Consider the following 55704-nt stretch of genomic DNA (forward strand, 5'->3'; position numbering starts at 1 on the left):
TGAGTAAGACCCCTTAGAGATGATGAGGTTGATAGGTCTGGTGTGGAAGCGTGGTGACACGTGGAGCTGACAGATACTAATCGGTCGAGGGCTTATCCTTATTAACAAAAGCGGTATGAACCGTTTAAATCCGACAAGCGTTGGAGATCCTGACGAGAACACGTTTTTGGTGTTCGTAGGAGGGATTGAAACGATCTCGAGGATATGGTTCATGGAGCTGGACGTTAGCATCAGTGAAAGTTTGGATGAAAAGTTATCTAGTTTTGAGGGAATATACCTCAAAATAAGGTTTGTCAGCGACAAGATATTCAAGGAAGCAAACGACGACTCTCCGGAGTGTACCTAAACGTACATGAGGAAGAGGAGGAGTGCGCTGACGAAGAAGATCGCCGTTGATCACAAACCGTATAGTCTGGTGGCGATAGCGAAGAGGTCACACCCGTTCCCATACCGAACACGGAAGTTAAGCTCTTCAGCGCCGATGGTAGTTGGGGGCTTCCCCCTGTAAGAGTAGGACGTTGCCAGGCATGAACGAAGCACTGTTGGAAAGATTCCAGCAGTGCTTTTTTGTATGTTTTTTTATGAAAATGACGTGATAGGCAAGTAAACCTTGTCGAACCGCAAGTAACGGGTGTGAAATCGCAAGTAAACTCTGTCGAACCGCAAGTAAACGAGCCAAAGCCGCAAGTAAACCCTCCAATTCCGCAAGTAACGCTCCCGGACAACAAAGCAGAACCTTCAAAACCGTATCCATTAGCCACAAAAAGATGATTTTCAAAGAGAAAGCGAAAAAATAAAGCCTATACAAACTAATTACTTGTTCTATTTTTCATAAAACCATCGAGGGATCAACCAAATAAGGTGGTTTGCATATCGCCGCCTGGGTCGTGCTCGGAGCAAGGGATATTCGGTGGTTAGCAATAGCGAAGAGGTCACATCCGTTCCCCTACCGAACACGGAAGTTAAGCCCTTCAGTGCTGATGGGAGTTGGGGGCTTTCCCCTGTATAATTAGGACGTTGCCGGGCATGAACGAAGCACTGTTGGATTGATTTCAGCAGTGCTTTTTTGTATGTTCTTTTTTATGACAATGATGGGTTTGGCATGTAAAGGCTGAAAAGTCGCACGTAAAAGGGCCAAAGCCGCATGAAAACCGTACAAACCCGCAAGTAACAATCATTTAGCCAACGGAATCCAATCATTCAGTCAGAAGCCACTACTTTTACCATCTTGTTCTTCGAGCATAGAACATTTATTTCACTGAATCGGACGGGAAGGCTTTAATTTTCCAAGACAGACACGAACAAATTCTGTTTCACATACATTGAACTAGAGCCTAAACAGAAACGAAGATTAATAAGGTACGAGAGTATAGAGCGGAGGAACTCTGGAAAGAATGAAGTAATGGAGGTGGATGGAAATGAAATCATCATTGAAACCAACAGGGGAAATGTGTTTAATATGCGAGGAGCATAAGCAGACCGGTATTCATATTTTACATCAATACATTTGTATGGACTGCGAGAAAAAAATAGTTTCTGCTGAAACCAATGACGAGTATTACAAACACTATTTAAATCAATTAAGAAAACTAAAATTAGTTAATTCTTCTGTATAAAACAGGCCAACATGGCCTGTTTTTCTCTTTGGAGCGAAAAGCAGAGAGGTTTGAGGTATGCTAAAATAGAAGGATAAACGTAACTTCATGCAAGAAAAAAGGATTGCACATGATAAATGAACAAAGAACCCCCTTATATGATGCCCTCATACGGCATAGCCATAAAACAAAATGGTCCTTTCATGTTCCGGGTCATAAAAATGGAGCCATCGGTATTGGCGGCAATCAAAACAAAGCCTTTGCCTCAGTTCTTCCTATAGATGTGACAGAGCTGACTGGACTGGATGATCTGCATGAACCATCTGAAGCCATTCAGGAGGCGCAAGCGTTGACGGCTTCCTTGTATGGCGTTAATTCCAGTTATTTTTTAGTGGGAGGAAGTACAGCGGGAAACCTGGTCATGCTTTTGTCCGCTTTTCAAGAGAATGATGTAGTGTTCGTTCAGCGCAATTGCCATAAGTCTGTCTTAAACGGGCTTGAGCTGGCAGGGCTGCGGCCGGTGTTTCTCTCACCGGGCATCGATCCAGTTGGCCAGTTTGCCACTGGTCTTACTCTTGAAGTGGTAAAAGAAGGTGTAAGGAAGTTTCCGGCAGCCAAAGGGATTATGCTGACTAACCCCAACTATTATGGAATGTCGGTGGATCTTAAGGAAATAATTCCTTATTTGCACGAGAACGGACTGGTTGTACTGGTGGATGAGGCCCATGGAGCCCACTTTGGACGGGATGGGCAGTTTCCCGAAAGTGCTCTTGAAGCTGGAGCTGACATGGTTGTTCATTCTGCTCATAAAACACTGCCTGCTATGACCATGGGTGCGTACTTGCATTTCAACAGTTTTCGTATTGATGAAAAGAGGGTAAAACATTATTTACAAGCCCTTCAATCCAGTTCGCCATCTTATCCCATCATGGCCTCGCTGGATTTAGCCAGAGCCTATTTAGCCAGCCTGACTCGAAGGGATTTTAATGAAATAAAAAAAGATGGTGATCATTTCCGGAAAGCTCTGAACCGTATTCCTCAACTAAATGTGCTGCCGGCTTCTGCCGGCTGTCTGATGGACCCTCTAAAAGTTACCGTACAGAGCACGACGGGTCTTACCGGATATGAGCTGCAGGAGAAGTTAGAGGAGAAGGGGATTTTTACGGAACTCGCAGATCCCATGAATGTCCTGTTTGTTCTGCCCCTTGGAAGGATACCGAATCTCAGCGCATTGATTGAAACCATTCAAGGTGCCCTGTCAGACGGGATGTTTCACAAGGAACATTCTCGCATCCCTTTACAGAGGGAAGAGACAGGCATCAGCGCCCTTGCAGTAAGCTATAAAGAGATGCTTAAGATGGAGAGTGCAGAGATATGGATATCCCACTCTTCCGGGCACATAGCTGCCCAGTCTGTTATTCCATATCCGCCTGGCATTCCTTTGATTGCCAAGGGAGAACGAATTACTGATGAACTGGTGAAAAACTATCAATATCTATTAGAGCATGGCGCCCGTTTTCAGGGCGGCCAAGGCAAAAAAATAAACGTATATGCTGAACAGAAGGAAGAATAGACGTGAACGGATTATTTATTACGATAGAGGGCCCGGATGGCTCAGGAAAATCAACACAGATTAAAAAACTGGCTGATTATTTAGAAGAAAGCCGTATTCCATATCTTTTAACCCGTGAACCGGGAGGAACAGCGGTCAGCGACCGGATCCGCTCTTTGATTTTAGATCCGGCTCACCCAGAAATGGCGGATGAGACGGAAGTGCTGCTGTATGCTGCTTCACGTGCGCAGCATGTGAAAGAAAAAATTGTTCCGGCGTTGCAAGAGGGCAAACTGGTACTGTGTGACCGCTTTGTCGATGCGTCCATTGCTTATCAAGCCTATGGACTCGGTATTCCTGTAGTGGATGTCACGGCGATCAATCGCTTTGCAACAGGTGGATTAAGCCCGGACCGAAGCTACCTCATCGATATTTCTCCTGAAGCAGGGAGGGAACGGATGGTCAGCCGATATACTGAAGAAGGACTTGACCGTATAGAGCAGAAACAGCTGGAGTACCATGAGAGAGTAAGATCAGGATTTAGGGAAATTTATTCAGAAAACAAGGAACGTTTTCTTCTTGTGGATGGAAACCAGACTATAGACCAGGTTTTTGATGTCATCAAAAAGGATATTAAACTTCTTCTAACGAACCGATATAACTAATAAATTACAGGAGGGAAAAAGTATGAAAATGATCATTGCAGTGGTTCAGGATAAGGATAGCAGCCGTTTGGCGGATGCGCTTGTTAAACATGAGTTCCGTGCGACCAAGCTGGCGACGACCGGAGGCTTCCTTAAAGCAGGGAATACGACGTTCATGATTGGTGTGGAAGATCAGCAAGTGGATCGTGTAATGGACATCATCAAAGAGAACTGCAAGAGCCGCAATCAGCTGGTTGCCCCTGTATCGCCGATGGGCGGTAATGCTGATGCATACGTTCCCTATCCTGTTGAAGTAGAAGTTGGAGGAGCCACTGTATTTGTTCTTCCTGTGGAAAGCTTTCAGCAGTTTTAAAATGACGGAGGAATCAAAATGAAAATTGGCCAAGATCCCCGCCCTTTAATCGATACGAAACAAAAAGAAGGAAAGCTCAGCGGAAAAAGCGGACATGCTTTTGGAGAAGCTGTTACGAGCCATCAGGAAAAGCTGCAGTCCGATCAGCTCGGCACTCTTTTTAAGGACGTAGAGAAGCAGGGGCAGCGGCTTGCTCAGTATCAGACCATGAGAGATTTTAATCAGTATAAACAGCTTGTGCAGCGTTTTGTAAAAGAAGCTGTTGATTTTGGCATGAATCTGAAACAGAGCCGCGGCTGGAACAGCCAGGGAAGGCAGCAGACCACGAGACTTGTCCAAGAAGTAGATACGAAGCTTCTGGAAATGACAGATTTGATGTTAAAAAAGGAAGAAAAATCAATCGGCCTGCTCGATAAGATCGGTGAAGTCAAAGGTCTTTTGATTAATCTGTATACGTAGGTGGAAAAAATGAGCTGGGAACAATTAAGTGAACGGCAGCCAAGAGTTGTAAAAATGTTAACGAATAGTGTTAAGAAGGATCGTCTCGCTCATGCTTATGTGTTTGAGGGGGGTCATGGAACAGGAAAAATGGATATGGCCCTGCAGATCGCAAAAACATTTTTGTGCAGGGAAACAACAAGTGTTGAACCATGCGGAGTATGTAAGGATTGTAAGAGGATCGACTCAGGAAACCATCCGGACGTTCATATCGTCCAGCCTGAAGGGCAATCCATTAAAATTGATCAAATCCGCGGTCTGCAAAAGGAATTTGCTTATCATGGAATGGAATCAGATAAAAAAGTATACATTGTTGAACATGCCGATCGTATGACGGTACAGGCCGCAAACAGCCTGCTTAAATTTTTGGAAGAACCGACGTCATCCACGATCGCCTTTTTATTGACAGAACAGGTGCATCGTCTGCTGGAGACCATTCTTTCCAGATCTCAGGTTGTTTCCTTTTCTCCTCTTCCGCCAGAACAGCTTATGAAATCTTTGCAGGAAGAGGATATCTCTTTGCCTATGGCTGCTATGGCAGCTGCATTAACGAGTGATAAGTCAGAAGCACTCGAAATTTGTAGGCAAGAGTGGTTTGCACAAGCACGAGACAAAGTGATACAATTAACAGAAGAGTTGAGAACTCGTCCCAGCCAGGTATTTGTTTCATTACAGGATAACTGGTTGTCGTTTTTTAAGGAAAAAGATCAACTCGACAATGCATTAAGCCTTTTACTGATCTGGTACAAAGATCTTTTATTTATACAGCTTTCAGAGCCGGAGCACCTGGTATTTGTCGATCAGCGGCAAGCGTTAGAGCAGCAAGCTCTACATACCTCACAGAAAAGAATCAGTGAGAAAATGCTGGCTATCTTAACAGCCAAGCAACGTCTAGGTGCAAACGTAAACCCCCAGCTCCTGATGGAGCAGCTGGTGTTACGATTACGGGAGGGATAAAAGCCTGTGTATGAAGTAGTCGGAGTCCGTTTTAAAAAAGCGGGAAAAATATACTATTTCGATCCTGGCGACCTTGATATCATAAAGGATACATTCGTAATTGTTGAAACAGCGCGCGGAATTGAGTACGGAAAAGTCGTCATAGACAAGAAGCAAGTTGGGGAGAATGATGTTGTACTTCCTTTAAAAAAGGTAGTAAGAAGCGCAAACGAGAAAGATACACTTGCGGTAGATGAAAACAAAAAAGCTGCCCAAAATGCTTTTGAACTGTGTACGGAAAAGATAACCGAGCATAAGCTTGACATGAAATTGGTAGATGTCGAATATACCTTTGACCGAAATAAAGTCATTTTTTATTTCACTGCAGATGGACGCATCGATTTTAGGGAACTGGTTAAAGATCTCGCTTCCATTTTTCGAACGCGGATCGAGCTTCGGCAAATCGGAGTCCGTGATGAAGCAAAAATGCTTGGAGGCATCGGCCCATGCGGAAGAATGCTGTGCTGTTCCACTTTTCTTGGTGACTTTGAACCCGTATCAATTAAAATGGCCAAAGACCAGAATCTATCGCTTAACCCCGCAAAGATTTCTGGATTATGCGGCCGTTTAATGTGCTGTTTAAAATACGAAAACGATTATTATGAAGAAGTCAAAAGAGAGCTTCCAGATGTGGGTGAACATATCGCCACTCCAGATGGAAGAGGTCGCGTTGTTGGATTGAATATGCTCGAGAAACTTGTACAGGTCGAACTGCCGGAACTTGAAAAAGTAACGGAATATACAATTGAAGAGCTCATGAAAGAAAAGGAATTATTTACGCAAGCTACAGAATAACGAGGTGGAAAGCACGTGGAGAAAGATCAGATTTTTTCCCGGGTGACCCATATGGAGCAGCAATTGGCAGCTTTAACGGAACAAATTGGAGACTTAAAAGCAGACCTTGTCGCCTTATTGGAACAGAATCACAACCTGCAAATGGAAAATTACAATTTGCGAAGTGCTCTGAAGCCACAGGAAAAAAAAGGATCCAACTCCTCTGTTAAAAAGCGGCCATTGCCACAAGAATCGGCAGATATCGGGGAAGGCTATGACAACCTGGCCAGGCTGTATCAAGAAGGATTTCATATTTGCAATCTTCATTATGGAAGTGTGCGAACAGAGGGCGACTGCCTGTTCTGTCTATCATTTCTTAATAAAAAATAAAGAGTCTTTCCAAAGGGGAAGACTCTTTTCTATGTTTAAAGAAAAACTCTGTTCGTCAATGTTGTTGATTTTGGGCAGGGTGTGATTAACCGCCTTCTGAAAAGCTAAAGGGTATAAGCAAGCTTTTTCCCCATCTGCTTTTCTGGCGCTTCATTTGTTTCACAAATCAGCCGGCTCTTATCATCGTCAGCGATCACCCCTTATTATTAGAGAAAAGGACTTGAGGGCCTCTTTTAACATCAGTATGCGATGCCCAATATGATAGGAAATCAACAATATGCTTTAACAAAGCCAAAGAAAAAAGTGAAGCAGAAAGAGTGATGTAATGGAAAACCTGTTAAAAGGAGACGAACGGTTAGACTATCTAGTTGATGAATCTTTGAAAATCATACAGAGCCCATCCGTCTTTTCTTTTTCTCTGGATGCCGTACTGCTGAGCAGGTTTGCCTACGTACCCATTCAAAAGGGAAACATTATCGATCTTTGCACAGGAAACGGAGCCGTCGCCTTGTTATTGACACAGCGTTCGAAGGCTGCCATCACAGGAGTAGAGATTCAGGAACGGCTGAGTGATATGGCCGGCCGTAGCGTGGAAGTTAATGGGATGCAGGATCAGGTTTCAATACTGACAGACAACATCATCAATCTTCCTGGAAAGCTTGGTACAGGAAAGTTTGATACGGTCGTGTGCAATCCGCCGTATTTTTCCTCGGTAAATGAAAAAGATTATAATGAGAATCCTCATTTGGCGGTAGCCAGGCACGAGATTCATTGTACACTTGAAGATGTGATCTCAGTGAGCAGCAAGCTGGTAAAGCAGGGAGGTAAAGCTGCGTTCGTCCACCGTCCTCAGCGGCTGATGGATATTTTGAGCCTGATGAGAAAATATAGGCTTGAGCCCAAAAGGCTGCAGTTTGTTTATCCAAAGCATGGCGGTGAGGCGAACATGCTTCTTGTCGAGGGAATGAAGGACGGCAAGCCTGATCTTCATATTCTCCCCCCGCTGACCGTGTATGGAAAAGACGGGCAATATACGGAAGAATTGAAGAAGGTCTTCTATGGAAAATAAATTTTATGTTTATATTCTGAAGTGCAGTGATGATACCCTCTATACCGGCTATACCAATAACCTGGAAAAGCGGGTACTGGCTCATGAATCAGGAAAGGGAGCAAAGTACACAAGAGGGAGAGCTCCGCTGCAGCTTGTTTTCTCCGCTGATTTTCCAACTAAAGAAGATGCGATGAAAGCAGAATACCGAATAAAAAGAATGACGAAGAAAGAGAAGGAACACTTGATCAAGGAAGGAGGCGCTGTATACCATGTGGCAGCAGAACAGCTATCAGAGCGGTCATGAAACAGGTTTACTCTATTTAGTTCCTACGCCGATTGGAAATCTGGAGGACATGACTTTTCGTGCGATACGGATTTTAAAGGAAGCTGATTACATAGGAGCGGAAGATACGAGGCAGACGAAAAAGCTCTGCAATTACTTTGAGATCCAGACCCCTCTTTTCAGCTACCATGAACATAATAAAGAAGTGAGCGGCATGAAGCTAATCGACCTGCTGAAAGAAGGAAAAACAGTGGCACTTGTATCAGATGCAGGAACACCGGCCATTTCCGATCCGGGTTATGAACTTGTTGTGAGCGCACTGGAGGAAAAGATCCCTGTTGTTCCTCTCCCCGGGGCGAATGCGGCATTATCTTCATTAATTGCTTCAGGACTTAATACGAAGGATTTTTACTTTTACGGATTTTTGCCACGGGGCAAGAAAGAAAAGAAAGAACAGCTTGAGCGGCTCAAGTCCTTTCCATTTACGATGATCTTTTATGAGTCTCCCCATCGGCTGAAAGAAACCTTATCCATTATGCATGACATTTTGGGTGAGCGGAGTGTTTCAATGGCGAGAGAATTGACAAAGAAATATGAGGAGTTCATCAGAGGCCCATTAAGCACGGTGGTGGATTGGACTAAGGAAACAGAGATCAGAGGCGAGTTTTGCCTGGTGGTGGAAGGCTCGTCAGATGCACCTGAAGAAAAGGCAGAATCTCAGTGGTGGGATCCTCTGACGCTTGTTGAACACGTCCAGCATTACATCGATAAAGAACAGCTAAAAAGTAAAGAAGCGGTAAAAAAAGCAGCGGCAGACCGAAATCTGCCAAAGCGAGAAGTATACCAAGCCTATCACGTTGAAAATGAAAGCTAAACACATAAAAAAGAGCCTCCTGTCATCAGGAGGCTCTTTCAATCCTTATTTTGTTGCTTGAAGTTGTTTTTGAAGTTCATTCATGATTTCTTGTGCGCCTTCTGGGCTAAGAATGATTTTGCCGCCAGCAAGTGAGTAGTTGTCATCAGAAACTTCCCCGGTTACTGCACAAGTCATATTGGGCTTGTATTTTTTAAGGATGATGCGGTCATCATCAACGTAGATTTCAAGTGCGTCTTTTTCAGCAATTCCGAGTGTGCGTCGTAATTCGATTGGAATTACCACACGTCCTAGTTCATCAACTTTACGAACAATACCTGTAGATTTCATTTTAGTAATCTCCTCCCGAATAGTAGATATTTAAATCCTAATATTAATTATATATATAATCGTCAGAATTCGACAAAATCTTACGGATTCATCATAACAATATTTCCAGATGAGGTCAACTATTTTGCAAACAAAAATTTCTCTATCTATTTACCCGTTTTTCTATAAGTTCAATCATACCAGATTATCTTTACAAACAGGTAAAAATAGGTTTAGAAAATTATTCTTGTTTTTCAAAAAAATTACTGGGAATTATTCTTGATAAATTCGTCATTATTCGACAAAACTGACTTTTAAAAAATACTCCCTTAGCCTATTCTTCACCGTACATCCTGTTTACCTTGACATGACTTTACGGGATTAGGTATATTTTGAGTGAAGAAAAGAGCATAATGAAAGTATTTACATAAGTGATTTCGCACTTGTTTTGTATTTTATGTCCCAGAACAAACATTTTTTTACACTTTTCATAGAACTGACAAATTTGAAAGTCGAAATGAGCAGTCACTTTTTTCTGTAAATAAAATGTCCCTCTTTTTGCAGGGGCTTTTTTCATAGTTTATTAAATTTTTTAACCGGAGGAATTCATTATGGGAGAAAAAACATTTTATATTACAACACCAATATATTATCCAAGCGGAAAACTCCATATCGGCCACGCGTACACCACAGTAGCGGGCGATGCCTTGGCAAGATATAAACGCTTAAAAGGTTATGAAGTTATGTATTTGACTGGAACAGATGAGCATGGCCAAAAAATTCAGCAGAAGGCGGAAGAGAACGGAGTAACTCCGCAGCAATATGTAGATGAAATCGTGACGGGGATCAAAGATCTTTGGCAGAAACTCGATATATCTTACGATGACTTCATCCGTACAACCGAAGACAGGCATAAAGAGGGTGTAGAGAAAATCTTTAAGCGGCTTCTTGATCAAGGAGATATTTACCTTGGCGAGTATGAAGGCTGGTACTGTACGCCGTGTGAATCCTTCTTCACTGAGACTCAGCTTGTCGACGGAAAATGCCCGGACTGCGGAAGAGAAGTAAAGCGCGTAAAGGAAGAGAGCTATTTCTTTAATATGAGCAAGTATGCGGACAGGCTTCTTCAGTTCTATGAAGAGAATCCGGAGTTCATTCAGCCGGAATCCCGCAAAAATGAGATGATCAATAACTTTATCAAGCCTGGGTTAGAGGATCTCGCGGTTTCCCGTACGTCTTTCGACTGGGGTGTGAAGGTGCCCGGCAATCCGAAGCATGTTATCTATGTGTGGATTGATGCGCTTTCCAATTATATTACAGCGCTCGGTTATGGATCAGAAAACGATGAAAAGTATAAAAAATTCTGGCCGGCAAATGTTCATCTCGTCGGGAAAGAGATCGTCAGGTTCCATACGATTTACTGGCCGATCATGCTGATGGCACTGGACCTTCCGCTTCCCAAAAAAGTCTTTGCCCACGGCTGGCTGCTTATGAAGGACGGAAAAATGTCCAAATCCAAAGGAAACGTTGTCGATCCGGTAACCTTGATCGACCGATATGGATTGGATGCCCTGCGCTATTATCTTCTCCGTGAAGTTCCTTTTGGTTCTGACGGCGTGTTCACGCCTGAAAGCTTTGTAGACCGGGTGAACCATGACCTTGCCAATGACCTGGGCAATCTTGTGAACCGTACGGTGGCGATGATCAATAAATACTTTGATGGCGCCATTCCTGACTACGAAGGCAATGTGACGAACTTTGATCAGACTCTTGTTGATTTTGTTCAGAATACCGTTAAAAAGGCAGAAGAATCTTTGGAGAACATGGAGTTTTCGGTGGCTTTAAGCAGCATCTGGCAATTGATCAGCCGCACGAATAAATATATCGATGAAACCCAGCCTTGGATCCTGGCAAAAAATGAAGAAGACAAAAAGGCTCTGGCAGCAGTCATGTATCATTTGGCGGAGTCCATCCGTATAGTTTCCGTATTGATTCAGCCGTTCCTGACAAATGCGCCTGCGAAAATCTGGGGACAGCTTGGGATCCAGGAAGGTGAGCTTACAGACTGGAACACCGTCTATGAATTTGGAAAACTGCCGGAAGGAACAAAGGTTCAAAAAGGAAATCCAATCTTCCCTCGTCTTGAAACTGAGGAAGAAGTGAGCTATATTCAGCAGTCTATGGGTGGTGCAACTGCTGCAGAGCAAGAAGAGAAGGCGCCAGTAGCTATCGTTGAAAAAGAAGAAACAGCTGAGATCTCGATCGATGATTTTATGAAAGTTGACCTTCGAGTGGCTCAAGTCATCGAGGCGGAGCCAGTGAAAAAAGCGGACAAACTCTTGAAGCTTCAGCTAGATCTCGGTTATGAGAAAAGGCAGGTTGTCTCAGGTATTGCAAAGTATTACCGACCTGAAGACTTGATAGGACAAAAAGTCATTTGCGTCACCAACCTTAAACCGGTAAAACTCCGGGGAGAACTGTCAGAAGGCATGATCCTCGCTGGTTCAGCCGGAGATCAGCTGACATTGGCAACGGTCGATCAAAGCTTGCCGAATGGAGCAAAAGTCAAATAAAGTACGCGTGAAAGGGGAGCCTAAAAGGGTTCCCTTTTTTAATTTTACCAGGGGTCAAATGGGGCATGTTATTTCCAGTATGTAATAAAACTGTAATGCAATTGTTATCCAGACGTCTTGGTGTTATAGGACAAAGGTATGATAAACTGTGAAAGTATTAATTAGGAGGGCTTTCTTCATGTTTGATACACACGCACATTTAAATGCAATTCAGTTTGAAGAAGATCTTGAAGAGGTAATACAAAGAGCTTTGGATGAAGGAATTTCACATATTGTTGTCGTTGGGTTTGACCGGCCGACAATCAAAGGCGCTATAAAGTTGGCTGATACATATGATTTTATCTATGCAGCTGTAGGATGGCACCCCGTGGACGCGGTGGATATGACACCGGAAGATTTACAGTGGATCGAAGAACTCGCAGCTCACCCCAAAGTGGTGGCTTTAGGTGAGATGGGGCTGGATTACCATTGGGATAAATCACCGGAAGATGTTCAGAAAGATGTCTTTCGCCAACAGATTCAACTGGCTAAGAAAGTGAAGCTTCCGATTATTATTCATAATCGCGATGCGACACAGGATGTCGTTGATATTCTTAAAAGCGAAGGTGCCGAGGAAGTTGGCGGAATCATGCACTGTTACAGCGGCAGCCTGGAGGTTGCTAAACAGTGTTTAGACATGAACTTCTACATTTCTTTTGGCGGGCCAGTTACATTTAAAAATGCCAAGAAGCCAAAAGAAGTGGCGAAAGAGATCCCGATCAACCGGCTCCTTATCGAAACGGATTGTCCTTACCTAAGTCCCCATCCGCTCAGGGGCAAGCGAAATGAACCATCATATGTAAAGTACGTAGCTGAGGCTATCGCCGAGTTAAGAGAAATGCCTCTGGAAGATTTAGTTAAAAAAACTTCCGACAATGCCAGACAATTATTCGGCATCAATCGCTGACCGGTTTTGTCGAAAAGAGAAAAAAACAGGCGAAAAACGTTGTAAATCCAGCAAAATCAACATTACGGAAGAGGAAACTGTCGAACGGTTTTCCTTCCCTTTTCACCCTTTTTCCTTACATAATTGGGCTTGTGTAATTAATTTGCATAAGAGGGGGGATTTGACAACGAATTATTCAACGAATATACTTCAATCCTTGTAAAGGGGGAATGGATGACATGAACAGGAGCAAGAGTAAGCTTTTTTATGATTTCTTCACGAAAAAGCTCGTAATGGCTGCTGCCGCGATCATCGTTCTGGCTGTAACAACAGGTTTCGTAAGCTATGAAACTTCGAAAACCGACGTTATGATCATGGTTGATGGGAAAGAGAAATCGTTTAGTTCACACGCAGAAAATGTTAGGGATGCACTTTCTGACTATGGTATATCGGTTAACCGCCATGATGAGGTGGAACCAGGATTAAACGAGCCGCTTAAAAACGGCATGAAGATTGAGTATACACCTGCACATAAAATTAACTTTACGCAGGATGGAGAAAAACAATCGGTTTGGTCAACAGCCAGCACTGTTAAAGAATTTTTAGGCGAACGCAATATCAGCGTGAACCAGCATGATAAACTTAAGCCTGGTTTAGCAACGCCGCTCAAAACTCAGCAGCACATAAACCTTCAGCAAGCTGTCTCAGTTGACCTTGTTGTAGGCGGAAAAGAAAAGCAAGTTTGGACCACTTCGACTACGGTCGCTGACCTTTTAAAACAAAACAAAGTGAAACTAGGGGATCTTGACCGGGTAGAGCCCGCTAAAGAGACGAAGTTAAACAACGACATGAAGGTTAATATCATCAGAGTAGAAAAGGTCACCGATGTAGTGGAAGAAGATACGCCGTTTGCTACCGTCACCCGTAAAGACGGAAAACTGGCAAAAGGAAAAGAGAAAGTGGTAGAACCGGGCTCCAAAGGCCGGGTATCGAAAAAGTATGAGGTCGTACTTGAAAACGGGAAAGAGGTTTCCCGAAAATTAAAAAGTAAAAAAACATTGGAAGATAGTTCAGATAAGGTAATAGCCGAAGGCACAAAGCCGAAACCTGTTACGGTTTCGCGCGGAAAGAGTGCTCCTTCCGGAGGCAAGGAACTTTATGTTACAAGTACCGCTTACACTGCGAGCTGCGCCGGATGTTCGGGCAAGACGAGGACAGGCCTGAACCTTCACGCCAATCCTAATGCGAAAGTCATCGCGGTAGACCCAAAAGTCATTCCGCTTGGGAGCAAAGTGTATGTAGAAGGCTATGGCTATGCTATCGCTTCTGATACAGGCGGTGCCATCAATGGCAATCGCATCGATGTTTTCTTCTCCTCTCAGTCAGAGGCTGTCAAATGGGGAAGAAAAACGGTAAGAGTTAAAATTATTAAATAAAGCTAAATTCCAGATATAGAAGAGAAGCAGGGGAGCTGTGTCCATACCCGCAAAAGCGGGTATGGATGCCAATCCTCTGCTTTTTATTTTCCTTAAGTGAAAGTAAGGGTATACTAGGAAGTAGTTTTTTGCATGACCTGGGAGGAAATCATGAAAATTAAAGAAATAATTGTGGTTGAAGGAAAAAGTGATACCATCGTGATACAGAATGCGGTCAATGCGGACACCATTGAAACAAACGGTTCAGAAATAAGTGATGAAACGATAGAACAGATCAGGCTTGCTCAGGAAAAAAGAGGGGTTATCGTGTTTACAGATCCTGATTATCCGGGGGAGCGCATCCGGAAAATTATTTCAAACAAGATACCCGGTTGCAAGCATGCATTTCTTCCCAAAAAGGAAGCGATGGCAAGAAATAAAAAAGGCATTGGAGTGGAGCATGCCTCAAAGGATTCAATAAGAGAAGCACTGCGTCATGTAAAAGAAGAATATATAGAAGAAACGGAAAAAATTTCATGGAACGATCTTGTAACAGCAGGGCTAATCGGCGGACAGCAGGCAAAAGCCAGAAGAGAAAAGCTTGGAAAGAGCTTAAAGATCGGATATATGAACGGAAAGCAGCTGCACAAGCGCTTGATGATGTTTCAGATTACTGAACAGCAATTTGCTGATGCCATGAAGGAAATTTTACAGGAGGAACAGGAAAGATGAAGGATATCTCAAATCCGCAAAGTACAAAAGCCATACTGAAGAAACATGGCTTCACATTTAAAAAAAGTCTCGGTCAGAACTTTTTGATTGACCGTAATATACTGAACAATATCGTTGCCCAGGCTGATTTAACAGAGGAATCCGGGGCTATAGAAATCGGGCCGGGAATTGGTGCGTTGACAGAGCATATCGCTCGCCAGGCAAAAAAGGTCGTTGCTTTTGAGATTGACCAGCGGCTGCTTCCCATCTTAAGCGAGACGCTGGAGCCTTATCCTCATGTAAAAGTTATTCATTCTGATATTCTTGAGGCGGATGTTTCTCAAGTGATAGGACAAGAGTTTGAAGGGATAGAGGATATTATGGTTGTGGCAAATCTTCCTTATTATGTGACCACACCAATCATTATGAAGCTCTTAACGGAAAAGCTTCCGATCCGGGGAATCGTCTGTATGATCCAAAAGGAGGTAGCGGACAGGCTTGCAGCTAAACCGGGAACGAAGGATTACAATTCCTTGTCGATTGCTGTACAGTACTATGCGGAAGCAGAAACGGTTCTGAAAGTGCCTAAAACGGTTTTTGTGCCGGCGCCTAACGTGGACTCTGCCGTTATCAGGCTGACCCTGAGAAAAGAGCCGCCTGTTCAAGTGAAGGATGAAACCTTCTTCTTTGAAGTGATTCGTTCCTCTTTTGGCCAAAGAAGAAAAACACTTTGGAACAACTTGCTGAATAACCTTCCATTAAAAGAGAAGAGAGAAGAGCTCCAAGAAGTTTTTGATGAAATTCAGATCGATCCAAAACGAAGAGGCGAGACCCTGACCATCGAAGAATTTGCAAAACTTGCAGACGCTTTAGCTCCCCTTCTAAAATGAGACTCATGTTTCTAATCCCGGCGACATATCTTTAAAAAGGATGATGTAACTGGGATTTGTACTTTTCTCCAAACAGGGGGAGTTCGATGAAACTTGAAATCGGATCAGTGGTTGGCAGGACGTCATATAAATGTGATCTATTGTTTCGAATTGTAGGGTTCAATGAAGATAAAACAGTGGCAGATCTTGCCGGTGAAGAGATGAGACTAATTGCCGATGCTCCGGTTGCTGATCTTGTAACCATGTCTCCGCAGCAGCAGCACGAAAGGCGGCAGGCGGGGCAGGAAAAGGAAGAGTCCTCCTATAAACTGTTCAGGCAGGATTACTACCTGCTCAGGCAGAAGAGAGAATACCTTTCAACAAACGGCTATGAATATGACCAATCGTATTTCGAGCTGCCCGGCCGGGTTCTTCACGTAGATGGTGATCCCCTCTATTTAAGCAAATGCCTTGAGCTCTATAAGCGGCTTGGTGTTCCTGTATATGGGATCCATCTGAAGGAAACAGAAATGCCTGAAAAAGTTCCCGCTCTTGTTGATGAAGTGCGGCCGGATATCCTGGTCATCACCGGGCATGACGCCTACATGAAGAACAAAGGATCAATTGATGATATGCAGGCTTATCGGCATACTAAATTCTTTGTAAGAACTGTAAGAGAAATTCGGAGAAATTATCCTCAGCTTGATCATTTAATGATTTTTGCAGGAGCATGCCAATCTCATTTTGAGTCATTGATAAAAGCGGGCAGTAATTTTGCAAGCTCACCGGCAAGGATCAATATACACGCCCTGGATCCTGTTTATATCGTATCCAAGATCAGCATGACTTCCTTCATGGAACATGTAAATGTGATGGACGTCCTGCGGAACACGCTCACGGGCCGGGAAGGATTGGGCGGGGTCGAAACAAAAGGGTTCTTGCGGACTGGCATGCCGATTAAATCACAAACCTTTACCCAATAAGAAAACTCCAGCCTGTTTGCTGGAGTTTTCTTATGCTTAAAAAAAGATTATTGGCAAGCATACATACTTTTTTACAATTTCCCACATAATAAAAGTGAAAAAAGGATAATTTTTCATTGACATGACAACTTCAAAATTGCTATAATTTTAGTTTTAATTTGACAAAAAGTAGCGATTTGTGTTACAATTTGTCTAAGTGAGGTGGAGCCGATATGGGTAAAACAATTGTGGACATTAGACGAATTTTAGAGTCTAACGTGGGTAAAAAACTTTCTCTAAGAGCCAACGGAGGTCGTCGCAAAACGATTGAACGACTTGGTACCTTAGAAGAAACATACCCTGCCGTATTTATTATTAAACTGGATCAGGACACCAACGCTTTTGAACGTGTTTCTTACAGCTACGCTGACGTATTAACGGAAACCGTTGAACTAACTTTCTTAGAAGAATCCCAGGTGGTTAGCGGGCAGTAAGAATCCTTACTGCTTTTTTTTGCCTTTTTTTCAAAAAACGAAGACTTAAGCAAACCAATGGTTGATACATAACATTTTATAATCCGTAAAATACTACCCTTATCGCTTATTTTTGAGAGGGGTATTGCATCATGAGCCGTAGACGTGGAATGATGTCTGAACAATTCAAGATGGAGCTTGCAAAAGACCTTGGGTTTTATGATACGGTCCAAAAGGAAGGCTGGGGCGGCATTAAGTCCAAGGACGCAGGCAATATGGTAAAGCGCGCTATAGAAATGGCGCAGCAGAACCTGTCCCGACAGCAATAAAATATGCGAGACGCCGGAGCCATGCTCCGGTTTTTTGTATATAGAGGCGCTTCCCGTTTTATGATAGTATCAAATTATCTTAAAAATATAGGGGAATCTTTATGAATGATAATAAGATATCCATCAAGGCTCCGGCAAAAATCAATTTGTCTCTGGATGTTCTCGGTAAACGGGAAGATGGGTACCACGAAGTAAAAATGATTATGACGACGGTAGACCTCTCTGACCGTGTGGAACTGACACTCCTTGAGGAAAATCGAATAACGATTGAATCTACAGGCGGGTTCGTCCCCCTCGATCAGCGGAACCTGGCTTATCAAGCAGCTTTGCTTCTCAAGAAGACCTTTGGGGTTAAAAAAGGAGTCGGGATCCACATTGCTAAGAATATTCCTGTTGCAGCTGGACTTGCAGGGGGGAGCAGCGATGCAGCCGCGGCATTAAAAGGCCTGAATGAGATCTGGAAGCTCGGACTTTCTCTGGATGAACTGGCTGTACTTGGGGCAAAGATTGGTTCTGACGTATCCTTTTGTGTTTACGGCGGTACCGCTATCGCTTCTGGCAGAGGGGAACATATTCAGCATATTAAAGCGCCGCCGCCTTGCTGGGTGCTGCTTGCCAAACCCCCAATCGGTGTATCGACTGCCGAAGTGTACCGAAGGCTTGATACCAAAACCATTGATCATCCTGACATTGAGGCGATGGTTCATGCAATTGAAACGAATGATTATGAAGGTGTCTGCGGCCAGCTAGGAAACGTTCTCGAAACGGTTACCCTTCCCATTTATCCGGAAGTAAAGCAGATCAAAGATCAAATGCATCGGCTCGGTGCAGATGGTGTGCTCATGAGCGGAAGCGGCCCAACCGTTTTTGGACTGTTTCAGCATGAGTCGCGGGTTAACCGTGTGTACAACGGCCTGAGAGGTTTTTGCCATGAAGTTTACGCTGTACGCCTGCTGGGTGAGGGACAGGAAGACTTTAAATACTAATGTTCTTTCGCCCTCTTTTAAAAAACGGATAATTTGAACGATTTTCATTTGTATGTTGATAAAAACCGTATGAAAATGGTATATTAACTTCAAATATTCGGTTTTTGGAGGCGCAGGATGAAGTTAAAACGAAGCGGAAGAATGGTTGACTTAACCACATACCTATTGCAGCATCCACATCAGTTGATTCCATTATCATACTTTGTGGAGAGGTATCAGTCTGCCAAATCATCCATCAGCGAAGACTTGGCCATCATTAAAGAAAATTTTGAATACCAAGGGATTGGCTCTATCATTACAGTGGCTGGAGCAGCCGGCGGCGTAAAGTATATTCCTTCTGTTTCTGAAGCGGAAGCAAAAGAGATCATTGAAGAACTGACCGGAATGCTTGAAGATCCTGACCGGCTGCTTCCCGGCGGTTACCTTTACTTAACGGACATCATTGGAAATCCTAATCTGGTCAACCAGGTGGGACGGCTTTTTTCCTCCGTTTTTTCGCTTCAAAAAATTGATGCCGTCATGACCGTGGCGACGAAGGGGATACCTTTGGCGTATGCAGTGGCCTCGCAGTTGAATGTTCCTGTCGTAATCGTACGCAGCAACAGCAGAGTGACGGAAGGGTCTACTGTCAGTATCAACTATGTATCGGGATCAACGAAACGCATTCAAACGATGGCGCTGGCGAGAAGAAGTATCAAGAAGGGTGCCAGCGTACTTATTATTGATGACTTCATGAAGGCTGGCGGCACAATCCGCGGCATGATCAGCCTGATCAAAGAGTTCCAGGCGGAAGTGACTGGAATCGGTGTACTCGTTGAGGCACAGGATGGAGCAGAGAGGCTCGTGGATGATTATGTGTCATTAACCCGGCTGGCCAGTGTGAATGAAAAGGAACAGAGGATAGAGGTTGAGGAAGGAAATTACTTCATTCAAAAGGAGAAGAGATAACGATGAACAAGGTACAGACTGCAAAAGCACCTGCAGCTATCGGCCCGTATGTACAGGGGATGGTTGTTAATAATCTTTTTTACAGTTCAGGCCAGATTCCTCTGACAGCAGAAGGCACCTTGGTGGAAGGCGATATTGCTGCGCAAACCCATCAGGTTTTTAAAAACCTTCAGGCTGTTTTGGAGGAAGCGAACTCTTCATTCGAGCAAGTAGTAAAAACGACTGTCTTTATCAAAAATATGGATGATTTTGGAACCATTAATGAAGTATACGGAGAGTATTTCTCTGAACACAAGCCTGCCCGTTCTTGTGTGGAAGTTGCCCGCCTGCCAAAGGATGTGCAAATTGAAATTGAAGTCATTGCCTTAGTCAAAACGTAAAAATAAAAAGATAGGAAAATAGCACCTTTTCATTTGAGAAGGTGCTATTTTTTATTTTACATAATTTTTTAAAAATTTTTATTATATATAGAAGGATTTTGAAAAAGAATGAAGAAATGTTGTTATACGTTCTTATTTATGGAAAAAGGTGGTGTTTGGAATGGAAGTGACTGATGTAAGACTTAGAAGGGTGAATACAGAAGGACGTATGAAAGCGATTGCTTCGATTACGATCGATCATGAATTTGTTATCCATGACATTCGTGTGATTGATGGGAATAACGGTATGTTCGTTGCTATGCCTAGCAAAAGAACGCCGGATGGGGAATTTAGAGATATCGCTCACCCGATTACGTCCAGTACACGCGAAAAGATTCAAAACGCGGTGTTGACGGAATATCACAGAATGGGTGAAATGGAATCTGCTTTTGAAGAAGCAGGGGCATCCTAAACAGCGTATAAAAGAGCTCCTTACTCAAGGAGTTCTTTTTTTATGCTTTTTTTAGCGTGGGTGGTTTTAAGACAGGAATGAAAAGGGAAGTTCCAATGATGTATCTAGTCATTAAAGTACTGCAAGGATAGCTATATTCATAGCCAATAGTAATGTCATTATGAGTATCAATGCTTGAGTTATTGGAGCTTTTTAACTAATCTAGCTCCACCGTCTTTCAGCTTTATGCGGTCGCTTCAGCTTTTTAATTAATCTAGCTCAAATGGTTAGAGACTTGAGTCACTACGCCCCTTCGGCCCAGGCAAAGGGCGTGCTGAATCTCAAGGCTTCCAGTGCACGGCGTCTCTGCCAAACCATTGGAGCTTTTTAACAATACATTGACAAATCCTTCACACTCCTTGAAATGACTGTGATTATAAGATATATTCGTAAGGGAATATCAGCAGAGTAATAGTAAATAATAGTGGAGGTCATTTATGAGTAAACGCTTCGCAGTAGTGTTAGCTGCAGGTCAAGGAACGAGAATGAAATCCAGTTTATATAAAGTACTGCATCCTGTCTGCGGCAAACCGATGGTACAACACGTGGTCGATCAGATCTCTCAATTGGACATGCAGAAGATTGTAACGGTAGTAGGCCATGGCGCCGAAAAGGTTAAAGACCAGCTCGGAGACCGTTCAGGATATGTACTTCAGGAAGAACAGCTAGGAACAGCGCATGCAGTCATGCAGGCTGATGATGCCCTGTCAAAAGAGGACGGCATTACGCTTGTTGTATGTGGCGACACTCCTCTGATCACTGCAGAAACGATGCAAAAGCTGATTGATGAGCATCAGGCCGCCGGCGCGAAAGTCACGATTCTTACTGCGAAAGCAGAAGATCCAGCAGGTTATGGACGTGTACTTCGCAATGAGAGCGGAACGGTTGAAAGAATCGTTGAGCATAAAGATGCAAGTGACGAAGAAAAGAAAGTACAGGAAATTAATACGGGAACCTACTGCTTCGATAACCAGTCCTTATTTGAGGCTCTTTCTTCTGTCAATAACGATAACTCTCAGGGTGAATACTATTTGCCAGACGTAATCGAAATCATTCAGAAGAAAGGTGAAGTCGTAGCAGCTTATCAGACTCCATCTTTTGATGAAACACTTGGTGTCAATGACCGTGTAGCCCTTTCGCAAGCGGAAAAAACGATGAAAAAACGAATCAATGAAGGGCATATGAGAAACGGTGTAACCATCATTGACCCTGAACAGACGTATATTTCTTCTGACGCAGTCATCGGAAGAGACACCATTCTTTATCCAGGCACAATGATCAATGGATCTTCTGTCATCGGTGAAAACAATATCATTGGACCAAACAGTGAAATTAAGGACAGTAAGTTCGGAAACGGAAATACGATCAAACAGTCCGTCGTTCATGACAGTGAGGTCGGTAATGAAGTAAACATCGGGCCGTTCGCCCATATCCGCCCAGCTTCTTCTATTGAAGACCAGGTAAAGATTGGTAACTTTGTGGAAGTGAAAAAATCGGTAATGGCACAAGGAAGCAAGGCTTCTCATCTAAGCTATATCGGTGATGCGGAGATTGGCAGAGAGGTGAACCTCGGCTGCGGATCGATTACCGTTAATTATGATGGAGAGAACAAGCATCTAACGAAAGTTGAAGACGGAGCTTTCATCGGCTGCAACTCCAATTTAATCGCTCCTGTAACAGTCGGGCAAAACGCCTATGTCGCTGCAGGATCTACGATTACTGATGATGTTCCGGGTGAAGCATTCTCGATTGCGAGAAGCAGACAGACAACTAAAGAAGATTATGTTTCAAAATTAAAGAACAAAAAATAAAGCATAAAGCTGTTTACAAGAAAATTGAGCAAGTAGTTTAAAAAACGGAAGGAATAGGTGTTAATGGCTACTAGTTATGTTGATTCTACGTTAAAGGTTTTTACGTTAAATTCAAATATTGAACTCGCACAGGAAATTGCGAAGCATATTGGAATTGAACTTGGAAAAAGCTCTGTAACCCGCTTCAGCGATGGCGAAATTCAAATCAATATCGAAGAAAGCATCCGCGGGAGCGAAGTTTATATTATTCAGTCTACAAGCGCCCCAGTTAATCAGCACTTAATGGAATTGCTTATCATGATTGATGCGCTTAAACGTGCTTCAGCCAAAACGATCAATGTGGTCATTCCTTATTACGGGTATGCCCGCCAGGACCGCAAAGCGCGTGCGCGTGAACCTATTACAGCAAAACTAGTAGCAAACCTTTTAGAAACTGCAGGGGCGACAAGGGTTATTACTATCGACCTTCACGCTACCCAAATCCAGGGATTCTTTGATATTCCAGTGGATCAGCTTCTTGGTGTTCCGATTCTTGCCAATTACTTTGAAGATAAGAAACTTAATGACATTGTCGTGGTTTCTCCTGATCACGGTGGAGTAACACGTGCAAGAAAAATGGCAGACCGTCTGAAAGCTCCTATTGCGATCATTGACAAACGTCGTCCGCGTCCGAATGTGGCTGAAGTCATGAACATCGTTGGTAACATTGAAGGAAAGACGGCGATTTTGATTGATGACATCATCGACACTGCAGGTACGATCACACTTGCTGCAAACGCGCTTGTTGAAAACGGTGCGAAGGAAGTCTATGCATGCTGTACACACCCTGTATTGTCAGGTCCTGCAATGGAACGCATCCAGAACTCCAGGATTAAAGAACTTGTCGTGACGAACACGATTGTCCTTCCAGACGAAAAACGCACGGACAAAGTTACTCAGCTATCTGTGGCTCCATTGCTTGGAGAAGCGATTATTCGCGTTCACGAACAGCTTTCTGTTTCCAAACTATTTGATTAATAGACAGCTTTCGGAGGCATGGTTTTTGCTTGCTTGGTTTAAAACTTCGTAAAATAGGGTAATTCTTATAGAGACTTATATTTAGGAAGGGTGAAATAATATGGCAACAGAACTCAAAGCCAATAAACGAAATACCACAAAGCGTTCTTATATCACTCAACTTAGACAAGAAGGGAATGTGCCTGCAGTTGTATACGGCAGCGGCACAGAACCTCAGTCTGTAGCTGTTACAGAAACAGAGTTTATAAAAGTAATAAAAGACCATGGACTAAACGGGGTTATTTCCCTGGTTACAGATGATAAGAAAAAATTGTCGGTAATGGTTCAGGAAGTACAAAGAGATCACTTAAAAAATGAAGTCAGACATATTGATTTCATCGTGGTTGACCTTAAAAAAGAAATCGAAGCTGATGTGCCTCTAACGGTTACAGGCGAATCTCCGGGAGTGAAAGAAGGCGGTGTCCTTCAGCGTATTCTTCATACGGTGACGGTAAAAGCCAAGCCGAATGATTTCCCGGATCATATTGAAGTCAATGCAGAAAATCTTAACATTGGAGATTCCCTCCTTGTAAAAGATCTTCCGGCCTCATCTTCTTATGAAATTGTTGATGACGAGGAAGAGGTTGTTCTGACTGTTACACCTCCGGCCGTTGCTGAAACGGAAGACGAAGATGCTGAAGATCGAGAAGAAGCAGAAGCGGATCCAGGCGGAGATGCAGAAGGAAAAGCTGTGGATAATGAGGACAAGGGTTCCGGCGGGCCTAAAGAATAATTAATTGCAGAAGATAAGGAACGGCGCAGCTTGCAGGCTGCGCCGTTTGTTTTGATTGGTGCCTGGCTCAATGAGCTTTTCTGTAGGCGTTCTTAATTAATGACCAGCACAGTTTAGTGTATAATATGAGGTAGCATCATCATAGGCTGTTGGTGTAAGACAGCGGCCATGAAAGTGAGGATTTCATGTGAAATGGTTTGTAGGTCTCGGAAACCCGGGCAGAGAATATGAAAATACACGCCACAATGTGGGCTTTTGGGTGATCGATGAATTATCAAAGCGTTTTAACATTCCTTTAAACCAATCGAAATTTAAAGGGATTTATGGGACTGGTGTAATTAATGGAGAAAAGGTGTATTTGTTAAAGCCTTTAACGTATATGAATTTATCAGGAGAAAGTGTCCGCCCTTTTAAAGATTATTTTAAATTGGCTGTTGAGGACATGGTGGTCATTTACGATGATCTGGATACCCCTGCAGGCAAACTGAGGCTGAGGGAAAAAGGAAGTGCCGGCGGCCATAATGGGATGAAATCTATTATCGCCCATATTGGCACTCAGGAGTATAACAGAGTCCGATTCGGAATTGGAAGGCCGTCCAATGCCCAGCCTGTACCGGATTACGTTCTCAGTCCGTTTTCTAAAGAGGACGCTCCTCTTATTGAATCAGCTCTTCAACGGTCATCTGATGCGTGTGAAGCCTTTCTGTCTATGCCGTTTTCACGCGTCATGAATAAGTACAACGGCTGAATAGAAATCCCCTGTTCCGTTCATAATGGGAGTAACATAACATAATATGAACCGGATAAGGGGGCTGAGTCATTGGCTATTCATTATCATTGCCGCCACTGTGGAAAGCACGTGGGAAGCCTGGAGCACCAGAATCTTACTTCAGAACAGCTTGGTTTTCACGAGCTTACTTCTGAAGAAAGGCAAGCGATGCTCGAGTATGACAAGCAAGGGCATTTACAAGTCAAAACCATTTGCGAGGATTGTCATGAAGCGCTTGAGAGAAACCCGGATTACTATGCGCTCCATTCTTTTATTCAATAAGAAAGTCGCTTTGGCAGCTGGCCAAGGCTTTTTCTGTTTGAAGCAGAATAGAATATTCATATCATAAACGGGGAAAAGAGCAAGAAACACCATCAGTAAGCATATACAACATAGTACTGAGGAATACACGGGTTTGTATTTCATCAGGGGGGAGGTTTACATGTTAGGACTTAAAAAGCTCTACAGCAAGGGCGATGATTTTCAGGCTGTACTGACAGGTTTAAAGGAAAACCTGAAAGAACAGCTGGTCGCCGGATTATCCGGATCGGCAAGGACGCTTCTAATTGCCTCTTTATATGAGCAGACGGGACAAACACAATTCGTCATCACTCATAATCTTTATCAGGCTCAGAAGCTCTATGAAGATCTATGCAGCCTGCTTCCGGAAGAAGAGGTTTTTCTTTATCCGGTCAATGATTTGATATCTTCAGAAATTGCAATTGCCAGTCCCGAGTTAAAAGCTCAGCGGTTAGAAGTGCTTAACTTTCTGACTCATAAGGATAAAGGCGTCATTATAGCTCCGATTGCCGGTGTCAGGAGATTTCTGCCGCCGAAAAGTTTATGGAAACAGAGTCAGCTTGGATTTGAAACAGGAATGGATCTTGAGGTAGAACACGTATTGAACACACTCGTGGCCATTGGGTACGAGCGGGTAAGCATGGTTTCCTCCCCAGGAGAGTTCAGTATGCGCGGCGGAATTCTGGACATCTATCCTTTAACAGAAAGACTGCCGGTCCGAATTGAGCTGTTTGATACGGAAATCGATTCAATTCGCTTTTTTGAAGCGGATACGCAGCGATCTGACAAAAAGACAGAAAAAATATTGATCGGGCCTGCACAGGAGATCCTGCTCTATAGTGAACAATTTGAAACAGCGGTTGAAAAGATGGAAGCTGGAGTGTCCTCCACACTAAAAAAGATTAAAGACAAGCAGGTTAAAGAAACGCTTGTTGAACATACGGCTTATGAAATCGGCCAATTTAAGGAAAAGCAGCGCTACCAGGGGATGTATAAATATATATCCTTATTTTATGATGAGCCTGCCAGTCTGCTGGATTACGTGCCGAAGGACAGTGTTATCGTAATGGATGAAGTCAGCCGTGTTCAGGAGATGTCGAACCAGCTGGAAAAAGAAGAAGCAGAATGGCATACATCACTGTTGATGCAAGGGGAAATTCTGACGGATATCCGTTTATCACAAGAGAGCGATATCCTACAGCAGGCACCATTCCATAAAATTTATCTATCGCTTTTCCTGCGCCATGTTCCGCACACCAATCCGCAGAATATTGTAAATGTCGAAAGCAAAGGAATGCAGAATTTCCATGGGCAGCTACAAGTCCTGAAGGGTGAACTGGAGCGGTGGAAGAAAACAGGATATACAGTCGTCTTTCTTGCCGCCAATGAGGAGCGGGCAAAGCGTCTGGAAAGAGTGCTGGCTGACTACGAAATGGAAGCGAGCCTTATTTCTGGCGATACCGTACTTAAGCCGAAAGTGAATCAAATTTTGATCGGTGACCTATCGAGTGGTTTCGAATCACCGAAACAGAAGCTTGCCGTCATCACAGAGGAAGAAGTCTTTACAAAGAAAGCAAGACGTCCAGTACGCTCTCAAAAAATGTCCAATGCCGAACGGATCAAAAGCTACTCAGAACTTAAAGTCGGCGATTATGTTGTACACGTTAACCATGGGATTGGGAAATACTTAGGGATTGAAACCCTTGAAATAAAAGGGGTCCACAAAGATTATCTTCACATTCGGTATGCCGGAAATGACAAGCTCTATGTGCCTGTCGAGCAGATCGACCAAGTGCAGAAGTTTATCGGTTCTGAAGCGAAGGAACCGAAAATCTATGCCTTGGGCGGAAGTGACTGGAAGAAGGTCAAAAGCAAAGTTAAGTCTTCGGTGCAGGATATTGCGGATGACTTGATCAAGCTCTATGCTGAACGCGAAGCCAGTGTTGGTTATGCGTTCGGAAAAGATGGAGCTGAACAGCAGGAATTTGAGTCCTCCTTTCCTTATCAGGAAACAGACGATCAGCTTCGGGCTATTAATGAAATTAAGGTCGATATGGAAAGGACCCGCCCCATGGACCGCCTTCTTTGCGGGGATGTCGGCTATGGCAAAACGGAGGTGGCTATCCGTGCCGCCTTTAAAGCAGTTATGGACGGTAAGCAGGTGGCATTCCTCGTTCCAACGACGATCTTGGCTCAGCAGCACTACGAAACCTTCCGTGAAAGATTTGCCGAGTTTCCGATTTCCATTGGTTCACTCAGCCGGTTCCGTTCTAAAAAGGAACAGTCGGAAGTGACGAAAGGGCTTAAGAACGGAACTGTTGATATTGTCATCGGAACACACCGTTTACTTTCCAAGGATGTCCAGTATCATGATCTGGGCCTTCTGATTATTGACGAGGAACAGCGGTTTGGGGTTACTCATAAAGAAAAAATCAAACGGTTAAAATCTAACGTTGATGTACTGACGTTAACGGCGACCCCTATACCGAGAACGCTCCATATGTCCATGCTTGGTGTAAGGGACTTATCAGTCATTGAAACACCGCCTGAAAACCGTTTTCCTGTTCAAACCTATGTAGTGGAATACAACGCATCTCTTGTGAGAGAGGCGATCGAGCGCGAACTTGGGCGCGGCGGCCAGGTTTACTTTTTATATAACCGTGTAGAAACGATTGATCGGATGGCCGAACAGATATCAGCTCTCATACCTGATGTCCGGGTAGCTGCGGCTCACGGACAGATGTCGGAGAACGAACTGGAATCTGTCATGCTTGATTTCCTTGAAGGCAATACAGATGTGCTAGTGTCCACGACCATTATAGAGACGGGTGTAGACATACCGAACGTCAATACATTGATTGTCTATGATGCTGACAAAATGGGCCTCTCCCAGCTTTATCAGTTAAGAGGGAGGGTTGGGCGCTCCAACCGGGTCGCTTATGCTTATTTTACCTATCAGCGGGATAAAGTGCTTACGGAAGTGGCTGAAAAAAGACTTCAGGCGATCAAGGAGTTCACAGAACTTGGCTCAGGCTTTAAAATTGCAATGCGTGACCTGTCGATCCGAGGAGCGGGGAACCTTCTTGGGGCTCAACAGCATGGTTTTATTGACTCTGTTGGATTTGACCTCTATTCTCAAATGCTGCAGGAAGCCATTGAAGAAAGAAAAGGCGACAAGCCGAAGAAAACTGTGCCTGTGATTGATATTAATATTGAAGTGGATGCCTATATTCCTTCGACCTATATCGACGACAGCAAACAGAAGATCGACATGTACAAGCAATTTAAGGCGGCGAACTCCCTTGCTGATGTCGATGAGCTTCATGACAGTCTGATCGACCGTTTTGGCGATTATCCGGTTGAAGTGGAATGCTTGCTGTTAATTGCGAGGATTAAAGAGCTGGCCAAACAAGAAAGCGCGGACAGCATTGAGCAAAAAGGCGATACGGTAACCCTCATGCTGTCGCAGGAAGCGACAGAGAAAATAGATGGTGCCAAGCTGTTTGATATCGTCAACAAGCTCGGCCGGTTCATTAATCTTGGTGTGGAAAAAGAAAGACTTAAAATATTATTTAACAAAAAACGCATCTCGGATAAAGAACTGCTTCAGGCAATGGAGCAGGTACTGAAGAAGCTAAAAAGCGTCAAAAAAGATAAAGCCAAGTCCAGATCGTAAAGAGAAGCGGCATCCGGCCAAAAACAAAATGCTTTTGATGAATAGAACTCGCAAGGTAACAAATAATACTAGCAGGGAATGGAACAATCATCAAAAGAAGGTTTCATTTATGTATTACATCCAGTGAATACACCATATGAAAGCGAGGGCATTATTCTATGAAAGCAACAGGCATTGTACGCCGTATTGATGACCTTGGCCGGGTTGTTATACCGAAAGAGATTCGCCGTACGCTCCGCATCAGAGAAGGAGATCCACTTGAAATTTTTGTGGACAGGGATGGCGAAGTGATATTAAAAAAATATTCACCGATCAATGAACTCGGTGATTTTGCAAAAGAATATGCTGAATCCTTGGCTGACAGTTCGGGACATTTAGTTCTCATCGCTGACCGTGATACTTTTATTGCGGTAGCTGGCGGATCAAAGAAAGACTATCTGAACAAAAGCATCGGCAAAATGATTGAATCATCAATGAACGACCGAAAATCACTGCTTGATTCCAATGGAAGCGAAGTAGAGATCGTAGATGGAACGAAAGAGTCATCATCCTACGTTATTGCACCGATTGTAGCGAGCGGAGATCCGATTGGAGCCGTTGCTTTAATATCAAAAGAAGGCAAGAAAATCACAGAACTCGAGCAAAAGCTTGCAGAGACTGCAGCGGGCTTTCTTGCCAGACAAATGGAACACTAAAAGAAGGAAGCTGAGGCTCCTTCTTTTTTTCTGCTATTAACCAGGCGCTTCAGCTTTTCTTGATCCAGCTTCAGCCGCTAGAGACTCGACCACTTCGGTCTTTGTCAGAAAACAAAAAGCGTTTTATGCCAAAGACCTCCAGTGCATTTCGTCTCTAAACAGCGGCTTCAGCTTTTCTAACTATGCTATAATACTTATACTTTTATTCGATGCAGTGTTTAGGAGCAGGTATGGACGAACAATCGAAACGGATTTGGCATGGGGCATTTTTGTTGACCATCGCCATGTTTATCGTAAAAATTCTAAGTGTGGTTTACCGCATTCCTTATCAAAATATAACAGGCAATACGGGGTTTTATGTGTTTCAGCAGGTGTATCCGTTTTACGGCATCGCCTCAGCGTTTGCGCTGGCCGGGTTTCCTGTTGCTCTTTCCCGTCTTCTGTCTGAAAGGTCAGAAGGTCTTTTAGAAAAGGAGAGAGGCACGATCATCCGAAGTGCATTTACTGCATTTATTGCGGCGGGCTTGCTTCTTTTTCTTCTGTTGTTTTTTGCATCAGCCAAGATTGCAAGCTGGATGGGTGACCCGGGGCTTCAGCTTCCGATTCAGGCGACTTCGCTGATCTACTTGACCGTACCCTTTGTGGCCGTTTTCAGGGGAATCTTTCAAGGATTTGAACAAATGAAACCCACAGCTTTTTCCCAGGTGGCAGAACAGTTCATCCGGGTCGCCTGTATCATTGGGTTTTCCTATTATTTTATTTCACATGGCTATAATGTCTATATTGCTGGTGCGGGAGCTTCCGCTGGCTCTGCTGTCGGTTCTTTGGCAGGGCTGCTCGTTTTAGTTCTCTATTTCAACCGATCCGGGAGCCGGAAGAAAAGCTGGATAGTGGGGTCCAAGCCATCAAGAAAGATAGGTTTTCAGCTCCTTTCAGCGGGGCTTCTATTATCATTGAGCTCAATGATTTTACTTTTATTCCAGCTGGCGGATGCGTTTACGTTCGTAAATCTTCTGCAGCAAAATGGGGTGACGCTAGGGGAGGCAAGAAGTTTAAAAGGGATCTTTGACAGGGCGCAGCCGCTCCTTCAGCTGGGTACGGTCATTGCAACATCCATTTCCCTTGCTGCTGTCCCAGCGGTGGCCGCGGCAAAAGTACGTTTGGACTCTGCCAGAATTCAAAAAATATGCGGTATCTCGATAAAGGCTGTTTTTATTATCGGTCTAGCCGCTTCGGCAGGCCTTGCCGTGATTATCGAGCCTGTAAACCGGATGCTTTTTGAGAGCGCGGAAGGATCCTTGGAAATCGCAGTCCTGGGTATCTCTATCCTGACCGTTTCCCTTTTCCTTGTATCCACCGGCCTTCTGCAGGGGATGGGTTACAGTACCTATCCTGTGATGAGTGTATCAGCTGCTTTTATTGTTAAAGTGGCAGGAAACCTTGCTATGATGCCGTTATGGGGTCCAATGGGAGCAAGTTTTGCCACTGTATTGGCATCCATTGCCGCAGCGGCAATAAATCTTGTCATATTAGAAAGAACAACAGGCTTTGCTGCTGCAGAAAAATTTTATGGCATACGCATCGGCGGCGCTGCGGCTGTGATGTCGCTTACGGCATGGCTCATAAAATCAGGATTGGATCGTGTGATGACAGAATCCAGATCGGCGGATGCTGTCATTTCACTGGCTGCCAGTGCAGGCGGCGGGGTCGCTCTTTTTGTGGCACTCACAACAGCTAAAGTATTTAAGGTGGAAGAACTGGTCCGCATTCCTAAACTACAAAAATTACAGCATATGTTGAAACGCTGGAAAGAAAGAAGGAGTTAACATGCCTTATTCGATAACAATACTTGGACTGGGAGCAGGGGACCTGGATCAGCTCACTGTAGGAGTGTACCGGATGCTGCTTAAGGCAGAACATGTCTTTGTCCGTACAAATGATCATCCAGCTGTAGCTAAGCTGGAGCAGGAAGGCGTCAAGATGACTTTCTTTGATGACATCTATGAAAAACATGATGCTTTTGAAGATGTTTATCGTGAAATCACTTCTGTTTTATTCCAAAAGGCTTCTTCAGATCACATCATCTATGCCGTGCCGGGCCATCCGCTTGTTGCCGAGCAAACCGTTCAGCTGCTGCTGAAGGAAGCTGACAGCCGCGGCGTTGAAGTGAAAGTGGCGGGAGGCAAAAGTTTTCTGGATGAGATGTATACCGCTTTAAAAATTGACCCGATTGATGGATGTCAAATCTTGGACGGCACCAGCTTGAAGAAGGAACACATCCAGATCCGCAACCACCTCATCATCGTGCAGGTGTATGATGGATTCATCGCTTCCGAAGTAAAACTGACGTTAATGGAAAAGTATCCGGATGACTTTAACGTTGCTGTTGTGACCGCTGCAGGAAGTGCCGAAGAATCCATTCAGTGGGTTCCCCTCTATGAACTGGATCGTTCTGTCACGCTCAATAATTTGACGGCCGTCTATGTTCCTCCCGTTGATAAAGAGGAAATGCTGTACCGGGATTTTGAGCATCTGCGGGGTATCATCAGAGAACTGCGCGGGCCGGACGGCTGTCCATGGGACAAGAAACAAACGCATGAATCGTTGAAAAAATATTTAATCGAAGAAGCCTATGAAGTGCTTGAAGCCATCGATGATGAAGATGATGAGCATCTAGCGGAGGAATTGGGGGACGTTCTCCTTCAAGTCTTGCTGCATGCCCAAATCGGTGAAGATGAAGGTTATTTTTCAATGGATGAAGTGATCTCGAGTCTGGCAGAAAAAATGATCAGGCGCCATCCTCATGTATTCGGTGACGTAGAAGCCGATACAGCGGATGAAGTGCTTCAAAATTGGGAGCAGATCAAATCTAAGGAAAAAGGAAATGAGCACCGCCGCTCGCTCCTTGATGGGGTAGCAAAAGGGCTTCCTGCATTGCACAAAGCTTATGATTATCAGAAAAAAGCGGCAAAGGCCGGTTTTGACTGGGATGAGGTCACGCCTATTTTAGATAAGTTAAGGGAAGAGTTCGATGAATGGAAGGCCGCAGAATCCAACGATGAGCGCCGTAAGGAATTTGGGGACATGCTGTTCACCATGGTGAACCTCGGACGTTTTTACGGCATCCATCCGGAAGAAGCACTGGCTCTGACGAATCAAAAGTTCTATGCCCGGTTCCGCTATATCGAAAATGAACTAAGCAAAGAAGGGCTAACTCCAGAGGAAGCCTCTCTGGAAAAGATGGACCAGCTCTGGAATCAGGCGAAAGAAAATTTGTAAAACCGGGAAGGAATCTGTTTTTTCTTAGAGAATATTGTTCGAGAGCAAGCAGAACCCTTAAGTTTTCTGGACTTTGCCCGAATCTTTTGAAAGAATGCTAAGGAGGTTTTTAAAAATGAACAGAAATGAACTAGTGACAAATATTGCTGAGAAATCAGGTTTAACCAAGAAAGACGTTGAAGTGGTAGTAAGTGGTCTTGTTGATGAGATTACAAATGCGTTGAAGAGCGGAGACAAAGTACAATTCGTAGGATTCGGAACGTTTGAAACAAGAGAGCGTTCAAGCCGTACAGGGCGCAACCCGCAAACTGGAGAAGAGATCAGCATCCCTGCCTCTACAGTTCCGGCTTTCCGTCCAGGGAACAAGTTAAAGGAAGCCGTAAAGTAAATGCGTCTTGATAAATTTCTTAAAGTCTCCCGTCTTATTAAAAGAAGGACGGTAGCAAAGGAAATTTCTGATCAAGGCCGCATCGCCATCAACGGCAAACAGGCCAAATCCTCTTCGGTTCTGAAAGCCGGTGACGAACTTTCTATCCGTTTCGGACAGAAACTCGTGACCGTTCGCGTAGACGAGCTAAAGGAGTTCACTAAAAAAGAGGAAGCTGGCCAAATGTATACCATCATCAATGAGGAATCACTTCAATCAACGGAAGAAGAGCCTAAGTTCTAGGCTCTTCTTTTATTTAGCTCTTGTTCTCAGCTTAAAACATTAATTTCATCCCTAGTCCTCGGAGGATGCGCTTTTCTTTGTTTAGTCCAAGTTCTAAAGTTGTCCCTCTTTTCATAAACATAAAGCGAAAGAGGGGGATTAGAATGGACCAATATCATAACTATGGCTCCTTAAATAATGCGAACCTTCCAGATCATGACGTGAAAATGGTTGGCCGGAAAAAACTTGAGATCACTGGTGTCAAACAGGTTGAAAGCTTTGATAACGAGGAGTTTCTACTGGAAACAACGATGGGCTTTCTTGCAATCCGGGGTACCAACCTGAAAATGAAGAATCTGGATGTGGAATCCGGCATGGTGTCCATAGAAGGGAAAGTATTTGACCTTGTTTATCTTGACCAGCAGAGCGGGGAAAAAACCAAAGGATTTTTCGGCAAGCTTTTCAAATGACCTTATCTGTACAATTCCAGACGATGCTGTCCATGGCAGCCATGGGAATATGGATCGGGATGGCGATTGATACGTATGGCCGTTTCGTCCATGAACGCCGAAAATGGTACTGGCTGCACTTTATCAATGACTTGATTTTCTGGCTTCTGCAGGCACTGATTGTCTTTTATGTTTTGCTTCATGTGAACCATGCCAATCTCCGTTTGTATATTTTTGCGGCTCTTTTGTGCGGCTTCAGTTTTTATAAAGCGTTGCTGCAAACAGGCTATAAACGCGTGCTGGAAGTAATGATCCGCATTGTCACACAATTGTTCCGCTTTTTCGTAAGGCTTTTCTATGGACTTATCATAAAGCCTGTAAAATGGGTAATCTCTATCATTTTAGCTATAGGCATTTTGGCGGCAAGATGGGTTTGGGCCATTGTTTTCACGCTGCTCAAGATTGTTTTTTCTCCAATAAAATGGTTATTTAGACTGATTTCGCGTTTCATTCCTAAGCAAACATGGTATAATTTAAAAGGTAAATGGCTAAAAAAAGCAGGGATTCTTATTTCTCTGAAGAATACAGTCAAAAATTGGTTCCGCAAACAGGAGAAATAGGAGGGTGGGCATGGTCCAGTTTAATAAAGAGAAGATTACTGAATTAAATACGGGCTACGTTAAAGAACATCATCTCCAGCAAAAGATCGACGCGAAGAAGAAACGTGGTTTATATCGACGCCTGGCAGCTTTTATGGTGGTTTTTTCGTTTTTTGCCTTTATGCTGATCTCAACCATCACTTCCCAAATGGTCTCACTCGAGGATAAGGGGAAGCAAGAAAAACACCTGAAGGCCAAATTAGAGCAGACGAAAAATAAGAAGTCACAATTAAAAGATGAAGTGCATAAACTAAAAGACGTTGATTATATCGGGGAGATTGCAAGGCGTGATTACTTCATGTCAAAGAAGGGGGAGACCGTATTTAAAGTACCAGGGTCTTCGTCGGATTGACATCCCGAATTTTTCACATGTATAATAAAGTAAACTTATGAATACCTAAGGAGGAGCATTTTCTTCATGTCAATTGAAGTAGGCAGCAAGTTGCAAGGTAAGGTTACAGGAATTACTCATTTTGGAGCGTTTGTCGAGCTGCCAGGAGGAACAACCGGACTTGTGCACATTAGTGAAGTTGCGGACAATTATGTTAAGGACATTAACGACCACTTAAAAGTCGGTGATGAAGTCGAAGTTAAAGTCATGAATATCGAAAAAGACGGCAAAATCGGCTTGTCCATTAAAAAGGCGAAAGATAATCCTGCACCGGTGAGAAACAGCTACGGAGCAAACAAAGGAAACTTTGGTGCACCGAAAAGCGGCGGATTCGGCCCGTCAAAAGGCGGATTCAATAAACAGCGCAAAGGTTCTCCTCGCGGCAATGGTGGATTTAACACGGCTGTAACATTTGAAGATAAAATGAGTAAATTCTTAAAAGACAGTGAAGACCGTCTGGCAACATTGAAACGCCAAACAGAGTCAAAACGCGGCGGACGCGGAGCTCGCCGAGGCTAATAGGCTGCTGACTTGAATGCTCAAGCTTCACAACCTTATATAAATACAAAGACATCTCTCAAGGGATGTCTTTTCTTTTTGATTTTTTCAGGCGGATCGGCTGCTTCAGCTTTTCTTTTTAATCTTTTTTGAAAAACCGTTGACAGGTGGTATGGATTCTTGTAATATACTACTTGTGTCTTTAACATGGCGGTGTAGCTCAGCTGGCTAGAGCGTACGGTTCATACCCGTGAGGTCGTGGGTTCGACTCCCTCCGCCGCTACCATGTTTTTCTACAAAAAAAATAAGACTGGCCCGTTGGTCAAGCGGTTAAGACACCGCCCTTTCACGGCGGTAACACGGGTTCGAATCCCGTACGGGTCACCAATTACATATAATTATCAACCCTGTATTTTTTTATAAAAATACAGGGTTTTTTGTATTTGTCCAAGACAATACAGATTTTTTGTATTTGTGCGTCGAGAAGTTTTTTGAACATGCTCTAATCGTTTGACAAAAAATGTGAATTACCTGTGGGTATAATGATACACACAAAAACTATAGGGGTGGTGTGGAGGATGTATCAAAAGGCGGACAGAAATGTAATGGGACCTCTTCGGGCGATGGTGTGGTTTGAGAAGACGCAGAATCTTTCAATCGGCATGAGTAAACGCTTCATGCACAGGCTGGAAAGTGTGCTTTTAAACTGGAGACTGTTGTTGTTTGCTGTTGGTTTTTTACTTGGACGAGCTATGATTCTATCAGAGATAACACCTTTTGCCCTGCCGCTGATCGCTTCAGTATACATTTTGCGGAAGGAACGGACAGGTATTGCGATTCTTGCACTGGTGGCCGGTGCGCTGTCCCATATGCCCATCAACGCATTTTACATAATAACGGGGGTTGTCATTTATGCTGTTTATCAAAAAGCAGCTGACCTGATGACAAAGAACCGTGCCAGATGGGTGCCGGCCGTCGTATTCTTGACAAGCATAACGGCCAGGCTGGCGACCATCTTTCTTACGTCAGGAAACCCTCAAATCAGTGAGTACATGATGGGAGCTGTTGAAGCGGGCCTTTCACTCGTACTTACCTTGATCTTTTTGCAAAGTATTCCTCTATTGAACTTCAAACGAATTCCACAATCGTTAAAGAATGAAGAAATCATTTGTTTTATGATATTGCTGGCTTCTGTCATGACCGGGACCATCGGATGGGAAATTCACCATTATTCGGTTGAACATATCGTTTCAAGATATTTAGTTCTGATGTTCGCGTTTGTTGGCGGAGCGGCGATCGGCTCAACGGTCGGCGTCGTAACGGGGTTGATTTTAAGTTTGGCCAATGTAGGTAGCCTCTACCAAATGAGCTTGCTTGCTTTTGCGGGTCTCTTGGGAGGGCTGCTGAAAGAAGGGAAGCGGCTTGGTGTCGGTTTCGGCCTGTTAATCGGCACATTACTGATCGGTCTGTATGGCGAAGGAAATGTAGCCATTATGCAGACGATGATTGAGTCAGGTATTGCCATTGCTCTTTTTTTACTCACGCCGAATGCCGTGATTTCGAGCATTGCCCGCTATGTGCCGGGATCCCGGGAACATTCTAATGAACAGCAGCAGTATGTTAAAAAGATCAGAGACGTGACGGCGAACCGTGTAGAACAGTTTTCGTCAATGTTCCAGGCGCTGTCTCATTCCTTCTCTTCCTATGGAGAAGATGAATATGAAGAGAGCAACGACCGCGAAGTTGATTTGTTTTTAAGCAACATCACAGAAAAAACGTGCCAGACTTGTTTTAAGAAGGAACAGTGCTGGGCAGTTAATTTTACTAAAACGTATGAGATGATGTCCCAAATTATGTACGAGCAAGAGCAATATCAGGAAATAAAAGATCGGCGGCTTAAACTAGAATGGGAAAAGCATTGTGTGAAGCCTCAAAAGATTACAGATGCTATTTCGAAAGAGCTCTCTCAGTATCGGGCCAGCCAGAAGCTGAAGCAGCAGGTGCAGGAAAGCCGGAAGCTGGTTGCTAATCAGTTGCTTGGCGTATCGCAGGTGATGGGGGATTTTGCGAAGGAAATCCAACGAGAGCATGCCAACCATCAGGTGCAGGAGGAGCAGATTAAAGAGGCGATCCTGCATGCGGGCATTGAGCTGGGGCATATCGACGTATACAGCCTTGAAGCGTCCAATGTGGATATTGAATTGAGCCTCCCATATTGCCAGGGCACCGGGGAGTGTGAAAAAATCATTGCCCCTCTTTTATCAGATATCCTTCAGGAGACGATTGTTGTAAAAAAAGAGGAGTGCAGCTATTACCAGAACGGCAATTGCCATGTGTCGTTCGGATCGGCACGTGAGTTTATCATTGAAACAGGCATTGCTTCGGCGGCAAAGGGAGGAGCATGGCTATCCGGCGACTGCCATTCCACGATCGAACTTGGCGGCGGAAAATATGCCATTGCGATTTCAGACGGCATGGGAAATGGAGAAAGGGCTTTTAAAGAGAGCAATGAAACACTGGAGCTGCTTCAAAAGATATTAAAATCAGGAATCGATGAAGAAGTGGCTATCAAATCGGTCAACTCAGTTCTTTCTCTTCGCACGACAGATGAGATCTTTTCCACACTGGATCTCGCTATGATTGACCTGCAGGATGCTTCACTGAAATTTTTGAAGATCGGCTCATCACCAAGCTTTGTCAAACGCGGTGACCAGGTAAGAATGATTGAGGCAAGCAACCTTCCCATTGGAATCATTGAAGAGTTTGAAGTCGATGTGGTCAGTGAGCAGCTGAAGGCAGGGGACCTGCTCATCATGATGAGCGACGGAATCTATGAGGGGCCAAAGCATGTGGAGAACATTAATGCGTGGATGAAGCGGAAGATCAAAGAGATGGGGACAGACGATCCTCAGGCCATGGCAGACTTGCTTATGGAAGAGGTCATTCGCACAGGATCGAATTCGATTGAAGACGATATGACGGTGGTGGTAGCGAAAATAAACCGTAACATTCCGAAATGGGCATCCATACCTCATTTTCCGAAAATCAATATTAAACGCCCGAAAGCTCAATAATTTCAAAGAATAAAAGTATAAATCCCCTCATCGATGACAAGGATGATAACAGCAAATCATGATGAGAGGAGACGATTTATATGGACATAAAAAAAGGGACACTGCGCCAGGTGCTTCTAATCACAGATGGCTGCTCAAACCAGGGCGAGGATCCGGTTGCGATGGCGGCGCTTGCACGCGAACATGGCATTACGATAAATGTAATCGGCATTATGGAAGAGAACAGTCCTGAATACCTTCATAAAGGCTTGAAAGAAGTGGAGGATATATCCTTGTCAGGAGGTGGTGTGAGCCAGATCGTCTATACGGCACAGCTTTCCCAGACTGTTCAGATGGTCACGAGAAAAGGGATGGCACAAACGATTCATGGCGTCATCAACAGCGAACTTCAGCAGATTCTTGGGAAAGATTCGACTATCGAGGACCTTCCGCCAGAAAAACGGGGGGAAGTTATGGAAGTGGTAGATGATCTCGGTGAAACCATGGATCTGGAATTGCTTATTCTCGTAGATTCGTCCGGGAGCATGGAGAAGAAGCTGGCTACTGTACAGGAGTCGCTCATTGACTTATCCATATCCCTGAACTCAAGGATGGGCTACAATCAATTCGCTCTGTATGCATTTCCGGGCAAGAAGGATGATACAGAAAAGCTGATCGATTGGACCCCTCAGTTAAATTCGATCACCAGTGCGTTCAGCAAGCTTTCATCGGGAGGTATTACCCCGACCGGTCCGGCGATAAAAGCCGCGATCAATGAATTTACGAACAGGCGTTCAAAAAGGAGATTGATCACCGGTGATGAAGAAGAATACTTCGAAGGGTCAGGTTTTTAAGCTCAGGGCCGGTGAACTGGTTACCGGCAAATGGCACCGAAACGAGTATTCCATCATTAGAGAGCTGGGCTCAGGGGCTACAGGAACTGTGTATCTTGCTGCCGGAAGAAACGGCAAGGTCGCTGTTAAAACAGGCCATGACAGCATGGCGATTATTTCGGAAGTCAACGTGTTAAAACACTTTTCAAGGGTCCAAGGCAAAATCCTTGGGCCTTCTTTAATCGATGTGGATGACTATCTTCAAGGACAGCAGCAGATCCCCTTTTATGTGATGGAGTATTTAAAAGGAGATACATTGTTTCACTTCATGAAGAACCATAAAGAAGAATGGGCGGCCATCCTCCTCGTCCAGCTTCTCACGGATCTGCAGATGCTTCATCAGGCCGGGTGGGTATTCGGCGATTTAAAGCCCGACAACCTGCTCGTCGTAGGGCCTCCGCACCGCATTCGCTGGATCGATGTGGGAGGAACGACTCAAATTGGGCGGTCGATCAAGGAATATACCGAGTTTTTTGACAGGGGCTACTGGGGTCTTGGTACCCGGAAGGCTGAACCCTCCTATGACCTGTTCGCTGCAAGTATGATTATGATCAACCTGGCGTATCCCCAACGGTTTGATAAAAGGAAGGATGGGGGACAGCAGCTGAAGGACGCTGTCAAAAACAGCGCCATGCTGTCTCCCTTTCAATCTGTTCTCCTGAAAGGCTTGTATGGAAAATATAAAAGCGCCGAAGAGATGCGCAATGAAATGGTTTCCACCCTGAACAATAAGGGAAGAAGCAAAATGCCGGCCCAGACTGTAAACGGACAGCGGTCAAGCAGACGGTCGGGACAGAGGATCATAAAGAAAAAGAGGAAAAGAGCGGTCATGTTCGAAACGGTTCTCTTGGGCTCATTTCTGTTTATCGTCTATCTGTTTTACCTTGTTAGCCAGTCCATGTAGCGGCAGTTTCAATTCTTTACAGGGACATCCTTGTTTTTGGTATACTACCCGAGAGGCTGTTCATGAAAAAATGGACGAAGGCAAGGTTGAGCCGCATAGGATAAGGAGAGAAGGGAATGCTTCAGGCAGTCGAACAATTTATTAAAAAGCATCAGCTGATTCGCCAGGGACAGACAATCGTTGTTGGCGTATCAGGCGGCCCTGATTCCATGGCATTGCTTCATTATCTTTGGAACCGCAGAAAGGGGGATGAGCTGAACATTATTGCTGCCCATGCCGACCACATGCTGCGGGGCAGAGAGTCGGAAGAAGACCTTTTGTACGTGCAGTCCTACTGCCGAGAGCATGATATTCAGTTTGAGGGCAAACGGTGTGATGTGGATTCCTATAAAAAGAAGAATCAAGTGACGAGCACTCAATTGGCTGCGAGAGAATGCCGGTATGCATTTTATGCTGAAGTCATGGCAAGGCATAATGCCGATTCACTCGCATTGGCTCACCATGGAGATGACCAGACGGAGACCATTCTGATGCGGATGACAAGGGGAAGCTCAGGAACCGCGCTTGGCGGTATGCAAGCGAAACGCTCTTTTGAAGGCCGATGTATTATTCGCCCTTTTTTAGGAATAACGAAGGACGAAATAGAGCATTATTGTAAAGTACATACGATTTTTCCGAGAAGGGATCCGAGCAATGAGGCGGATGACTATGTAAGAAACCGCTTCAGGCATCATGTGCTGCCTTTTCTTAAAAAAGAAAATCCGAATGTTCATCTTCGATTTCAGCAAATAAGTGAAACTTTTTATGAGGATGAAACGTATTTATTGGAACAGGCAAAAAGAAGTCTGGAAGCTGTTGTAACAGTGAAAAAAGCATCGTTGATTGAAGTTTCGGCTGCTAAATTTCTCAACATGCCTATTCCTTTACAAAAAAGGGCGATTACACTAATATTAAACTATCTATATAAGCAAACACCTTCATCTCTTTCCTCACTACATAAGGAAAGCTTTTTAACTTTGCTCGGAAGCGAACATCCATCTGGAAGGCTGGATTTCCCCCATGGTTTGCAGGTAATCCGTTCCTATGACCGGTGCAGGCTGGCGTTTGGGGAAGCCGAAAAGCAGGAAGGCTATCAAATGGAATTGAAAGTGCCAGGAACGCTCGAACTTCCTGTAGGTTTCATCACCGCTGAGTATAAAGAAGAGTATCCGGATGGAAAAAAGGGAAAAGATGTTTTTGTATGTGATGTTAAAAGTGTAAGTTTGCCAATCATTGCGAGGAGCCGCAAACCCGGTGACCGGATGGCCATTCAAGGGGTAGGCGGAACTCGAAAGGTCAAAGATATATTTATCGACCAAAAGCTTGAGAGGGAGAAACGCGATGTATGGCCCGTCCTGCAAGATGGGAGGGGTAACATTATCTGGATTCCGGGTATAAAGCACGCCCCCGTTCCACACTCAAGCAAACCTAAGCAATGGTTAGTCTTACAGTTTCAAAATTTCTGCCAGGACGTCTAGGAGGCCAAAGCAGCATGCATGATGAAATTAAAGAAGTATTAATTTCCGAGGAAGTTCTCCAGGAAAAGATCAAGGATCTCGGAAAGCAATTATCAGAGGATTATCAAGATCGATTTCCGCTTGTTGTCGGAGTATTAAAAGGAGCCCTTCCTTTTATGGCGGATCTTATCAAACGGATGGACATCCACCTTGAGATTGACCTCATGGCTGTTTCAAGCTATGGAACATCCACTGTTTCTTCAGGGGAAGTTAAAATAATTAAGGACCTGGATACATCTCTTGAAGGACGAGATGTCATCATTGTCGAAGATATTATAGACAGCGGTCTGACGTTAAGTTATCTTGTTCAGCTTTTCAAAACCCGTAACGCCAATTCGGTTAAAATTGTTACTCTGCTGGATAAACCGACTGGCAGAAAAGTGGATATCAAACCGGATCTTACAGGTTTTATCGTACCGGATGCGTTTGTTGTCGGTTACGGCCTGGACTATATTGAGCGCTATCGCAACCTTCCTTATATTGGGGTTCTGAAGCCTGAAGTATACGAAAAGTAATCCTGTTTATTTGTTAACATGCAATAATAAATGTATTTCATCGTCTCATTGTCGTTGAGGAGGTAAGGAATGAATCGGATCTTCCGGAACACCATATTTTACTTGTTAATCTTTTTAGTTGTAGTTGGTGTCGTCAGCTTTTTTAACGGAACCAACAATGAAGTGAAGAAAATTCGTTATGACCAATTAACGAATTACATTCAGGATGGGCGCGTAAAAAGCATTGAGTACCAGCCTGAAGGCGGCGTTTATGTTGTTAGAGGAAAGCTGGAGAATGCGAAACAGGGTGAAGTGTTTGAAACATATACACCAGACTCTGAAGAATCCATCAAACAGCTTAACCAGCTAGCTAAAACATCTGACGTTGACATTAAACCAGAAGAGCAGACCAGCGGTTGGGTTACGTTCTTTACATCCATTATTCCGTTTGTCATTATTTTCATCCTGTTCTTCTTCTTGCTCAACCAAGCTCAGGGCGGCGGAAGCCGAGTGATGAACTTTGGTAAGAGTAAAGCCAAGCTCTATAACGAAGAAAAGAAAAAAGTGACGTTCAAAGACGTTGCCGGAGCGGACGAAGAAAAGCAGGAACTTGTTGAAGTGGTCGAATTCTTAAAAGATCCACGAAAATTTGCTGCATTAGGAGCACGTATTCCAAAAGGGGTTCTCTTAGTAGGACCTCCAGGTACTGGTAAAACGTTGCTTGCCCGTGCGGTTGCAGGGGAAGCGGGAGTTCCTTTCTTCTCGATTTCAGGTTCTGATTTTGTTGAGATGTTCGTTGGGGTCGGTGCATCACGTGTACGTGACCTGTTTGAAAACGCTAAAAAGAATGCACCGTGTATCATCTTTATCGATGAGATCGATGCAGTCGGACGCCAGCGCGGTGCCGGTCTTGGCGGCGGACATGATGAGCGGGAACAGACGCTTAACCAGTTACTCGTTGAAATGGATGGATTCGGAGCTAATGAAGGAATCATTATCATTGCTGCGACCAACCGTCCGGATATTCTTGACCCTGCTCTTCTTCGTCCGGGACGATTTGACCGTCAGATTACGGTAAACCGCCCTGATGTAAAAGGAAGAGAAGAAGTACTGGGTGTACATGCACGCAATAAGCCATTAAGTGAAGAAGTAAACTTGAAAACCATTGCCATGCGGACTCCTGGTTTCTCCGGTGCCGATCTTGAGAACCTGCTGAATGAAGCAGCTCTTGTGGCAGCGCGGCAAAACAAGAAGAAGATTAACATGGACGATGTGGATGAGGCGATTGACCGAGTCATCGCGGGTCCTGCGAAGAAAAGCAGGGTTATCTCACAAAAAGAAAAGAATATCGTGGCCTACCATGAAGCCGGGCATACCGTCATCGGTCTAGTGCTGGAAGGGGCAGATACGGTTCATAAAGTAACAGTAGTGCCTCGCGGCCAGGCAGGCGGATACACCGTTATGCTTCCAAAAGAAGACCGGTACTTCATGACAAAACCGGAACTGCTTGATAAGATCGTCGGTCTCCTTGGCGGACGTGTTGCCGAAGAGATTACCTTTAATGAAGTCAGCACAGGTGCTCACAATGACTTCCAGCGTGCTACAGGCATTGCCCGCCGCATGGTTACGGAGTTCGGGATGAGTGACAGACTTGGACCGATGCAATTTGGCTCAAGCTCTGGCGGACAGGTATTCCTTGGACGCGATTTCAACAATGAGCAAAACTACAGTGATGCCATTGCCCATGAAATCGACATGGAAATCCAAAATATCATTAAAGATTCTTACCAGCGCTGTAAACAAATCCTTACAGAGCATAATGAAAAGCTTGAAATCATCGCTCAAACTCTTCTCAATGTAGAAACATTGGATGAAGAGCAAATTAAGGAGCTTGTAAAAACAGGACAGCTTCCTGAGCGTAAAGTCATTTCTTCTCCGGAAAATGATGTAAAGGTTACAATTCATAAAAAAGACGAAGAAGAACGCAAGGAAGATTAAAACGAAGGATGCCTCTAACTCAGAGGCATCCTTTTTAAAAGTAAAAAATCAAATCAAAAGTAAGCGAGGCATTTCCATGATCTTTGTTTTTGACGTAGGAAATACGAATATCGTACTGGGTATGTATGACGGAGATGATCTGAAACATCATTGGAGGGTCAGTACTTCCAGAGAAAAAACAGAAGATGAATACGGAATGCTGATTCTCAGCCTGTTTCAGAATGCGGAGATTGAAAGAAAAGAAGTTGAAGGGATTATTATCTCATCTGTTGTGCCTCACATTATGGCGACGCTCGAGCGGATGTGCCTCAAATTTTTTCATAAAAAACCGCTGGTGATCGGGCCTGGCATAAAGACCGGTTTGAATATAAAATATGAAAATCCAAGAGAAGTGGGGGCTGACCGGATTGTTAACGCCGTTGCAGCGATTCACAATTACGGTAAACCGCTCATTATCGTTGACTTTGGTACGGCCACGACATATTGCTACATCAATGAGGCGGGCCATTATATGGGGGGCGCAATTGCCCCGGGAATTAATGTAGCGACAGAAGGCCTCTATAAAAATGCGGCGAAACTTCCGAGAATAGAGTTTGCCAAACCTGAGAACATTATTGGAAAAAATACGGTAAGTGCCATGCAGTCAGGACTTTTATTTGGATATGTTGGACAGGTTGAGGGTATTGTTAAAAGGATAAAAGCTCAGGAGAAAACGAGTCCAAAGGTAGTGGCCACTGGAGGAATGGCAGGTCTGATCGCAGAGGAATGCGAGCTGATCGATGTGGTTGATCCTTATTTAACCATAAAGGGCCTGCAGCTGATCTACTTAAAAAACAATCGGAAATAAACGAGAACTACTGAGTTAATACATGAGGACAGGTGATAAATATGTCGGATTATTTAATAAAGGCGCTGGCCTTTGACGGGCAGATACGCGCGTACGCTATGAGCGGTAGTGAAATGGTGGGTGAAGCGCAGCGCAGGCACCAAACCTGGCCGACGGCTTCAGCAGCGTTAGGCCGTTCGATGATGGCGAGCACGATGATGGCATCCATGCTAAAAAGTGATAAGCACAAGATGACGGTAAAGATTGAAGGAGGAGGCCCCATTGGTGCTATTGTTGTAGACGCTGCACCAAGCGGTCATACAAGAGGATATGTAACGAACCCGCAAGTCCATTTTGATTTGAACCAGCACGGAAAATTAGATGTTGCACGTGCCGTGGGTAAAAATGGATTTTTATCAGTAGTCAAAGATCTTGGTCTGCGTGATAACTTCACCGGCCAGGTTCCGCTTGTATCCGGGGAGATTGGTGATGATTTCACTTATTATTTCGCAGCCTCTGAACAAGTGCCTTCATCAGTGGGTGTAGGTGTTCTCGTTAACCCGGATAACAGCATTCTTGCTGCAGGAGGATTTGTGATCCAGGTGCTGCCAAATGCATCAGATACAATTATTGATCTTTTGGAAGAGCAGATTTCTGCTATTCCCCCGATCTCTAAATTAGTTGAAAAAGGCCTCACCCCAGAAGAGATCCTGTTTGAACTGCTTGGGAAAGAAAATGTAAAAATACTGGATAAGATGCCGGTTTCCTTCCAGTGCACATGTTCACGGGACCGCATTGCCAATGCACTTGTGTCATTGGGAAGAGAGGAAATCCGTTCAATTATTGAAGACGAAGGGCAGGCTGAAGCCCACTGCCATTTCTGCAATGAAACTTACTTATTTGCAGAGGATGAACTGGAAGAGCTTTATAACGAAAGCAGATAAATTTAAAGAAAATCGATCAAACTTAGAATGCTTTGGGTCTATAGGTCTAAAGCAGTGCATATGAATTGACAGACGATTCGTACTGTTGTTAAACTTAAACCAATGTATTTACTCGGAATTAGGAGAGTGATTAAGGTTGGCGAGAATAGCAAATTCAATTACAGAGCTTATTGGACAGACACCTGTTGTTAAACTCAATCGTATTACAAATGATACTCATGCAGACGTGTATTTGAAACTGGAATTCATGAACCCGGGAAGCAGTGTTAAAGACCGCATTGCTTTGGCTATGATTGAAAAAGCGGAAGCGGACGGCAAACTTAAAGCAGGCGATACGCTTATTGAACCTACAAGCGGGAACACGGGTATCGGGCTTGCAATGGTAGCCGCAGCTAAAGGCTATAAGGCTGTTCTTGTCATGCCGGACACGATGAGCTTGGAGCGAAGAAATCTGCTGCGCGCTTATGGAGCGGAGCTTGTTCTGACACCTGGCGCTGAAGGAATGGGCGGAGCAATCCGCAAGGCGGAAGCTTTATCAAAAGAACACGGCTATTTCTTGGCACAACAGTTCAACAATGAAGCGAACCCGGAGATCCATCGGCAAACCACAGGGAAAGAAATTCTTGAACAATTTCCGGACGGACTGGACGGTTTCATTTCAGGAATCGGTACAGGCGGCACCATCACCGGTGTTGGGGAAGTGCTGAAAGAAGCTTACCCTGAGATTCGATTATACGCCGTTGAACCATCTGATTCTCCTGTACTGTCAGGCGGAAAGCCCGGTCCTCATAAGATTCAGGGAATTGGCGCTGGATTTGTTCCGGAAATCTTAAATACGTCTGTATATGATGAAGTTATCCAGATTACAAATGATGAAGCTTTTGAATTTGCACGCCGTGCGGCTAAAGAAGAAGGAATCCTTGGCGGGATCTCCTCAGGAGCTGCTATCGCTGCTGCTCTTAAAGTAGCTGAGAAGCTGGGCAAAGGCAAAAAAGTGCTCGCCATCATTCCGAGTAATGGTGAACGGTATTTGAGCACACCGCTATATCAATTTGATGAAACAGAATAACAAGAAATGAAGCTGACAATTTTGTCAGCTTTTTCTATGCATGTGAGTATGGTCTAGCTCTAGCGCCCATTAGCAGGGCGCTTGCGCTTTTCTCAAAAGTAATTGGATTTTTATCCCCACATTAATCACTGCATCAGTTACAATAGTATCCATAAGAAAGATCAGGAGCGTGACAGGTGTGCCTTACCCAATTTCTGAAGAGCGACAAATCATCTTTGAAAAAATTCCTCTAACCAAAAGCGAATGGTTCAGCCGTTATAGGAGCCTTTCGGGCAGTGAAGAAAACCACGTTCTCCTTGAAAGCGGACGGAGCGGAAAATACAGTATCATGGGCCTTTCTCCAGTTGCTTATATTGTAGGTAAAAACAATAAAGTTTCTATTGAATATAAAGGCAGCAATACCACGAGAGAAGGAAAACTCCTTCCGATCATTAAAGATTGGCTTAGTTTGTTTAAGTGCGATGTTCCGGCAGGGCTTCCTGATTTTAACGGAGGAGCTATCGGATATTTTAGTTATGATGTGGCCAGGGAGATTGAGAAGCTTCCTCAAAAAGCAGAAGATGATCTTCAACTTCCGGATGTTTCTCTCATGGTATTTGATGATGTATTCGTATATGACCATGAAGAAGAATGTTTATGGCTTATTCTTCACTATGAAGTACAGCATAAAAAAAGGGCTGAATTAAGACTGGAACAATATCGAGCGGAATGGACTGCGGCAAATCACAGCGGCATTTCGGCAAAGAACGAAAAGGCGCCCTTTTCATTTTTGCAGGAATCGGTATCCATGTCTGAAGAAAAGTTTGTGCAGGCAGTAAAACAAGTCAAAGACTATATTGCTGCAGGCGATGTCTTTCAGGTTAATCTATCTGTACGGCAGTCAAAGCCCCTTCTGTCGATGCCATTTGAAATTTATAATGAACTTCGCCGTTTTAATCCATCGCCGTATATGGCTTACTTTCATACTCCTGATTTTCAGCTCGTCAGCGGTTCACCTGAATTATTAGTGAAAAAAAAGGGAGAACATATCAGTACCCGCCCGATCGCCGGGACACGCTCAAGGGGCAAGACGGAAGAAGAAGACCGTAAGCTCGCATTAACACTGATCGAAAATGAGAAAGAACGCGCGGAACATGTGATGCTGGTTGACCTGGAAAGAAATGACCTGGGCAAAGTGAGTAAGTATGGAAGTGTCGAAGTGGATGAGTTTATGGCAATTGAAAAGTACTCCCACGTCATGCACATTGTCTCGAACGTCAGGGGAATACTTCGTGAAGGCTGCGATGCGTTTGACCTGATTGCAGCCACTTTTCCAGGTGGGACGATTACAGGGGCTCCGAAAATACGCACAATGGAAATTATTGAAGAGCTTGAGCCTGTGCGCAGAGGAGTATATACTGGCTCTATCGGCTGGATTGGATACGATGGTGACATGGAATTGAATATCGCGATCCGGACGATGGTCTGCAAGGACGGAATGGCCCACGTACAGGCTGGTGCCGGCATCGTTATCGACTCAGATCCCCAAGCGGAGTATAAAGAGTCGCTGAAAAAAGCCGCTGCTTTATGGCGGGCCAAAGAATTAAGTGAAGAAAGCAAGTACGAGTTAGTTTAGCTGAGCTTAGAGGAGGAAGATGAGAATGATTTTAATGATTGATAACTACGATTCATTCACGTATAACCTTGTACAATATTTAGGAGAGCTGGGAGAAGAGCTTGTCGTCAAGAGAAACGATGAGATCACTCTCAAAGAAATCGAGGCGCTTCAGCCAGATTTTTTGATGATCTCTCCGGGCCCTTGTTCACCGAACGAAGCTGGAATCAGCATGGGAGCCATTAAGCGCTTTGCAGGTGAGATTCCGATTTTCGGGGTATGCCTAGGGCATCAATCCATCGCCCAAGTATTTGGAGGAGATGTCATTCGCTCCGAACGCCTGATGCATGGAAAGACCTCAGAGATTTCACATGACGGAAAGACCATTTTCAGCGGGCTTGAAAAAGTATTTACTGCTACGAGATACCACTCTCTCATTGTAAAGAAAGAAACACTTCCAGAATGTTTCAGTGTGTCAGCATGGACCCCGGAAGGAGAAATTATGGCCATTCGCCATAAGACGCTTCCGGTAGAAGGTGTACAATTTCACCCTGAGTCGATTATGACAGAAGCAGGCAAAAAGCTGCTGCGGAATTTTATCGATCAATACAAAAATAAAGGGAACATGGTATGTACCTCTCAATAGATGGAAAACTTGTAAGTAAAAATGAAGCTTCTATCTCTCCGTTTGATCATGGATATATGTATGGCCTTGGTGCATTTGAAACCGTCAGAGTCTACAATGGACATCCATTTCTTTGGGAAGAACATATGAAGCGTTTAAAAGAAGCGCTTGTTGAGCTGAATATAAAGCATGAACTGGACAGTGCGGCTGCCTGGATCGACACAAGGCGTTTAATGCGGCGGAACAAATGGAAGAATGCTTATATCCGCTTTAATATATCAGCAGGAGCCGGTGAGATCGGCCTGCAGACAGACCCTTATTTAAATCCGACTGTCATTATTTACGGCAAACCACTGCCGGAACAGGGCCCTTTTAACGAGAAAGAGCTTGTCGTGCTTCAGACAAGGCGGAATACCCCGGAAGGAAGAATCCGCTTGAAGTCCCATCATTATTTGAACAGCATCCTCGGTAAAAGGGAGTTGAACAGGCCGCATGAACAGGAAGGCCTGTTTTTGACAGAAGATGGATTTGTCAGCGAAGGAACCGTTTCAAATGTTTTTTGGGTAAAAGATGGGGTACTTTATACCCCTTCCGTAAATACAGGAATTCTGAACGGAATCACGAGGCAGTTCGTCATGGCCAGTGCGGCCAAGATGGGAATGCCGGCAGAAGAGGGTCTATATTCGTCCCTTGATGTACAAAATGCGGACGAGATTTTTTTAACGAATTCGATTCAGGAAATCGTCCCGGTTCGCGCCTTTCAGGGAAAGAACTTTCCGGGTGCTGGCGGGCAGACGGCCCAATCGCTTTTATTTCTTTATCATTCATGCAGCAAAAGTCTATGGAGCATTGATGAATTGTTTGAAGGGAGAACCTATTATGGGACAGACAATAACAGCCAAGAATATTAATCATCTCATATCCTGTGGCCCATACACGCTGGATCTATCCAAGAAAACCTATGTCATGGGAATATTAAATGCCACTCCGGATTCCTTTTCTGATGGCGGCAGATACAACACGATTCAACGAGCAGTTGAGCATGCTAGGCAAATGGTAGAAGACGGAGCCGATATTATTGATATCGGGGGAGAATCCACTCGTCCAGGCGGTGAGAAGGTTGGAGCAGAGGAAGAGTTAAGGCGTGTCGTCCCGGTAATTGAGGCAGTCTCCCGCGAAGTAAGCGTTCCGATTTCCATCGATACGTACAAAGCAGAAGTCGCTGAAAAAGCCATTCTTGCCGGAGCCCATATCATTAATGATGTATGGGGAGCTAAGGCGGATGAACAGATGGCCTCCACAGCAGCAAAGCTCAACGTACCCATCATCCTTATGCATAATCGGAGTGACCGTGATTATGCAGAACTGATGCCTGATATCATTGCCGATCTGAAGAAGAGCATCGCCATTGTTTCGAAAGAAGGCGTGAGACCGGAGAACATCATTTTAGATCCTGGAATCGGTTTTGCCAAAACATATGAGCAGAACCTTGAAACGATGAGGAACCTCGACCAGATCGTGGCGATGGGATATCCCGTACTCCTAGGAACATCTAGAAAATCCATGATCGGGAATGCCCTCGATCTTCCGGTGGATGAACGAATGGAAGGAACAGGCGCCACAGTATGTCTTGGCATTGAACGGGGATGTACGATTGTACGCGTCCATGATGTAAAAGAAATGAGCCGCATGGCAAGAATGATGGATGCCATGCTCGGAAAAGGGATGAAGACGCTTGGATAAAATATATATGAACGGCCTTTCGTTTTATGGCTATCATGGTGTTTTTCCTGAAGAGAATAAACTGGGCCAGCGATTTTTCGCCGATCTGATTCTTGAGATGGATCTTCAGGCAGCAGGTACGACGGATGACCTTGAAAAAACGGTGAATTACGGTGACATTTATTCAACGGTAAAAGAAATTGTAGAAGGCGAACCGAAGAAATTGGTTGAAACGGTAACGGAAAGCATTGCCTCTTCCCTTCTTTCCAGTTACCCGCTGATTCAGCAATGCACGGTTAAAGTTACTAAACCGGATCCGCCTATCCCGGGCCATTATGACTCTGTTGCCATAGAGATAACCCGGAGCAGAGCCTGATGAATAGTGTTTACCTTTCGCTTGGTTCCAACCTTGGGAACCGGGAAGAGTATATCCGGAAGGCGATCGATGCATTAAATGACCATCCTGCTATTAAAGTAGAAAAGATATCATCACTGTATGAAACAGAACCGGTCGGCTACACCGATCAGCCTCCTTTTCTGAATCTGGCGGTAAAACTGCAGACGAGCCTGTCTGCTGAAGCTTTACTGAGCATAACCCAGGAAATCGAGAACCAGCTGGAAAGAATACGGAAAATCAGATGGGGTCCCAGAACAATCGACCTTGACATTTTGTTGTATAATAGTGAACGTATACAGTCAGAACAGCTGCACATTCCGCATCCCCGTATGCTGGAACGTGCTTTTGTGATGATTCCGTTGTTTGAGATTGCTCCATATCTCACATTCCCAGATACAGACGTATCATTGGATGACGTCTTCAGACAGCTGCAGAATAAAGAAGGTGTGCATATATGGAAGAGGAAAAGTGGGGCAGGAGAATACGGGCCTTTCGAAAACTGAAAGGCTATACACAAGAAAGCCTTGCGAAGGACTTGGGGATCTCTGTTTCTATACTTGGAGAAGTAGAACGCGGAAACCGCAAACCGAAAGAAGAACTTATGATTAAGATTGCAACGATCTTTCAGGTTTCTATAGATGAATTAACGCAAGACCATGTTCAAAAATAAGCGAGGTGAAAAGAATGTTGAAAATCGGTGGTATTACCATGAAGAATCCTGTTGTGCTTGCACCTATGGCAGGTGTCTGCAACCCGGCATTCCGCCTGATCGCCAAAGATTTCGGAGCGGGGCTCGTTTGTGCCGAAATGGTAAGCGATAAAGGTATTCTTTACGAGAACGAAAAATCTTTAAAAATGCTGTATGTAGATGAGAGGGAAAAACCGCTCAGCCTTCAGATCTTTGGAGGAGAACGCGAATCTCTTGTTGCGGCAGCAAAGTATGTAGATAAAAATACAAATGCCGATATTATAGATATCAACATGGGCTGCCCAGTGCCTAAGATCACGAAATGTGATGCTGGAGCAAGATGGCTGTTAGACCCAAACAAAATCTATGAGATGGTTGCGGCTACAGTAGATGCTGTGCAAAAGCCGGTTACTGTAAAAATGCGTGTAGGCTGGGATGAAGACCATATTTTCGCTGTGCAAAACGCACAGGCGGTGGAACGTGCCGGCGGTGCTGCAGTATCTGTGCACGGGCGCACGCGCGTGCAGATGTATGAAGGAAAAGCGAACTGGGACATTATCAAGCAAGTAAAAGAAAATGTTTCGATTCCGGTAATCGGAAACGGAGACATCTCTACTCCGCACGATGCCAAACATGCGCTTGAAACCTATGGTGTAGATGGCGTTATGATCGGCCGCGCGGCGCTTGGCAACCCATGGATGCTTTATCGCGCCGTTCAGTTCCTTGAAACAGGAGAAATTCCTGCAGAACCGACACCAAGAGAAAAGATCGATATTTGCATGCTTCATATGGACCGCCTCATTGACCTCAAAGGTGAAGATGTGGCCGTTCGCGAGATGCGCAAACACGCTGCATGGTATTTAAAAGGCCTTCCTAAAACAGGAACAGTCCGAAACGAAGTAAATACAAAAACAACAAGGGATGAAATGAGCAAGCTCCTCTACGGCTATATTGAAGAAGTAGAGGCTAAACAGCAAGGAAAAGCGAGCTGAGCCAATCGCCCTATTGAATCTTACTAACAGCCAGAACTTAATTCTGGCTTTTGTTGCACTTATGTTTTCTAAATAATTAAGGCTTCCTGGTGTTTTCAAAATTATTATTTTTAATAATGATATGGAGGAAAAGCAAATGAACCATGAAACGGTTTTGCTTACGAACGAAGGCACCAGGAGGCTAATGCATGAGCTTAGAAGTTTAATTGAGGAAAAAGAACACTGCCGCACTGAGGATGAAGGCTTGTTTTTAGACAAGAGGATCAAACAGCTCGAACAAGTCCTGTTCCATGCCCAGATTCTCTCCAGTGAAAAAGAGCCCGGACAAACGGCGGAAGTAGGTTCTACGATCACATTGCTGGAACTTGAATTTCAGGATGAGATGACGTATACGATCGTACATCCATTTGAAGCCGATCCGAGAGAGTTTAAAATTGCCGCGGATTCCCCGGTAGCCCAAGCGGTAATCGGCAAGCCTCTGAACGCTAAGATTCATATCTCCCTTCCAGGGGGCCATATTTCATATAAAATCATAAACATACAAAATTGCAAAAGGTAGGAGAGTTTTCATGAGCCAGGATTTAGAATTAAATGATTTGCTGCGTGTCCGCAGAGAAAAAATGAACAGCATCCGTGAAAGCGGGAAAGATCCGTTCGGCACTAAATATATCCGCAACCATACAGCGGCAGACATTACTGAGCAATATCAGGATCTATCGAAAGAAGACCTGGAGGAGCAAGGCATTGAAGTAACCATTGCTGGACGCATCATGACCAAGCGCGGAAAAGGGAAAGCCGGATTTGCCCACGTTCAGGATCTGACAGGACAAATTCAAATCTATGTAAGAACCGATGCAGTAGGCAAGGAGCAGTATGAGCTGTTCAACACGATCGATATCGGTGACATTGTCGGAATTACAGGTACGGTCTTTAAAACTAAAGTTGGAGAGCTTTCTGTAAAAGCGAAAGACTTTCAGCTGCTTACGAAATCACTTCGTCCGCTGCCTGACAAATTCCACGGCCTTAAAGATGTGGAACAGCGCTATCGCCAGCGTTATGTAGATTTAATCATGAACCCTGAAGTAAAAGACACGTTCATCGCCCGCAGTAAAATAATCCGTTCAATGAGACGCTACCTGGATGATCACGGCTACTTGGAAGTAGAAACGCCAACCATGCATTCTATTCCTGGCGGTGCATCTGCACGTCCTTTCATTACGCACCACAACGCGCTTGATATGGAGCTTTACATGCGGATCGCTATCGAGCTTCATTTGAAACGCCTGATCGTCGGCGGTTTGGAAAAGGTTTATGAGATTGGCCGGGTATTCAGAAACGAAGGTGTATCTACTCGTCATAATCCTGAATTTACAATGATCGAACTTTATGAAGCCTATGCAGATTATCTTGATATTATGGAACTTACTGAAAATCTTATCGCTCATATTGCTAAAGAAGTACACGGCAGCACGACTGTTAAATACGGTGAGTACGAAGTTGACCTCGAACCGCGCTGGAAACGAGTGCACATGGTTGATGCAGTAAAAGAAGCAACAGGTGTAGACTTCTGGCCGCAGATGAGCAGGGAAGAAGCATTCGCACTTGCTAAAGAACATAATGTTCCTGTGACAGAAAACATGTCTTATGGGCATATTGTGAACGAGTTCTTTGAACACTTCGTCGAAGAGACGCTCATTCAGCCTACATTTGTATATGGCCACCCAGTTGAGATCTCTCCGCTTGCTAAGAAGAATCCTGAAGATGAAAGATTCACTGACCGATTTGAATTGTTTATCGTCGGCCGTGAGCACGCTAACGCATTCTCTGAGCTTAATGATCCAATCGATCAAAGAGAGCGTTTTGAAGCACAGCTCAAAGAGCGTGACCAAGGGAACGATGAAGCTCACATGATGGATGAGGACTTTGTAGAAGCACTTGAGTACGGTATGCCTCCTACCGGCGGCCTGGGGATCGGAATCGATCGCCTTATCATGCTTTTGACAGACTCACCTTCAATCCGTGATGTACTGTTATTCCCGCAAATGCGCCATAGCGACAAGTAATAACAAAGGAATTTAACACCGCCTGCATGCAGTTTGCAGGCGGTTTTTATATGTTTTTACACGAAATTGAAACTTTTTTCTTAAATAGTATTGCAAGGTGTTTAAATAGGTGGTATATTATTACCTGTCGCTGCAAAGCTTATGTAAATGTTCAACAAACTTGATAAAAACTTTTTAAAAAGAATATTGACAGGCTGGTGACAGCATGGTAATATAATAAAGTCGCCAATGAGCGACGGCAAACGACAACTTAAGCGTTGAAGTTTGACACAAAATGTTCTTTGAAAACCAAACAAAAGCCAGGTAAGTCAGGGATTTTACAATCCCATCAATTTTTAAACTTTAAGAGCTATATCAAACACTTTATTGGAGAGTTTGATCCTGGCTCAGGATGAACGCTGGCGGCGTGCCTAATACATGCAAGTCGAGCGGACCAAAGAGAGCTTGCTCTCTGAGGTTAGCGGCGGACGGGTGAGTAACACGTGGGTAACCTGCCTGTAAGACGGGGATAACTTCGGGAA

General features: G+C 44.3%; 58 protein-coding genes, 2 tRNA genes and 4 rRNA genes. 63 read left to right on the plus strand and 1 reads right to left on the minus strand.

Annotation, left to right across the window (positions count from 1 at the left end; all coding sequences use genetic code 11):
• The 14 genes from M1K46_RS23195 to rsmI all read left to right on the plus strand — a co-directional run.
• A 23S ribosomal RNA gene (locus M1K46_RS23195) occupies positions 1 to 100 on the plus strand; the annotation flags it as partial.
• A gap of 311 nt (positions 101 to 411) precedes the next feature.
• Positions 412 to 527 (plus strand): 5S ribosomal RNA (gene rrf / locus M1K46_RS23200).
• Between the two features lie 379 nt (positions 528 to 906).
• Positions 907 to 1026, plus strand: a 5S ribosomal RNA gene (gene rrf, locus M1K46_RS23205).
• A gap of 392 nt (positions 1027 to 1418) precedes the next feature.
• Complete coding sequence (locus M1K46_RS23210) at positions 1419 to 1616, plus strand: sigma factor G inhibitor Gin (RefSeq protein ID WP_256227853.1); 198 nt, start codon at positions 1419 to 1421, stop codon at positions 1614 to 1616.
• Between the two features lie 112 nt (positions 1617 to 1728).
• Entirely contained in the window at positions 1729 to 3168 is a 1440-nt protein-coding gene (locus M1K46_RS23215) for an aminotransferase class I/II-fold pyridoxal phosphate-dependent enzyme (RefSeq protein ID WP_256227876.1), read from the plus strand.
• Between the two features lie 2 nt (positions 3169 to 3170).
• A complete protein-coding gene (gene tmk / locus M1K46_RS23220) occupies positions 3171 to 3812 on the plus strand; it encodes a dTMP kinase (RefSeq protein WP_256227854.1) in 642 nt (213 codons plus the stop codon).
• A 22-nt stretch (positions 3813 to 3834) separates the two neighbouring features.
• Complete coding sequence (locus M1K46_RS23225) at positions 3835 to 4164, plus strand: cyclic-di-AMP receptor (RefSeq protein WP_053356283.1); 330 nt, start codon at positions 3835 to 3837, stop codon at positions 4162 to 4164.
• 18 nt (positions 4165 to 4182) lie between these two features.
• On the plus strand, positions 4183 to 4623 hold the full coding sequence (locus M1K46_RS23230) for a YaaR family protein (protein ID WP_091010633.1): 441 nt from the start codon (positions 4183 to 4185) through the stop codon (positions 4621 to 4623).
• A gap of 9 nt (positions 4624 to 4632) precedes the next feature.
• Positions 4633 to 5619 carry a DNA polymerase III subunit delta' gene (gene holB, locus M1K46_RS23235; protein WP_256227855.1) on the plus strand — a complete coding sequence of 329 codons (987 nt, stop codon included), beginning with the start codon at positions 4633 to 4635 and terminating at the stop codon, positions 5617 to 5619.
• A gap of 6 nt (positions 5620 to 5625) precedes the next feature.
• On the plus strand, positions 5626 to 6453 hold the full coding sequence (locus M1K46_RS23240; protein ID WP_053356280.1) for a PSP1 domain-containing protein: 828 nt from the start codon (positions 5626 to 5628) through the stop codon (positions 6451 to 6453).
• Between the two features lie 15 nt (positions 6454 to 6468).
• On the plus strand, positions 6469 to 6822 hold the full coding sequence (yabA, locus tag M1K46_RS23245; RefSeq protein WP_053356279.1) for a DNA replication initiation control protein YabA: 354 nt from the start codon (positions 6469 to 6471) through the stop codon (positions 6820 to 6822).
• Between the two features lie 325 nt (positions 6823 to 7147).
• The gene (locus M1K46_RS23250) at positions 7148 to 7891 is read left to right on the plus strand and encodes a tRNA1(Val) (adenine(37)-N6)-methyltransferase (protein WP_256227856.1); all 744 of its coding nucleotides are present in this window, start codon (positions 7148 to 7150) and stop codon (positions 7889 to 7891) included.
• The gene (locus tag M1K46_RS23255; RefSeq protein WP_256227857.1) at positions 7881 to 8177 is read left to right on the plus strand and encodes a GIY-YIG nuclease family protein; all 297 of its coding nucleotides are present in this window, start codon (positions 7881 to 7883) and stop codon (positions 8175 to 8177) included. The genes M1K46_RS23250 and M1K46_RS23255 overlap by 11 nt, the downstream gene beginning before the upstream one ends.
• On the plus strand, positions 8143 to 9030 hold the full coding sequence (gene rsmI / locus M1K46_RS23260) for a 16S rRNA (cytidine(1402)-2'-O)-methyltransferase (protein ID WP_091010637.1): 888 nt from the start codon (positions 8143 to 8145) through the stop codon (positions 9028 to 9030). The genes M1K46_RS23255 and rsmI overlap by 35 nt, the downstream gene beginning before the upstream one ends.
• A 45-nt stretch (positions 9031 to 9075) precedes the next feature.
• On the opposite strand, the gene M1K46_RS23265 is transcribed toward rsmI, so the two are convergent.
• Positions 9076 to 9360: an AbrB/MazE/SpoVT family DNA-binding domain-containing protein gene (locus tag M1K46_RS23265; RefSeq protein WP_053356275.1), complete on the minus strand. Its 285-nt coding sequence runs from the start codon at positions 9358 to 9360 to the stop codon at positions 9076 to 9078.
• 590 nt (positions 9361 to 9950) lie between these two features.
• Here M1K46_RS23265 and metG point away from each other — a divergent pair.
• The 49 genes from metG to M1K46_RS23515 form a co-directional block, all read left to right on the plus strand.
• Positions 9951 to 11912: a methionine--tRNA ligase gene (gene metG, locus M1K46_RS23270; protein WP_256227858.1), complete on the plus strand. Its 1962-nt coding sequence runs from the start codon at positions 9951 to 9953 to the stop codon at positions 11910 to 11912.
• Positions 11913 to 12090: 178 nt separating this feature from the next.
• The gene (locus tag M1K46_RS23275; RefSeq protein WP_256227859.1) at positions 12091 to 12858 is read left to right on the plus strand and encodes a TatD family hydrolase; all 768 of its coding nucleotides are present in this window, start codon (positions 12091 to 12093) and stop codon (positions 12856 to 12858) included.
• A 218-nt stretch (positions 12859 to 13076) separates the two neighbouring features.
• Positions 13077 to 14273 (plus strand): G5 and 3D domain-containing protein, encoded by a 1197-nt coding sequence (locus M1K46_RS25700; protein ID WP_062240364.1) that lies wholly within the window; start codon positions 13077 to 13079, stop codon positions 14271 to 14273.
• Positions 14274 to 14423: 150 nt separating this feature from the next.
• Positions 14424 to 14984 (plus strand): ribonuclease M5, encoded by a 561-nt coding sequence (rnmV, locus tag M1K46_RS23290; RefSeq protein WP_062240387.1) that lies wholly within the window; start codon positions 14424 to 14426, stop codon positions 14982 to 14984.
• Positions 14981 to 15853: a 16S rRNA (adenine(1518)-N(6)/adenine(1519)-N(6))-dimethyltransferase RsmA gene (rsmA, locus tag M1K46_RS23295; protein ID WP_053356271.1), complete on the plus strand. Its 873-nt coding sequence runs from the start codon at positions 14981 to 14983 to the stop codon at positions 15851 to 15853. The genes rnmV and rsmA overlap by 4 nt, the downstream gene beginning before the upstream one ends.
• Before the next feature lie 86 nt (positions 15854 to 15939).
• Positions 15940 to 16815: a sporulation peptidase YabG gene (gene yabG, locus M1K46_RS23300; RefSeq protein WP_053356270.1), complete on the plus strand. Its 876-nt coding sequence runs from the start codon at positions 15940 to 15942 to the stop codon at positions 16813 to 16815.
• Positions 16816 to 17027: 212 nt separating this feature from the next.
• Positions 17028 to 17288, plus strand: a complete 261-nt coding sequence (veg, locus tag M1K46_RS23305; RefSeq protein WP_062240361.1) for a biofilm formation stimulator Veg — start codon at positions 17028 to 17030, stop codon at positions 17286 to 17288.
• Between the two features lie 131 nt (positions 17289 to 17419).
• Complete coding sequence (locus tag M1K46_RS23310) at positions 17420 to 17596, plus strand: small, acid-soluble spore protein, alpha/beta type (protein ID WP_053356268.1); 177 nt, start codon at positions 17420 to 17422, stop codon at positions 17594 to 17596.
• A gap of 101 nt (positions 17597 to 17697) precedes the next feature.
• Positions 17698 to 18582, plus strand: a complete 885-nt coding sequence (ispE, locus tag M1K46_RS23315) for a 4-(cytidine 5'-diphospho)-2-C-methyl-D-erythritol kinase (protein ID WP_053356267.1) — start codon at positions 17698 to 17700, stop codon at positions 18580 to 18582.
• Between the two features lie 117 nt (positions 18583 to 18699).
• A complete protein-coding gene (gene purR / locus M1K46_RS23320; RefSeq protein ID WP_256227860.1) occupies positions 18700 to 19530 on the plus strand; it encodes a pur operon repressor in 831 nt (276 codons plus the stop codon).
• 2 nt (positions 19531 to 19532) lie between these two features.
• Positions 19533 to 19910 (plus strand): RidA family protein, encoded by a 378-nt coding sequence (locus tag M1K46_RS23325; protein WP_053356265.1) that lies wholly within the window; start codon positions 19533 to 19535, stop codon positions 19908 to 19910.
• A 160-nt stretch (positions 19911 to 20070) separates the two neighbouring features.
• Positions 20071 to 20361, plus strand: coding sequence for a septation regulator SpoVG (spoVG, locus tag M1K46_RS23330; protein WP_053356264.1), 291 nt, complete (start codon positions 20071 to 20073; stop codon positions 20359 to 20361).
• A 476-nt stretch (positions 20362 to 20837) separates the two neighbouring features.
• Positions 20838 to 22211, plus strand: coding sequence for a bifunctional UDP-N-acetylglucosamine diphosphorylase/glucosamine-1-phosphate N-acetyltransferase GlmU (gene glmU, locus M1K46_RS23335; protein ID WP_256227861.1), 1374 nt, complete (start codon positions 20838 to 20840; stop codon positions 22209 to 22211).
• 63 nt (positions 22212 to 22274) lie between these two features.
• The gene (locus M1K46_RS23340) at positions 22275 to 23228 is read left to right on the plus strand and encodes a ribose-phosphate diphosphokinase (protein WP_256227862.1); all 954 of its coding nucleotides are present in this window, start codon (positions 22275 to 22277) and stop codon (positions 23226 to 23228) included.
• A 100-nt stretch (positions 23229 to 23328) separates the two neighbouring features.
• On the plus strand, positions 23329 to 24000 hold the full coding sequence (locus tag M1K46_RS23345; protein WP_256227863.1) for a 50S ribosomal protein L25/general stress protein Ctc: 672 nt from the start codon (positions 23329 to 23331) through the stop codon (positions 23998 to 24000).
• 187 nt (positions 24001 to 24187) lie between these two features.
• Positions 24188 to 24748 (plus strand): aminoacyl-tRNA hydrolase, encoded by a 561-nt coding sequence (gene pth / locus M1K46_RS23350; RefSeq protein ID WP_053356260.1) that lies wholly within the window; start codon positions 24188 to 24190, stop codon positions 24746 to 24748.
• Positions 24749 to 24820: 72 nt separating this feature from the next.
• On the plus strand, positions 24821 to 25051 hold the full coding sequence (locus M1K46_RS23355) for an anti-sigma-F factor Fin family protein (RefSeq protein WP_053356259.1): 231 nt from the start codon (positions 24821 to 24823) through the stop codon (positions 25049 to 25051).
• Positions 25052 to 25211: 160 nt separating this feature from the next.
• Positions 25212 to 28745, plus strand: coding sequence for a transcription-repair coupling factor (gene mfd / locus M1K46_RS23360; RefSeq protein ID WP_256227864.1), 3534 nt, complete (start codon positions 25212 to 25214; stop codon positions 28743 to 28745).
• 158 nt (positions 28746 to 28903) lie between these two features.
• On the plus strand, positions 28904 to 29440 hold the full coding sequence (spoVT, locus tag M1K46_RS23365; protein WP_053356256.1) for a stage V sporulation protein T: 537 nt from the start codon (positions 28904 to 28906) through the stop codon (positions 29438 to 29440).
• Between the two features lie 230 nt (positions 29441 to 29670).
• Positions 29671 to 31266: a putative polysaccharide biosynthesis protein gene (locus tag M1K46_RS23370; protein WP_256227865.1), complete on the plus strand. Its 1596-nt coding sequence runs from the start codon at positions 29671 to 29673 to the stop codon at positions 31264 to 31266.
• Between the two features lies 1 nt (position 31267).
• On the plus strand, positions 31268 to 32719 hold the full coding sequence (gene mazG, locus M1K46_RS23375; protein ID WP_256227866.1) for a nucleoside triphosphate pyrophosphohydrolase: 1452 nt from the start codon (positions 31268 to 31270) through the stop codon (positions 32717 to 32719).
• A gap of 115 nt (positions 32720 to 32834) precedes the next feature.
• Positions 32835 to 33107, plus strand: coding sequence for an HU family DNA-binding protein (locus M1K46_RS23380; protein WP_053356253.1), 273 nt, complete (start codon positions 32835 to 32837; stop codon positions 33105 to 33107).
• A complete protein-coding gene (locus M1K46_RS23385; RefSeq protein WP_053356252.1) occupies positions 33108 to 33389 on the plus strand; it encodes an RNA-binding S4 domain-containing protein in 282 nt (93 codons plus the stop codon). It begins immediately after the preceding gene.
• A 143-nt stretch (positions 33390 to 33532) separates the two neighbouring features.
• Positions 33533 to 33838, plus strand: coding sequence for a sporulation protein YabP (gene yabP, locus M1K46_RS23390; RefSeq protein WP_053356251.1), 306 nt, complete (start codon positions 33533 to 33535; stop codon positions 33836 to 33838).
• Positions 33835 to 34437: a spore cortex biosynthesis protein YabQ gene (gene yabQ / locus M1K46_RS23395; protein WP_053356250.1), complete on the plus strand. Its 603-nt coding sequence runs from the start codon at positions 33835 to 33837 to the stop codon at positions 34435 to 34437. The genes yabP and yabQ overlap by 4 nt, the downstream gene beginning before the upstream one ends.
• 10 nt (positions 34438 to 34447) lie before the next feature.
• Entirely contained in the window at positions 34448 to 34828 is a 381-nt protein-coding gene (locus tag M1K46_RS23400; protein ID WP_062240335.1) for an FtsB family cell division protein, read from the plus strand.
• Between the two features lie 66 nt (positions 34829 to 34894).
• Positions 34895 to 35386: a S1 domain-containing RNA-binding protein gene (locus M1K46_RS23405; protein ID WP_053356248.1), complete on the plus strand. Its 492-nt coding sequence runs from the start codon at positions 34895 to 34897 to the stop codon at positions 35384 to 35386.
• 188 nt (positions 35387 to 35574) lie between these two features.
• A tRNA-Met gene (locus M1K46_RS23410) sits at positions 35575 to 35651 on the plus strand.
• 26 nt (positions 35652 to 35677) lie between these two features.
• A tRNA-Glu gene (locus tag M1K46_RS23415) sits at positions 35678 to 35752 on the plus strand.
• A 191-nt stretch (positions 35753 to 35943) separates the two neighbouring features.
• Positions 35944 to 38439 (plus strand): stage II sporulation protein E, encoded by a 2496-nt coding sequence (gene spoIIE, locus M1K46_RS23420; protein WP_256227867.1) that lies wholly within the window; start codon positions 35944 to 35946, stop codon positions 38437 to 38439.
• Between the two features lie 86 nt (positions 38440 to 38525).
• Positions 38526 to 39272, plus strand: a complete 747-nt coding sequence (locus tag M1K46_RS23425; protein WP_053358408.1) for a VWA domain-containing protein — start codon at positions 38526 to 38528, stop codon at positions 39270 to 39272.
• Positions 39238 to 40215, plus strand: coding sequence for a serine/threonine protein kinase (locus M1K46_RS23430; RefSeq protein WP_256227877.1), 978 nt, complete (start codon positions 39238 to 39240; stop codon positions 40213 to 40215). The genes M1K46_RS23425 and M1K46_RS23430 overlap by 35 nt, the downstream gene beginning before the upstream one ends.
• Before the next feature lie 116 nt (positions 40216 to 40331).
• On the plus strand, positions 40332 to 41732 hold the full coding sequence (gene tilS, locus M1K46_RS23435; protein WP_256227868.1) for a tRNA lysidine(34) synthetase TilS: 1401 nt from the start codon (positions 40332 to 40334) through the stop codon (positions 41730 to 41732).
• A 14-nt stretch (positions 41733 to 41746) separates the two neighbouring features.
• Positions 41747 to 42286 carry a hypoxanthine phosphoribosyltransferase gene (hpt, locus tag M1K46_RS23440; RefSeq protein ID WP_053356243.1) on the plus strand — a complete coding sequence of 180 codons (540 nt, stop codon included), beginning with the start codon at positions 41747 to 41749 and terminating at the stop codon, positions 42284 to 42286.
• 69 nt (positions 42287 to 42355) lie between these two features.
• Positions 42356 to 44263 (plus strand): ATP-dependent zinc metalloprotease FtsH, encoded by a 1908-nt coding sequence (gene ftsH / locus M1K46_RS23445; RefSeq protein WP_256227869.1) that lies wholly within the window; start codon positions 42356 to 42358, stop codon positions 44261 to 44263.
• Positions 44264 to 44339: 76 nt separating this feature from the next.
• The gene (locus M1K46_RS23450) at positions 44340 to 45110 is read left to right on the plus strand and encodes a type III pantothenate kinase (protein WP_256227870.1); all 771 of its coding nucleotides are present in this window, start codon (positions 44340 to 44342) and stop codon (positions 45108 to 45110) included.
• 41 nt (positions 45111 to 45151) lie between these two features.
• The gene (hslO, locus tag M1K46_RS23455; protein ID WP_256227871.1) at positions 45152 to 46033 is read left to right on the plus strand and encodes an Hsp33 family molecular chaperone HslO; all 882 of its coding nucleotides are present in this window, start codon (positions 45152 to 45154) and stop codon (positions 46031 to 46033) included.
• Positions 46034 to 46169: 136 nt separating this feature from the next.
• Entirely contained in the window at positions 46170 to 47102 is a 933-nt protein-coding gene (cysK, locus tag M1K46_RS23460) for a cysteine synthase A (RefSeq protein WP_256227872.1), read from the plus strand.
• 178 nt (positions 47103 to 47280) lie between these two features.
• Positions 47281 to 48717, plus strand: coding sequence for an aminodeoxychorismate synthase, component I (gene pabB / locus M1K46_RS23465; RefSeq protein WP_309144603.1), 1437 nt, complete (start codon positions 47281 to 47283; stop codon positions 48715 to 48717).
• Between the two features lie 25 nt (positions 48718 to 48742).
• Positions 48743 to 49342: an aminodeoxychorismate/anthranilate synthase component II gene (gene pabA / locus M1K46_RS23470; RefSeq protein ID WP_053356238.1), complete on the plus strand. Its 600-nt coding sequence runs from the start codon at positions 48743 to 48745 to the stop codon at positions 49340 to 49342.
• Positions 49327 to 50232, plus strand: a complete 906-nt coding sequence (pabC, locus tag M1K46_RS23475) for an aminodeoxychorismate lyase (protein WP_256227873.1) — start codon at positions 49327 to 49329, stop codon at positions 50230 to 50232. The genes pabA and pabC overlap by 16 nt, the downstream gene beginning before the upstream one ends.
• A complete protein-coding gene (gene folP, locus M1K46_RS23480; RefSeq protein WP_091010667.1) occupies positions 50201 to 51064 on the plus strand; it encodes a dihydropteroate synthase in 864 nt (287 codons plus the stop codon). Before pabC ends, folP begins: the two co-directional genes overlap by 32 nt.
• Positions 51057 to 51419, plus strand: a complete 363-nt coding sequence (folB, locus tag M1K46_RS23485; RefSeq protein WP_053356235.1) for a dihydroneopterin aldolase — start codon at positions 51057 to 51059, stop codon at positions 51417 to 51419. Before folP ends, folB begins: the two co-directional genes overlap by 8 nt.
• On the plus strand, positions 51416 to 51943 hold the full coding sequence (folK, locus tag M1K46_RS23490; RefSeq protein WP_053356234.1) for a 2-amino-4-hydroxy-6-hydroxymethyldihydropteridine diphosphokinase: 528 nt from the start codon (positions 51416 to 51418) through the stop codon (positions 51941 to 51943). Before folB ends, folK begins: the two co-directional genes overlap by 4 nt.
• Entirely contained in the window at positions 51895 to 52110 is a 216-nt protein-coding gene (locus M1K46_RS23495) for a helix-turn-helix domain-containing protein (protein ID WP_091010669.1), read from the plus strand. Before folK ends, M1K46_RS23495 begins: the two co-directional genes overlap by 49 nt.
• A gap of 14 nt (positions 52111 to 52124) precedes the next feature.
• Positions 52125 to 53120 carry a tRNA dihydrouridine synthase DusB gene (gene dusB / locus M1K46_RS23500; RefSeq protein ID WP_256227874.1) on the plus strand — a complete coding sequence of 332 codons (996 nt, stop codon included), beginning with the start codon at positions 52125 to 52127 and terminating at the stop codon, positions 53118 to 53120.
• Between the two features lie 136 nt (positions 53121 to 53256).
• Positions 53257 to 53679 (plus strand): GreA/GreB family elongation factor, encoded by a 423-nt coding sequence (locus tag M1K46_RS23505; protein WP_175502014.1) that lies wholly within the window; start codon positions 53257 to 53259, stop codon positions 53677 to 53679.
• A 10-nt stretch (positions 53680 to 53689) separates the two neighbouring features.
• Positions 53690 to 55183, plus strand: coding sequence for a lysine--tRNA ligase (gene lysS, locus M1K46_RS23510; RefSeq protein WP_256227875.1), 1494 nt, complete (start codon positions 53690 to 53692; stop codon positions 55181 to 55183).
• 363 nt (positions 55184 to 55546) lie between these two features.
• Positions 55547 to 55704, plus strand: a 16S ribosomal RNA gene (locus M1K46_RS23515); the annotation flags it as partial.

The organism is Fictibacillus sp. WQ 8-8 (assembly GCF_024494405.1).
Classification (GTDB): domain Bacteria; phylum Bacillota; class Bacilli; order Bacillales; family Fictibacillaceae; genus Fictibacillus_C; species Fictibacillus_C marinisediminis.

Excerpts from the sequence above, each read along its gene's own strand:
- M1K46_RS23210 (WP_256227853.1), top strand. The coding sequence starts at position 1,419 with ATGAAATCATCATTGAAACCAACAGGGGAAATGTGTTTAATATGCGAG.
- M1K46_RS23225 (WP_053356283.1), top strand. The coding sequence starts at position 3,835 with ATGAAAATGATCATTGCAGTGGTTCAGGATAAGGATAGCAGCCGTTTG.
- M1K46_RS23230 (WP_091010633.1), top strand. The coding sequence starts at position 4,183 with ATGAAAATTGGCCAAGATCCCCGCCCTTTAATCGATACGAAACAAAAA.
- holB (WP_256227855.1), top strand. The coding sequence starts at position 4,633 with ATGAGCTGGGAACAATTAAGTGAACGGCAGCCAAGAGTTGTAAAAATG.
- M1K46_RS23250 (WP_256227856.1), top strand. The coding sequence starts at position 7,148 with ATGGAAAACCTGTTAAAAGGAGACGAACGGTTAGACTATCTAGTTGAT.
- M1K46_RS23255 (WP_256227857.1), top strand. The coding sequence starts at position 7,881 with ATGGAAAATAAATTTTATGTTTATATTCTGAAGTGCAGTGATGATACC.
- rsmI (WP_091010637.1), top strand. The coding sequence starts at position 8,143 with ATGTGGCAGCAGAACAGCTATCAGAGCGGTCATGAAACAGGTTTACTC.
- M1K46_RS23265 (WP_053356275.1), bottom strand. The coding sequence starts at position 9,360 with ATGAAATCTACAGGTATTGTTCGTAAAGTTGATGAACTAGGACGTGTG.
- metG (WP_256227858.1), top strand. The coding sequence starts at position 9,951 with ATGGGAGAAAAAACATTTTATATTACAACACCAATATATTATCCAAGC.
- M1K46_RS23275 (WP_256227859.1), top strand. The coding sequence starts at position 12,091 with ATGTTTGATACACACGCACATTTAAATGCAATTCAGTTTGAAGAAGAT.
- M1K46_RS25700 (WP_062240364.1), top strand. The coding sequence starts at position 13,077 with ATGAACAGGAGCAAGAGTAAGCTTTTTTATGATTTCTTCACGAAAAAG.
- rnmV (WP_062240387.1), top strand. The coding sequence starts at position 14,424 with ATGAAAATTAAAGAAATAATTGTGGTTGAAGGAAAAAGTGATACCATC.
- rsmA (WP_053356271.1), top strand. The coding sequence starts at position 14,981 with ATGAAGGATATCTCAAATCCGCAAAGTACAAAAGCCATACTGAAGAAA.
- yabG (WP_053356270.1), top strand. The coding sequence starts at position 15,940 with ATGAAACTTGAAATCGGATCAGTGGTTGGCAGGACGTCATATAAATGT.
- veg (WP_062240361.1), top strand. The coding sequence starts at position 17,028 with ATGGGTAAAACAATTGTGGACATTAGACGAATTTTAGAGTCTAACGTG.
- M1K46_RS23310 (WP_053356268.1), top strand. The coding sequence starts at position 17,420 with ATGAGCCGTAGACGTGGAATGATGTCTGAACAATTCAAGATGGAGCTT.
- ispE (WP_053356267.1), top strand. The coding sequence starts at position 17,698 with ATGAATGATAATAAGATATCCATCAAGGCTCCGGCAAAAATCAATTTG.
- purR (WP_256227860.1), top strand. The coding sequence starts at position 18,700 with ATGAAGTTAAAACGAAGCGGAAGAATGGTTGACTTAACCACATACCTA.
- M1K46_RS23325 (WP_053356265.1), top strand. The coding sequence starts at position 19,533 with ATGAACAAGGTACAGACTGCAAAAGCACCTGCAGCTATCGGCCCGTAT.
- spoVG (WP_053356264.1), top strand. The coding sequence starts at position 20,071 with ATGGAAGTGACTGATGTAAGACTTAGAAGGGTGAATACAGAAGGACGT.
- glmU (WP_256227861.1), top strand. The coding sequence starts at position 20,838 with ATGAGTAAACGCTTCGCAGTAGTGTTAGCTGCAGGTCAAGGAACGAGA.
- M1K46_RS23340 (WP_256227862.1), top strand. The coding sequence starts at position 22,275 with ATGGCTACTAGTTATGTTGATTCTACGTTAAAGGTTTTTACGTTAAAT.
- M1K46_RS23345 (WP_256227863.1), top strand. The coding sequence starts at position 23,329 with ATGGCAACAGAACTCAAAGCCAATAAACGAAATACCACAAAGCGTTCT.
- mfd (WP_256227864.1), top strand. The coding sequence starts at position 25,212 with ATGTTAGGACTTAAAAAGCTCTACAGCAAGGGCGATGATTTTCAGGCT.
- spoVT (WP_053356256.1), top strand. The coding sequence starts at position 28,904 with ATGAAAGCAACAGGCATTGTACGCCGTATTGATGACCTTGGCCGGGTT.
- M1K46_RS23370 (WP_256227865.1), top strand. The coding sequence starts at position 29,671 with ATGGACGAACAATCGAAACGGATTTGGCATGGGGCATTTTTGTTGACC.
- mazG (WP_256227866.1), top strand. The coding sequence starts at position 31,268 with ATGCCTTATTCGATAACAATACTTGGACTGGGAGCAGGGGACCTGGAT.
- M1K46_RS23380 (WP_053356253.1), top strand. The coding sequence starts at position 32,835 with ATGAACAGAAATGAACTAGTGACAAATATTGCTGAGAAATCAGGTTTA.
- M1K46_RS23385 (WP_053356252.1), top strand. The coding sequence starts at position 33,108 with ATGCGTCTTGATAAATTTCTTAAAGTCTCCCGTCTTATTAAAAGAAGG.
- yabP (WP_053356251.1), top strand. The coding sequence starts at position 33,533 with ATGGACCAATATCATAACTATGGCTCCTTAAATAATGCGAACCTTCCA.
- yabQ (WP_053356250.1), top strand. The coding sequence starts at position 33,835 with ATGACCTTATCTGTACAATTCCAGACGATGCTGTCCATGGCAGCCATG.
- M1K46_RS23400 (WP_062240335.1), top strand. The coding sequence starts at position 34,448 with ATGGTCCAGTTTAATAAAGAGAAGATTACTGAATTAAATACGGGCTAC.
- M1K46_RS23405 (WP_053356248.1), top strand. The coding sequence starts at position 34,895 with ATGTCAATTGAAGTAGGCAGCAAGTTGCAAGGTAAGGTTACAGGAATT.
- spoIIE (WP_256227867.1), top strand. The coding sequence starts at position 35,944 with ATGTATCAAAAGGCGGACAGAAATGTAATGGGACCTCTTCGGGCGATG.
- M1K46_RS23430 (WP_256227877.1), top strand. The coding sequence starts at position 39,238 with ATGAAGAAGAATACTTCGAAGGGTCAGGTTTTTAAGCTCAGGGCCGGT.
- tilS (WP_256227868.1), top strand. The coding sequence starts at position 40,332 with ATGCTTCAGGCAGTCGAACAATTTATTAAAAAGCATCAGCTGATTCGC.
- hpt (WP_053356243.1), top strand. The coding sequence starts at position 41,747 with ATGCATGATGAAATTAAAGAAGTATTAATTTCCGAGGAAGTTCTCCAG.
- ftsH (WP_256227869.1), top strand. The coding sequence starts at position 42,356 with ATGAATCGGATCTTCCGGAACACCATATTTTACTTGTTAATCTTTTTA.
- M1K46_RS23450 (WP_256227870.1), top strand. The coding sequence starts at position 44,340 with ATGATCTTTGTTTTTGACGTAGGAAATACGAATATCGTACTGGGTATG.
- hslO (WP_256227871.1), top strand. The coding sequence starts at position 45,152 with ATGTCGGATTATTTAATAAAGGCGCTGGCCTTTGACGGGCAGATACGC.
- pabA (WP_053356238.1), top strand. The coding sequence starts at position 48,743 with ATGATTTTAATGATTGATAACTACGATTCATTCACGTATAACCTTGTA.
- pabC (WP_256227873.1), top strand. The coding sequence starts at position 49,327 with ATGTACCTCTCAATAGATGGAAAACTTGTAAGTAAAAATGAAGCTTCT.
- folP (WP_091010667.1), top strand. The coding sequence starts at position 50,201 with ATGGGACAGACAATAACAGCCAAGAATATTAATCATCTCATATCCTGT.
- M1K46_RS23495 (WP_091010669.1), top strand. The coding sequence starts at position 51,895 with ATGGAAGAGGAAAAGTGGGGCAGGAGAATACGGGCCTTTCGAAAACTG.
- dusB (WP_256227874.1), top strand. The coding sequence starts at position 52,125 with ATGTTGAAAATCGGTGGTATTACCATGAAGAATCCTGTTGTGCTTGCA.
- M1K46_RS23505 (WP_175502014.1), top strand. The coding sequence starts at position 53,257 with ATGAACCATGAAACGGTTTTGCTTACGAACGAAGGCACCAGGAGGCTA.
- lysS (WP_256227875.1), top strand. The coding sequence starts at position 53,690 with ATGAGCCAGGATTTAGAATTAAATGATTTGCTGCGTGTCCGCAGAGAA.